The sequence below is a fragment of the Arthrobacter sp. AD-310 genome, assembly GCF_054656615.1.
The window spans coordinates 1-56,555 of the sequence record NZ_BAAHNO010000016.1; the positions used below are offsets into that span (position 1 = coordinate 1).

Here is a 56,555-nt window from a genome sequence, read left to right on the forward strand (position 1 = left end):
CTGCAGGAGTTCTTCCTGCAGGCGCGGGTCGGTGGCCTGGTCGTGCCGGGCAACCATCAGGCTTCCTTGACCACGCGGTTCGTCAGCTGGCCCAGGCCCTCGATGGTGGTGACCAGGACCTGGCCCTCCTGCAGGTAGCGCTTGGGGTCCTGGGCGTGGCCCACTCCGCCGGGGGTGCCGGTGGCGATCACGTCGCCGGGGTTCAGCGTGATGATCGTGGAGATGTAGGAGACCAGGAATTCGGGGGTGAACACGAGGTCGGACGTGGGGGTGGACTGCTGGACTTCGCCGTCCACCGCCGAGGTCATCAGGGGGCCGGCGGTGAATTCGTCCTTGGTGACCAGGGCGGGTCCGAACGGGGTGGATTTCTCCCAGGTCTTGCCCTGCAGCCACTGGATGGTGCGGAACTGGTAATCGCGCATGCTGATGTCGTTGAGCACGGAGTAGCCGGCGATGTGGTTGGCTGCTTCGGCTTCGGGGATGCGGCGGCCGGTCTTGCCGATCACGACGGCGAGTTCGGCTTCCCAGTCCACGGTGTCGGACTCCTGCGGCAGCGCGAGGTCGTCGTTGGGGCCGATCAGGGATTCGGCGTACTTGGCGAACAGGGTGGGGTGTTCGGGGACCTCGCGGCCCATCTCCCTGATGTGGTTGCGGTAGTTGTGTCCCACGCAGATGATCTTCCCCGGGGAAGGCACGACGGCGGCGAGGTCGGCGCCGTCCAGCGCGTGCGTTGCGCCGCTGGCTGCCTTGGCCGTGGTTTCCCAGGTGGGGTCCTGCAGCAGGGCGCCGACGTCGGAGAAGCCGGGGATCTCGGTGAGCGTGTCGCCGTCCTGGCGGACCGCCGTCGTGCGCGCTTCAGTGCCGGTGGCAGTGTCCCCGGAGGTCAGGCGGAGGGTGAGGAGTCTCATTACTTGGTGCGTCCTTCGGTGTAGGTGCGGTTGAAGTTCAGGCGTTCGAAGATGGGGGCGTCGGAAAAGCGGAAGAGGTCGAACTCCGCTTTTGAGCCGGCGTCGCCGGAGGCTTCCAGGGACCACTGGGCCCAGGACGGGACCACGAACAGGTCACCCTTGGCCAGTTCCCGGCGTTCGCCGTCGAGCACCACGGTGCCAGTGCCCTCGAAGACCTGCCAGACGCTGGAGCCCACCTCGCGGAGGGGCTGGGTGGAGGCGCCGGCGCGGAAGCGGTGGAATTCGGCGCGGATGGTGGGCATCACGTCGCCGCCGGTGGTGGGGTTGGTGTATCGGACGGCGGCGTGCCCCTGGGACACCGTGGCCGGGTGGCCCTCATCCTCGAGCAGGAGCTGTTCGCGCAGGGCGGCGTCCGTGTGCTCCCAGCGGTACGCGGCGATGGGGGAGTTAGTGGTGTCCTCCAGCCCCGAGAGTGGGCGCAGGCCCGGGTGGGCCCAGAGCCGTTCGGAGCGGGAGATGTCCGGGGTGGCCTCGTCCGTGACGCGCTCGGTGCCGAACTCGAAGAACCCGGCGTCCGTGTAGTGGACAAACGGGATGTCCAGGCCGTCGATCCAGGCCATGGGCTGGTCGGTGTCGTTGTGGTGGCCGTGGAAGTTCCAGCCCGGGGTGAGCAGGAAGTCGCCCCGTCGCATGGCAACGGGATCACCGTTCACCACGGTCCACACCCCCTCGCCTTCGACGACGAACCGGAACGCGTTTTGTGAGTGCCGGTGCTCCGGCGCGGTCTCGCGGCCACCGAGGTACTGGATTGCAGCCCACAGGGTTGGGGTGGCGTACGGGGTATTGCCGAGGCCCGGGTTGGCGAGGGCGATGGCGCGGCGCTCCCCGCCGCGGCCCACCGGAACCAGGTCGCCGGCGCGAGCAGCCAGCGGGTACAAATCGTTCCAGCGCCACACATGCGGCACCGCCTTGGGGGACGGGACCATAGGCATGAGGTCGGCGATCTCGGTCCACAGCGGGATGAGGTTTTCGCTGTCGAAGTCGCGGTAGAGCTGCTCCAGCTGGGCGGCTTCTTCCGGCGTGGGTTCCGGGACGGTCATGCCCTGGGCAACGGATTCGTGCGTGGGGTTATCGGCGCTGATGGACACGGTGGCCTTCTCCTTGCGTGCGGACTTGGTGTGCGGCGTGGCTTCGACACTAAGGAGCGCTCCGCTGTGATGGCCAAGATATTCTGTTCTCCAGAATCTTTGTGCCAGTGCCGGCCTGGACCGGTCAGTGCCGGGCCGCAGGGTCCACCGGGTTGGCGGCAATGTCGATTTCCAGCTGCCGCCGCGTCTCCAACATCACCGCCACGAGGCCGGCGTCGAACAGGCGCCGGAACCGGGCCACCGGGGTGGCCACGCTGATGGCTCCCACAACGTCCCCGCGGCCGTTATGCAGCGCCATCCCAAAAGCGCTGATGCCCTCCTCGGTTCCCTCGAAGTTCGCTGCGAAGCCGTTCGCCCGGATGGCCTCCAGCTCGCGGAGGAAGGCAGGGTACTCGTCGTCCGGGATGTTGTCGCCACCGATTTCCGCGTTGGGGCTGCGGAAGAGCTGCTCCAGCATGGACGGTTCCAGTTCCGCGAGCATGGCCTTGCCGCCTGAGGCTTTGTTGGCAGGCATGACTGTGCCTTGCCGGTCGCCGACCCGTAGGGCGTTGGTGCCTTCCACCGTGTCGAGGAAGCGGACCTTGGTGCCTACCCGGATCATCAGGTTCACCGTTTCGTTGGTCCGTGAACTCAGGAGTTCCATGTGGGGCCGGGAGATCTCCCGCAGTGGCCGCGTCCAGCTCACGCCTGCGGGGCCGGCGCCCATGGCAGGTCCGGGAACGTAGCGGCGTGATTCGTCCTGAACGGCGAAGCCCCGGTAGACCAGCATGGCCAACAGGCGGTGCGCCGTGGACGGCGCCACGTTCAGCTCCTCGGCCGCGTCTTTGAGCCGCAGGCTGCCCACGTCCCGCAACAGCTGCAAAAGTTGCAGGGCGTTGTCCACCGCTTCGATGGGATAAGTGGGTAACTTCCGGGCCGGAAGATTCTGCATGACAGAATGTTATAGGCGGGGCAGGGTGGTGCCCAGCACAGTGGTGGGATGAATCACAGCCCTTCCGCTGCAACGCCGCAGCGCAACTCCGCGGGTCCCGCCCTGACGGGAGCCGGCGCAGGCTCATCCTCCGCCTTCCCCAAGCGTTCGGCCATGGCCGTCCTGGTGTGCTGGCTGCTGGTGGTCTTCGACGGCTACGACCTGATTGTCTACGGCACCGTACAGTCCTCGCTGATCAACGGCACAGACTGGGGCCTGACCAAAGCCACCGCAGGCACCGTCGGGTCCATGGCCTTCATCGGGATGATGATCGGAGCCATTTTTGCTGGCCGAATGTCCGACTCCTGGGGCCGCAGGCGGACGATCATCGGCTGCGCCGTGGTGTTCTCGGTGTTCACCATCCTGTGCGCGTTCGCCCCAAACGCTTTCATCTTTGGCGCCCTCCGCCTGCTGGCCGGGATCGGACTGGGCGGCCTGGTTCCGTCCGCCAATGCCCTCGTGGCCGAACTGGTGCCGGCACGCTGGCGGTCCACCATCGCCACCCTGATGATGTCCGGCGTTCCCATCGGCGGCTCCATCGCCGCCCTGGTAGGCATCCCGCTCATCCCTGCATTCGGGTGGCCCGTCATGTTCCTGGTGGCCGTCCTTGCACTTGTTGTCGTCATCCCCCTCGGGCTGCGCTACCTGCCCGAAACGCTGCCCTCCGAGGAGCCTGCCGCAAGCGGCAAAGCAGCAGTCAAGGAACCCGTGGGCTTTGGCTCACTGCTCCGCCCGCCCTTTATCGGCCTCAGCGTGCTGTACGCCGTTGCCACCCTGGTTACCCTCTTCGCCTGGTACGGCCTGGGCACGTGGCTGCCCAACCTCATGCAGCTTGCCGGCTACAACCTGGGCTCGGCACTGACGTTCGCCCTGGCCCTGAACCTCGGCGCCGTCGCCGGTTCGGTCATCACCGCCTGGGCAGGCACCCGTTTCGGACCTGTCCCCACCGCCATCGCGGCAGCGGGCGTAGCTGCCGCCGGACTCCTGGTCCTGGTTACCGGGCCGCCGGTCGCCGTCGTCTACCTCATGCTGGTCCTCGCCGGCGTGGGAACCCACGGCACGCAGTGCCTCATCATTGCCGCCGTCGCCAGCCATTACCCGGCACACCTGCGCGGCACGGCGCTCGGCTGGGCCCTCGGCGTCGGGCGCATCGGCGCAGTCGCCGCACCCCAGGTGGGCGGGCTGCTGCTCGCCGCAGGCCTGGGCGTGAACTCGAACTTCCTGGCCTTCGCCGGAGCCGCCGCCGCAGCAGCGATCCTGCTCGGCTTCATCATCACCAAGAACTCAACAGCAAAAGCAGTAGGAGAATCACATGTCTAACGACGCAGCCACCACAGATGTCCTGGTAGTGGGCGGCGGCATGGCCGGCCTGGCCGGTGCCCTGGCCCTGAAGGAGAACGGCGCCGACGTCACCCTGGTGGAAGTTGCCCCGGCCTTCGGCGAAGTGGGCGCGGGCCTGCAGATGGCCCCCAACGCCTCCCGCGTCCTCAAGCGCTGGGGCCTGCTGGAGAAGGCGCTGGAGATCGGCGTCCAGCCCAAGCACCTGGTGTTTCGTGACGCCGTCACCGGCGAGGAACTGACCCGCCAGACCCTCGGCGGGGAATTCGAGGAGCGATACGGCGCCCCCTACGTGGTGATCCACCGCAGCGACCTGCACAGCATCCTGCTCGAGGCCTGCCAGGCGGCCGGCGTGAAGCTGGTCAACGACGTTCTGGTGCAGAAGGTGGAAACGGACGGCGACCGCGCCCGGGCCTACAGCGCCAAGGGTGAGGTGTTCGAAGCCGACGCCATCCTGGCCGCGGACGGCCTGAAGTCCACCCTCCGCGGTACCGTTGCCAACGACGGCCCGGTGAACTCCGCCTACGTTGCCTACCGCGGCACCGTGCCGATCACCCCTGAAACCCCGGCCGCCGACCTCGAGGACGTCATCGTCTACCTCGGGCCCAACTGCCACCTGGTGCAGTACCCGCTGCGCAAGGGCGAGCTGCTGAACACCGTGGCCGTCTTCAAGTCCGCTTCCTTCGAGCGCGGCGAGGAGCAGTACGGCGGCGTGGACGAGCTGGAGGCCGCCTACGCGGATTGTGTTCCCGCCGTGCAGGAAGCCCTGAAGAACTTGGCGACCGGCATCCGCTGGCCCATGTACGACCGGAACCCGATCGAGAACTGGGTGGCGGGCCGTATGGCCCTGATCGGCGATGCCGCGCACCCCATGCTGCAATACCTGGCGCAGGGTGCCTGCCAGGCGCTCGAGGATGCGGCCGTGCTGCAGGACGCCACCCAGGGCCTGGTTTTCACCGATGAGGGCATCAACCCCGGCGCGTGGGAAGCAGCGTTCAGCGAGTTCAATGGCACCCGTGCCGCCCGCACCGCCCGGGTCCAGCGCACCGCCCGCATCTGGGGCGAGTCCTGGCACGTTGACGGCGTGGCGCGCGTGCTGCGGAACATGCTGTTCAAGAGCCGCGGCGACAACAACTTCCAGTACAACGACTGGCTGTACGGCCGCAACGAGCCCGGCGTTCCCGCCGAGGATACGGCTACTGCTTTATCGCGGGGAAGCCTCGTGGAGGCGTAGGTACCGCAGTACCAGGCGGGCGCACGGCGGCGGGTGGCTCCCGCCGTCGTGCGCCTGAAACTCGTCGTACGCCTGAAACCCAAGGAGCGGGTGGGGGCAGGGCAGGAAGGCTCAAGGTTTGGTCAGCCGGTCGGGGCCGGGCCTGTGGACTCCCGGATGGTCAGGTGGGTGGGCATTACGGCGAGTTGGCGTGTCGCGTTTCCGGCGAGCGGGTTGAGCTGGGACAGCAGCATGGAGACGGCCACCCTGCCCGCCTGCTCTACGGGACTTGAAATGGTCGTGAGGGGCGGGTGGCAGAAATCCGCGCCAAAGATATCGTCTGACCCGATGATGCTCATGTCCTCGGGAACCCGAATGCCGCGAGTCCGGAGGCGCTGAAGCATGCCAATGGCAAGCAGATCGTTGAATGCAATACAGGCAGTGGCTCCCGTCCGGACGGCAGCGTCTGCTGCCGCTGCCCCCGATGTTGTCTTCGGTGCAAAGGGGCCGATCCGGTGGATGTCCATTGCGCGTTTGGACGCTTCCTCCTCAAAAATTTTCAGCCGCGCCCGGTTGGACCAGGATGTAGGCGGGCCGCTGACGTAGCAGACCCGGTGGTGGCCCAGGGAAGCCAGGTGCTCCAGCGCCTGGATGATGGCGGAGGGCGTGTCGATGACCACTGTGGGGGCGCTGGTGGAGGCGCGGTTGATAGTTACCAGTGGCTGGGTCTCGGAAACCTCGGCCAGTTGCGCGTCAGTCAGGCGGGAAGCCGCGAGGATAAATCCGTCGGCAGAGCGCCTCATTTTGTAAAGCGACTCAAGTTCCATTTCGCTGGACTCTTCCGTATCCACCAGCAGCTGCGTATATCCCGCTGCCTTGAGCTGGTGTTGGGTGCCGCGGATGATGTCGAAGTAGAACGGGTTGGTAATGTCCGGTACGAGGACGGCGACGGCGTTAGTGCGCCCCGAGCTGAGTCCTTGTGCCTGTGAGCTGGGCACATAGTTCAGCTGGGCGGCTGCTGCTTCGATTCGTTCTCTGGTGTGCCGGTTGACCCGGTCGGGTTTCGAGAGGGCGCGCGAAACCGTTGATGTGGCCACGCCGGCGAGCTGGGCGACGTCCCGAATTGTTGGAAGTTTTTCCGCACCCGTGCGTCCTTCCAGCGGACCTTCAGGAGTGGGTCCGGTCTTTGCTGCATTCACTGGGCAGTCCTTTCGTGCCGGGAAGATACCCGGTCCCTTCTGCACGGTGGAGTGCCGTCCCCAATCCAAACATCTTTTGGCAACTTTTGGCAACCGCTTGCCGCCAGAATTGCCATCTCCCTAGACTGAGTCTCAAATCGCCTGCAGTGATGTGCGCCACTAGGAAATGTGGCCATGTGGGTGTCCAAAAGGAGATAACAATGAGGTTTAAATCGTTTGGGCTCGCGGCAATCGTTTCCGCTGCGGCACTGGCTTTAACGGGGTGCGGCGGCGGGTCCGGCACTACCGGTTCGTCTACAAGTGCTGACGGAAAAGTGGATGGTACAGGCAAGACCCTCAACGTGCTCGTCGGCGTACTGAGCCAGTACCCGGAGGAGCAGAAGCAGTGGCAAAGCGAGATCGCTGCAAAATTCAAGGCTGAAACGGGTGCTGACGTAAAGTTCGAGACCTTCGCCTCGGCCAACGATGAGCTCACCCGAATCCAAACGTCAGTCGTCTCCGGCCAAGGGCCGGACATCTACGGACTGGGCACGACCTTCACGCCGACTGCCTATGCCACCAAGGCGTTTGTGACGTTGTCCGACGACGACTGGGAGAAGGTGGGGGGCAAGGACCGGTTCAATGAGGCTGCCTTGGGGATCTCCGGCCCGGACGAGGAAAACCAGGCCGGTATTCCGTTCGTCAGCCGCCCGTTCGTGATGGCCTACAACAAGGAACTCCTGGCTGCGGCCGGAATTGAGAAGCCCGCCACCAGTTGGGATGAACTCGCGGAGCAGGCGAAGAAGATGACCAAGGACGGCACCTACGGCCTGGCCACCGGTTACAAGGACAATTTTGACCCGTGGAAGTTCATCTGGGCGATGTCCGTCCAGGCAGGCAACCCGATCGTGGACGGCGACAAACTCAAGCTCGATGACCCCGCCGTCAAGAAGGCTTACGAAACCTACTTCGGCTGGCTGACCAAGGACAAGATCGTTGATCCGGCTTCCGTGGGCTGGAGCAACAGCAACGCCGTCGCGGCGTTTGCCAGCGGCAAGGCCGGCTACCTGATGATGACCACCTCAAGCTCCATTCCGACCCTCGAAAAGTCGGCCGTCGCCGGCAAGTACGACTACGCACTGATGCCCACCACCCCTCCGGGCGCGTCCAGCTCCAAGAATGCAGACGCAGCGAGCATCCTGTCCGGCGACAACCTGGTGGTAGCGGACTACTCGAAGGAGAAGGACCTGGCCTTCGCGTACATCAAGCTCGTCACCTCCAAGGAGGAACAGTTGAACTACCAGAAGATCTTCGGCGACCTGCCGGCCAATGCCGAAGCCCTGAAGGAACTGGGCGGAAATGCGAAGCTCAAGCCCATTACGGATGCTGCCGCCAAGTCCAAGGCAACTCCCTTCACCGGAGCGTGGGGAGATATCCAGCTTGGCCTGACGAACGTCACGGTCCAGTCCGTCCCGGACCTTGCCGCCGGCAAGGTGGACACTTCTGCCCTCGAAGCACGCATCAAGGAATCGCAGAGCAAGGGCCAGGCATCCCTGGACCGGGCCTCTAAGGGATAGTTCTGATGTCAACTGACGCTTCCAATGAAGTCCGGGTTGCGGCGGAGTCCGCCGCAACCCGGGCGGCACACTCTGCCGCTGACGTAGCCGGCCAAGAGCCAAGTGGGCAGAACAGCCCGCGCCGCAAGGGCCTCAGCGAACGCAACCGCCCCCTCTGGATGCTGATCCCGGGCGGAGCGCTGATGATCATCATCATCGTCCTGCCGCTGTTGCTGGGCATCTACATGTCCACCCTCAACCTCGACCAGTACACCCTCCGCAAGTGGATCAGCTCGCCCTTCATCGGCGTCGAAAACTTCGTCGAAGCCCTGACGTCCTCACCCCTCCTCCACGCCACCTGGCTGAGCGTCAGCTACTCACTGCTGGCAATGGTCGTGACCCTGCCGCTCGGCATAGCTGCCGCCGTCGCGACGCAGAATGCCTTCAAGGGACGGGCCGTGATCCGGTCCATCTTCCTGATCCCCTACGTGCTTCCGTCGTTCGTGGTGGCGACCGTCTGGCGCACCATGTTCCAGCCGGACGGCATCGTGGACAAGGCCCTGGGGACGATGGGCATCGAAGCCGGCCTCTGGCTGAACGGACCGCAGACCTTCTGGACGCTGGTGCTGGTACAGATCTGGGCTTCCTGGCCTTTCATCTACCTGCTCGCACTGTCCGGGCTGCAGTCCGTTGACCACGAGGTCCACGAGGCATCCGCTTTGGACGGCGCACTGTGGTGGAACAAGTTGCGCTACGTGATCTTCCCTTACCTGAAGGGGCCGCTCGCGCTCGCGTTCCTGATTGGCATGCTGCACCACATAAACAACTTCACGCTTCCCTACGTCCTGTTTGGAGTCCCTGCCCCTGCAGACGTAGAAGTCCTGCCGATCCTTACCTACGTCACCAGCTTCCAAAGCTTCCGTTTCGGGCTAAGCGCGGCCATGGCCTTCGTTTCCCTGGTCCTGATCGCCATTCCGTTGTTTGTCTACCTGCGCGCCGTCAAGCTTGACGACGCCGAGTCACCTGGAGCCAAGAAATGAGCACCTCCACTGCCACCCGGCGGAGCGCGGCTACCGCGGACATTCCGCGCCCGGGATCCAAGCGCCAGCACGAAGTCCTGCGGCTGCTCCCCGGACCTTTGCTCGCAATCATCCTGGTGTTCCTCGCTGCCCTCGTGCTGATTCCTGTGTTCTACATCTTCCTGGCGTCCGTAAACTCGGACATCGGAGTGGCCAACGGAGAATTCTGGCCGTCAAGCTTCAGCCTTGAGAACTACTCGAAGATCTGGACCAGCGTAGGCCTGGCCACAGGACTTGCCAACAGCGTCCTGGTGGCCGGTGCAACGGCGGTTGTGTCGGCGGCATTGTCCGTATCTACAGCCTTCGTCCTGGTCCGCTACAGCTTCCGGGGCCGCCTCACCATTCTGCGCGGCCTCCTTGCCCTGCAGTCAGTGCCGGGAACCCTGATGGTGCTGCCGGTGTTCGTGCTGTTCTCCTCGGCCGCCACCTACTTGGGCATACAGGTCATCGGAACCCAGTGGGGACTCTTTGTCACCTACCTGACGTTCGCCATGCCGTTCTCCACCTGGGTGATGGTCACCTACCTCCGCGGGCTTCCCCGGGAACTCGAGGAGGCAGCCAGGATCGACGGCGCCAGCAACCTGGGCGTCCTGTTTCGGATCATCCTGCCCCTGAGCTGGCCCGGCATCGTGGTCTCCGGCATCTTCGCGTTCCTTCTCGGATGGAACGATGTGCTCTTCGCCTCCGTCATGACCCGACCGGAGAGCCAGACCGCTGCAGTGGCCCTTCAGATCTTCGGAGCCTCGCAGGAAGGCGGCGCTATCCCGTTTTACGGCCAAATGATGGCGGCGGCGCTGGTGTGCGCCGCGCCGGTGGTCATCCTCTACCTGATATTCCAGCGCTACCTAGTAGGCGGGCTCACCGCCGGAGGAGTTAAATAACCATGCTTTCGACCACCCAGGTCACCTGGCAGCTGTCAGGCTTCGGCGACGAGATCGACGACGACCCCGCAATCCAGATCGCGGTGTTGCAGGCCCTCGGAGCCAACCACATCGAAGTCCGCAGCGCATGGGGAACCAACATCGTGGACCTCAGCGACGAGCAGCTTCGAGCCCTTGCCGCGCTGCTGGCGGAGAAGGGCATGAAGGTGTCCGCCATCGCTTCGCCGATCGGGAAAGTGGACGTGAGCCTTCCCGTTGAACACGAAGTGGAGCGGCTGCGCCGGGCAGTCCATGCCGCCAAGGTGCTGGACGCCAAATACATTCGCATCTTCTCCTTCTACTACGGCGACTCGGTGCAGGTGGAAAGCATCCGGGACGACGTCATCGAACGGATGCGGGCCCTGGCCGATGTTGCAGAGGAAGCCGGCGTGATCCTGCTGCACGAGAACGAGAAGGACATCTTCGGGGACACCCCGGACCGCGTCCTGGACATCATCGAGACCGTCAACTCGCCCGCGCTGAAGGTGGCCTGGGATGCCGCGAACTTCGTCCAGGTGGGGGTGAAGCCCTTCGACGAAGGCTACGCGAAACTCCGGCCGCACCTGGAGTACCTCCAGGTCAAGGACGCCCTCTTTTCCAATGGCCACGTGATGCCCGCCGGTGAAGGCGACGGAGACGTGCTCAAGACCGTGGAGGCCCTCAAGAACGACGGCTACCAGGGATTCGCTTCCCTGGAGCCGCACCTGGCCGGCGCCCACGGCCTGGGCGGGTTCTCCGGCCCCACGGCCTTTGGCATCGCAGCACGCGCCTTCGCGAAAGTCACCGCAGAAGCAGGAGTCCAGACAGCATGAGCACCCTGAACGTAGCCATCACCGGATGCGGCACCATCGGCCGCACGCACGCAGTTGCCCTGCAGGAGTTCCCGGACGTCCGCATCGTGGCCCTGGTGGATGCCATTCCGGAGGCGGCCGAAGGGCTCGCCGACTTCATCGAGAAGCAGGGCGGCGAGCGGCCGGCTCTCTACACCACCCAGGCGGAGGCCTTCGCCGCCGAGGACATCCACCTCGTGGCCCTGGCCACCCCCAGCGGCCTGCACATCCAGCAGAGCCTGGAGGTCCTCGCCGCCGGCAAGCACGTAGTGATCGAAAAGCCCCTCGACGTCGACCTCAGCCGCGCGCAGGAAATCGAAGCCGCCGCCAAGGAAGCGGCCGCCAAGGGCATCGTCGCCTCGGTCATCAGCCAGCACAGGTTCGACCAAGCCAGCGTTGCTGTCTCTACGGCCATCGCCAACGGCCGCTTCGGCAAGCTGACGTCGGCCATCGCCTCCGTTGCCTGGTGGCGCAGCCAGGGGTACTACGACTCCGGCGATTGGCGCGGCACCTGGGCCATGGACGGTGGCGGAGCGCTGATGAACCAGGGCGTCCACACCGTGGACCTGCTCCTGTGGTTCATGGGCCGGCCGGTGGAGATCTTCGCGCACACCGCGCGGCTCGCCCACGAACGGATTGAGGTGGAGGACACGGCCGTAGCCACCGTCACCTTCCAGAACGGCGGTGTGGCGGTCCTGCACGCCACCACTGCTGCCTACCCTGGCCTGACCGTCCGGGTGCAGTTGATGGGATCCGAAGGTTCGGCGGTGGTGGACAACGACCGCCTGCAGTACTTCCACAGCAGCGACGCCGGCGGCGAGTCCGCGGACATGGGCCTCCAGGGCGGGGGCAACCAGGCGGAAGAGGAACTGGCCAAATACCCGGAGGAGGACTACAAGGCGGCCGATCCCACGGTGTACCCTGCCGGCCATGTCCGGCAGTACCGGGACATCCTGGCTGCCGTCGCCGGCGGAACACAGCCCGGCGTCACCGTCAGCGACGCAGTCAATGCCCTCGCCGCCGTGCGTTCCGTCTACGTCTCAGCAACCCTCGGCCAGCCCGTCCTCTTTGAGGATGTCCTGGCCGGAAAATACAACGACCTTGAAGTCCGCACGGGCAGCACCGCGGCAGAAAGCGCCTGACGCTATGAAGTTTTCAGTATTCACCGCATCAACCCCCGAGTGGACCCCCGAAGAAGCCGTCAAGCACCTGGCAGACCAGGGGTGGGACGGCGTCGAATGGCGCATCACCGACCAGGCCGCCGCCGCCGAGCCGGGCTTCTGGGCCGGCAACAGGGCCACCGTCCCGCTCACCGGCATGGAAGACAACCTGCAGCGCATTGCCGCCATCACCCGCGACGCCGGCCTGGAGTTCTCCGGCGTCGGCGGGTATGCGCGGTGTGACAACCACGCGGACGTGGACCGGATGCTGGCCGCGACCGCCGCACTGGGCGCAGGCCAGGTCCGCGTGACCACACCGCCGCTGGGCACGGCTGCCTGGGGCAACGAACCGGCCAGCGGCACGCCCTACCCGGAACTCTTCGAGGGAGCCCGCCGCGACTTCGAGTGGATCGCCGAGCGGGCGGCCCACCACGGCGTGAAGGCCCTCGTGGAACTGCACCACCGCACCATCACCGCGTCGGCCTCCTCTGCGCTTCGCCTGCTGGATGGGCTGGATCCCCGGCACGTGGGGGTCATCCACGACCTGGGCAACCTGCTGATCGAAGGCCAGGAGGACTACCTCCCGGCGTTCGAGCTCCTCGGCGACTACCTGGCACATGTGCACGTCAAGAACGCCGTATGGGTCAACAGCGGCGAGACCGATGAATCGGGTGCGGCCATCTTCCGGAACGAGTGGGCGCCGCTGCGCTCAGGCCAGGGCAGCGTGCTGGAGTACTTTATGGCGCTCGCAGCCTTCGGCTACGACGGCTGGGTGACCGTTGAGGACTTCTCCACCGAGCTCCCGTTGGCCGAACGGACCGCGGACAACCTGGACTACCTTCGCTCCACGGCCGCCCTCGCAGGGCTTTCCGTCCCGGCAGGGAGGCGCTGAGCGATGAGCCAGCCAATAGCGGACCACCCGGACCGGCTCCTGCCGGCCGACCCCGGCGTCCGGGAGATCGCGCGGTCGCTCTTCAAGAAGGTGGAGGGCCTGCCCATCATCTCCCCGCACGGACACGTGGACGCTGCGGTCATCGAACAGAACACCCCCTTCCCTGACCCGGCCGCGCTCCTGGTCACCCCGGACCACTACGTCACCCGGCTGATCCACGCGGGCGGGGTGCCCATGGACCAGCTGGGACTCGGCAGCCAGCCGGCGGATTCACGGCAGGTTTGGCGCCACTTCTGCCAGGCATGGCCCAATTTCGAAGGAACGGCCTCCGGCTACTGGATCCGGCAGGAGTTCGCCCACGTTTTTGGCCTGGCGGAGGAGCCGTCCGCTGACAACGCGGACAAACTCTACGATGCCTTGCAGGCCAAGTTGTCGGAGCCCGGTTTCCGGCCGCGCGAACTGTTCAAGGAGTTCAACATCGAGGTGCTCGCCACCACCGACGACCCCTTGGACTCCCTGGACAGCCACGCAGCCCTGCAGGCGGACCCTTCGTTTGCCGCCCGCGTGCTGCCCACGTTCCGGCCGGACCAGTACCTGAACATGGCACACCCGGCCTGGCAGGACAACGTCGAGCGGCTCATCGGTTCCGCCGGCGACGGCGCGCCCGGCTACGCGGGCTACATCCGGGCCCTTGAGGCGCGCCGGCGCCACTTCGTGGAGCACGGCGCGGTTTCCGCTGACCATGGCGTGTTCACGCCCACCACGCTGAAGCTGGACGACGCCGAGGCGGAGCGGCTTTTCGAGCGGGGCAGGACGGGCCAGGCGAGTCCCGCGGACCGGGACGCCTTCGAAGCGCACATGATCTACCAGATGGCCCGGATGTCGGTGGAGGATGGGCTGGTCATGACCGTCCACCCGGGCTCGTTCCGGAACCACCATGTGCCAACCTTCGAGGCCTTCGGGGCGGACACCGGCCACGACATTCCGGTGGCGGTGAACTACACTGAGGCCGTCCGCCCGCTGCTGCAGGACTTCGGAACGGCCAAGGACTTCCACCTGGTCCTGTTCACCCTTGACGAGACGGTGTTCTCCCGGGAGTTGGCCCCGCTGGCCGGCTTCTACCCCTCGGTGTACCTCGGTGCGCCGTGGTGGTTCCTGGACGCGCCGGACGCCATGCTCCGCTTCCGCTCGGCGGTCACGGAAACGGCAGGCTTCTCCCGGTCCTCGGGCTTCATCGATGACACCCGCGCGTTCTGCTCCATCCCGGCCCGGCACGATACCGCCCGGCGGATCGAGGCTTCGTTCCTGGCGCGGCTGGTTGCCGAGCACCGGGTCACCGAGGAGCGTGCCCACGAATTGATCGTGGACATCATCGATGCCTCCCCGCGGCGGGTGTTCAAGCTGTGAACGCCGTGCCGCCCCTACTGAACCGCAGCGTGAAGCCGCTGCCGAAACCCCCGGTGCGCATCGTGCACCTTGGGCTGGGGGCTTTCCACCGCTCCCACCAGGCCTGGTATACGCAGCAGGCCCCGGACGCGGCGGAGTGGGGGATCGCAGCATTTACCGGCCGCCGCCCGGATGCCGCCGAGGCCTTGTCTCGCCAGGACTGCCTCTACACACTCATTGAGCGGTCGGCCGGCGGGGACAGCTTCGAGATCATCGGCAGCATCGTGGAAGCAGTGGACGGCGCCGACGTTGGCCGGTTGTGCGAGCTTCTCGCGGCCAAGGAGACCGCGGTGGTTACGCTGACCATCACCGAGGCGGCCTACGGACTGGCGGCAGATGGAACGTTCGACGCCGGAGCGCCGGGTGTGGCGGAGGATGTCCGGACGCTTGCGGCGGCTGCAGCCGGAGAGACGGGGGTGCCCGGCACTCCTTTGGGGCGGCTCGTGCTGGCCCTTGCCAGGCGCCGGGACAGCGGCGCCGGACCGGTCGCCGTCGTCAGTTGCGACAACCTCTCATCCAACGGCGACGTGGCGCGCCGCGCGATCCTGGGTTTGGCGTTGGCCTGGGGCCCGGACCTGGCGGAGTGGATCGGGACGAACGTCAGCTTTGTCAGCACCTCCGTGGACCGGATCACACCGCGTACAACCGAGGCGGATGTCGCTGAAGTCGCCGAACAATGCGGCTACACGGACAACTCGCCCGTCGTTGCCGAACCCTTCCGGAACTGGGTCCTCAGCGGCGACTTTCCGGCGGGGAGGCCGCGCTGGGAGCAGGCGGGCGCCGTCGTCGTTGACGATATTGAACCGTATGAGAACCGCAAGCTGTGGCTGCTCAACGGTGCCCACTCCATGCTCGCCTACGCCGGCCAGCTCCGGGGGCACGCCACCGTCGCCGACGCCCTGGCGGACCCGGCCTGCCGCAAAGCAGTTGAGGATTTCTGGGATGAGGCCGCCCGGCACCTGCCGGGGGAGGAACTCGACATCCCGGCCTACCGGCAGGCCCTGCTGGAGCGCTTCGGCAACGCGAGGATCGCGCACCGGCTGGCCCAGATCGCGGCGGACGCAACCACCAAGCTGCGGATGCGCGCAGTACCGGTTCTGACCGCGGACCGGTCCGGAGGCCGCGGCGGCGCGGGCAGCGCACTGATGATCGCCGCCTGGATCGACTACGTTGGTGCCGCCAGCGACCTCCAGGATCCGCTCGCCGCCGGGATCCACGCCGCAAACGCGCTCCGGGGCGCCGACAGGGTGGAAGCGCTGCTCCGCCTGGTCAGCGCCGGCCTCGCAGACGACCCGGAAGTCGTTGCACTCGTCCATGGACTGTCTGGATCCTTCACAACCCCTGCGGCGGTTTCCGCCACCACACCTCTTTGAACCCTGCTTTTACGTCCGGAAGGAATAGTTTTTCCCATGAAAATCATTGCCGCCGAAGTCTTTGTGACCAGTCCCTCCCGGAACTTCGTTACGCTGCGGATCACCACCGAGGACGGGGTGACGGGCATTGGTGACGCTACGTTGAATGGCCGGGAGCTCGCCGTCGCAGCGTACCTCAAGGAGCACGTGGCGCAGCTGTTGATCGGCAAGGACCCGCACCGGATCGAGGACACGTGGCAGTTCCTGTACCGGTCTGCATACTGGCGGCGTGGGCCGGTGACCATGGCCGCGATCGCGGCGGTGGACATGGCGCTGTGGGACATCAAAGGCAAGGTCGCCGGCATGCCCGTCTACCAACTGCTGGGCGGTGCGTCCCGCAACGGGCTGCGCGCCTACGGCCACGCCTCCGGTGCCGACATCCCCTCGCTGTTCGATTCGGTCCGCGAGCATCTGGAGCTGGGCTACAAGTCCATCCGCATCCAAACCGCCGTGCCGGGCATCAAGGCTCTCTACGGCGTCGCCGCGCAGGCCCAGGCGTCGGGGGAGCGGTACGACTACGAACCCGCCGGCCGCGGCGCGTTCCCCGTGGAGGAGGACTGGGACACCCGCGCTTACCTGCGCCACCTGCCCACCGTGTTCGAGGCGGTCCGCAACGAGTTCGGCCCGGAAATTCCGCTGCTGCACGACGGGCACCACCGGATGACGCCCATCCAGGCCGCCAAGCTCGGCAAGGCACTGGAACCCTACGACCTTTTCTGGCTCGAGGACTGCACCCCCGCCGAAAACCAGGAGGCGCTGCGCCTGGTCCGCCAGCACACCACTACCCCGCTGGCCATCGGTGAAATCTTCAACACCGTGTACGACTACCAGACCATCATCAAGGAACAGCTGATCGACTACGTCCGCGCAGCCTCCACGCACTTCGGCGGGATTTCCCCGCTGAAGAAGGTCATGGACTTCGCCGCACAGTACCAGATCAAGTCCGGCTTCCACGGCCCCACCGACATCTCGCCGGTGGGTTTTGCCGCCCAGCTGCACGTGGGCCTGGCCATCCACAACTACGGCATCCAGGAGTACATGCAGCACTCCGATAAGACCAACGAGGTCTTCCACCAGAGCATGACCTTCAAGGACGGCTACCTGCACCCGGGCGACGAACCCGGCATCGGCGTCGAATTCAACGAGGAAGCCGCCGCGGCTTTCCCGTACCAGCAGGCGTACCTCCCGTACAACCGCCTGGTTGACGGCACTGTGCACGACTGGTGATGCCAGGCATGACTGTAAGACTAGGCACGACTGGCAAGGCCCAGAGCAATGACTAAGCACCGCATCATCGTCATGGGCGTCTCCGGCTGCGGGAAGACCACCATCGGCGACCTCGTGGCCCGCGAACTGGGCGTCCCGTTCCTCGACGGCGACTCGCTCCACCCGGTGGAGAACGTCGCCAAGATGGCTGCCGGGATCCCGCTGACCGACGAGGACCGCTGGCCCTGGCTCGCCACGGTGGGCGCCGAGCTGGCCAAAGCCGGCGACGGCGGACTGGTCCTCGCCTGCTCCGCGCTGCGGCGCAGCTACCGCGACGCGATCCGCAAACAGGCGCCGGACACCGTCTTCCTGCACCTGCACGGCACCAAGGAAGTCCTGAAAGCCCGCACCGAAGGGCGGACGGGGCACTTCATGCCGCCCGCCTTGCTGGACTCCCAGCTCGCCACACTGGAACCGCTCGAAGCCGACGAAGCCGGGTTCGTCGTCGACATCGCCGCGCCCGTTGACGAAGTGGTGGCGTCGGCACTCGCCGGCATTGCCGCCGTCGTGCCTTCTCCCGAGGCGACGCCCGCCACCAGACCGCGGCAGTTTGACGTCGACCTGGCTGCCGCTCCATTCAATCTCGACGACGGCGCGGTTGCCTGGGTGGAAGAAACCATAAGTTCCATGACGCTCGAGGAGAAGATCGGGCAGCTGTTCATCAACCACAACAACAGCTATGAGCCGGACTACCTTGATGGCGTGCTGGAGCACTATCACGTGGGCGGCATGCGGTACCGCCCCGGGCCGTCCGCCGCCGTGCAGGAGCACATCCGGTACGCGCAGTCCAAGTCCCGGGTGCCGCTGCTGATCGCATCCAACCCGGAAATGGGCGGCGCGGGAAGTTGCGACGACGGCACATTCGTCTCCACGCACCTGCAGGCGGGATCGCACCCGGACAAGAACATCGCCCGCCAGATGGGACAGGTGGCCGGCGTGGAGACCGCTGCGCTCGGCTGCAACTGGGCATTCGCGCCGATTGTGGACATCCACTACAACTGGCGGAACACCGTGGTGTCCACGCGCTCGTTCGGCAACACCCCGGAAATCGTGGTGGAGCGGGCGAAGGAGTACTTCGACGGCATCAGCGAATCTCCCACCGTCTGCGCCATGAAGCACTTCCCGGGCGACGGCGTGGACGAACGCGACCAGCACGTGGTCACGTCCTACAACACGTTCTCCTACGAGGAGTGGGACCGGACGTACGGCCACGTGTATCGGGAGATGATCGCGCATGGCGTGCAGTCCATCATGGTGGGCCACATCGGCGCACCGGAGGTGTCCCGGCACTTCCGCCCGGGGATGCCCGACGCCGACATCCTGCCGGCGACGCTGGCGCCCGAACTGCTGCAGGACCTGCTGCGCGGCGAGCTCGGCTTCAACGGGCTTGTCCTCACCGATGCTTCGCTGATGGTGGGCCTGACCCAGGCGCTGAAGCGCAAGGACCTGGTGCCGGCCACCATCGCGGCCGGCTGCGACATGTTCCTGTTCTTCCGGAACCCGGCCGAGGACTTCCAGTTCATGCTGGACGGCTACAAGTCCGGCGTGATCACGGAACAGCGGCTGCACGATGCTTTGCGGCGGATCCTTGGCTTGAAGGCATCGCTGGGGCTGCACCGGAAGTCCCTAGAGGACCTGGTGCCGCCGGCCTCAGAACTTTCGGTCATTGGTTCCGAGGCGCACCGGGCCATTGCCGCCGAGGTGGCTGACAAGACCGTCACCCTGGTCAAGGACACCGCCGGGAACCTGCCCATCACACCTGCAACGCATCCCCGGATCAGGTTGTACGGCATCTCCGGCGGGGCCGACTTCACCCGGGCCGATCCGCTGGCGTACCTGGAAACCGTCAAGGAGGAGCTTGCTGCGGCAGGCTTCGAGGTGGACCTGTTCCGCACCGCCGAGCAGCGCGAGGCCGCGGGTGAGACCGGGGTGAACTTCATGTCCGTCCTCGCCGAAGAGGCCACTGCCGACTACGCGGACCGATATGACGCTGCCTTCGTGTTCGCCAACGTCAAGGGCTTTGCCCAGGAGGCGGCCATCCGGATCAAGTGGTCCTCCCCGATGGCCGCCGAAATCCCGTGGTACGCCACGGAAGTGCCGACGGTGTTCGTCTCGCTGAACCAGCCGAACCACCTGATAGACGTGCCCATGGTCAAGACCGCCATCCACGCCCACGCCGGAACGCGTGAGGCCATTCGGGCTGCCGTGGAGAAGATCCAGGGGAAGTCTGGGTTCCAGGGCACGTTCAACGAGAACGTATTTTGCGGCTCGTTTGACACACGGCTTTGAACGCGGGCCCGGACCGAACGGCGCAGAAGTAGCCGCAACCCGCCTTTGCCGACCGCCAATGGCGCCCTGCCATCGAGTTCACCGTGGAGTACCAGGGTTGGAACGTCGATGGAAGGAAGTATCTGAAGAAGATTGGTATCGGCCATCGCTTGGAGCATTGTCAGGTTGGCGCGCACGCAGATCAGAGGGGTGCGGCGCCGCACCCTGGTCGACGGGGCTGGCGTCGCTCGGCCGACGCCGGTCCTCGGCCAGGGTGATCAGCAGAGTCAGGATGGTGACCATCCAGGCAAGCCAACTGAGGAACACCAAGCTGATCGCCGCCAAGGGGTGCATGCCGAAATTCCAGGACGATAGGACCGTTGGGCTCCGTCGCAACTCCGCAAGGCAGCGCACAAGAATGAGGGCGGGGTGCGCTACAAGGTTGACCCTGGCTCATGGCGGCCATATAGTTTAGGCAATAAACTAACTGGGTTGACGTGGGACTCAGTGAGGCCGGGGACGGCGCGATCTGAAACTGCCACGTGCCTGCTCATCCGTGTACCTGCACGGCATTACCGTCGAGGAGACGTCATGAAGGTCCTTATCACTGGTGCCCTTGGAAAGGTCGGCCGGGCCGCGACCCAGGCAATGATCGAGGCCGGGCACGAAGTGTTCACCACCGACCTCACCCGTCCCGGCTTCGAGCGCAAGCCTGAAGGTACCCCGAAATACACGATGGCCGACCTTACCGACGCTGGGGAAGCGTACTCCGTCGTCCGCGGAGTGGATGCGGTGGTACACGTGGCCGCAATCCCGGAACCCACTGGCCATCCGGCCCACGTTGTCTTCCAGACCAACCTCATGGCAACCTTCAACGTCCTTGAGGCCGCCATTCGATTCGGCGTAGAGCGCTTCGTTTACATCTCCAGTGAGACTGTCCCCGGATTCTTCTTTCCCGAGCGTGACTTCCTCCCTGACTACGCACCGGTGGATGAGGAGCACCCCGCCCGCCCGCAGGACCCCTACGCGCTCTCAAAGCACTTCGGCGAGCAGCTCATGGATGCCGCAATCGCCCGTTCTGACATCCGCTGCATTTCCATCCGTCCCAGCTGGGTCCAGTTCGAGGGCAACTACGAGACAAACCTCGGACCGCAGGTCCGTGACGCGTCGGTCCTCAGCCCCAATCTCTGGAGCTACGTCGATGTCTACGACCTCGCCGACGCCATCGTGTTGGCCACCGAGTCAGACCTCCCCGGACACGAGGTCTTCTACATCGCCTCCCCGGACAATGTGGGGGGCCACAACTTCGCCGAGATCCTCAACAAGTACTACGGCGACAGGATCGAATTACGCGGCCTCGACCGTGCCGATGCTTCGGGCATCTCCAGCGCAAAAGCCCAACGAATGCTCGGCTGGACGGCCAAGCGCTCCTGGCGCGATTACCTCGACGCCGACGGGCGCATGATCAACCGCTGACCCAACCAACGGAGGAAAATCGATGACGTCCGAAACACAAGACATACATGTGCCCACCGTAACGCTCAACAACGGCGTCCGGGTCCCGCAACTTGGATTCGGTGTATTCCAGGTCCCGCCGGAAGAGACCCAGCGCATTGTCGAGGATGCCCTGGAAGCTGGCTACCGCCACATTGACACAGCTGCTGCCTACCGAAACGAGGCGGGCGTCGGGGCTGCCATTGCCGCGTCGGGAATCCCTCGCGAGGACATCTTCATAACAACCAAGCTGCGCAACGGCGAGCAGGGCAACGCAAAAGAAGCCTTCCACAACAGTGCCCAGGCCCTGGGCGTCGACTACGTGGACCTCTACCTCATCCACTGGCCAGTACCGTCCCAGGGACTCTTCATTGAGGCGTGGAAACAGTTGGAAACGCTCTACGCCAACGGCGACGTCCGTGCCATCGGCGTCTCCAACTTTCTCGCCGACCACCTGGACACGCTCCTGGCAGCGTCGGACGTTGTTCCGGCCGTGAACCAGATCGAAATCCACCCCACCTTCCAGCAGGAGGAACTGGCCGCAAGGAGCCGCTCACTCGGCATCGCGGTAGAGGCCTACAGCCCCCTGGGCCAGGGCGCTGACCTCACCGCAGCTACGGTGCAGTCACTTGCGGACAGGTATGGCGCCACCCCGGCCCAGATTCTGCTGGGATGGCACCTGGCACAAGGCACAATCGTGATTCCGAAGTCAGGGGATTCCACACGGATGCGGGAGAATCTGGCAGCCGTGCGTCTCACGCTCACCCCGGACGATATAGCGGACATCGCAGCCCTGGAGTCAGGCGCCCGTGTTGGTGCGGATCCAGCCTTGGCCGCACACAGCCAAATGTAGGGCTGGCGGCCCCGGCTTACCTGCCGCCTTCGATCTTTCGGCTGCGCTGCTCTTGAGCCAGGGGCCCATAGGGGTACACGCCAGCGCGTGGCCGGCTGACCTTGGTCAGCCGGTCCGACTCTTCGGGCGTGAGTTCGAGGTCGGCAGCGGCAAGGTTATCAGCGAGTTGCTCAGTGTTGCGGGCGCCGAGAATAACGGACGTAACGGCGGGCTGGTCCGCCAGCCACGCCAGGGCGACTTGCGAGGCAGTCGCTCCATGGTCGGAAGCAATCTTCTCGACTGTTTCTATGACATCCCACGTGCGGGGGTCGTCATTGCGGGCCTGCCATGCCTCCATGCCCCGGTTGGGATCATCACCGAGCCTGGTGGCACCAACGGGCGGCTCATCGCGCCTGTACTTGCCGGACAGCCAGCCGCCGCCCAGGGGCGACCACGGCAACAGGCCGACCTTCGCATCGAGGGAGGCCGGGACGATCTCCCACTCGATCTCCCGGACAAGCAGGTTGTACTGCGGCTGGAGTGTTACGGGGGCGCTCCAGCCATGGGCCTTGGCCAAGTGAACCGCCTTGGTGAGCTGCCACGCTAAAAAGTTTGAGAAGCCGTAGTAGGCGATCTTGCCGTTGCTGACAGAGTCGTGCAGGAAGCGGAGAGTCTCTTCCAGGGGTGTTATCGGGTCCCAGGCATGCATCTGGTACAGGTCGATTTGCTCGACGCCGAGGCGTCGCAGGGAATCGTCCAAGGCCCGGACCAGGTGGCGGCGGGATGTGCCGACGCTGTTTGGGGCCTCACCCATAGGGAAGCGTCCCTTTGTGGCCAGTACTATCTGGTCCCTGGCCTCTGGGTGCCGCGCGAGCCAGCGTCCAATGATTTCTTCCGATACGCCGTTGCTATACACATCGGCAGTGTCGATGAAGTTGCCGCCGGCGGCAAGATAGTCATCCAGGATGGCGTGCGACGTTTCCTCGCTGGCCTCAGCCCCAAACGTCATGGTTCCCAACGCGTAGTTGGAAACCACGGCGCCGCTGTTACCCAGTGTGCGGTACTGCATGAAGCTCCTCAGTTCGGTGGACTGCTCCCGACGACGTTACGCACCTCCCGCCGCAAAGTCAGCAAGGTTCCCTGTCCCTGCCTTTCCTAGGACGCCGAATCCTACCATCTGCGTTGCGGGTCCTTCGAGGCGGTTTAACCAGGCCGGATTGGACCGAGGCCCGTTCATCTCCTGAACCCCGCGGCGGCATAAATTGCATCGATGACCTTCATGTTGGAAAGGCTGTCGCGGCCCTCAGTGAGCAGTTCCCGGCTCGACTGGAGACCCTGGACAATGGCGTCCAGCTGATGGTCGTACGTTTCAAGGCCCCGCACCGTCCACGTGCGGTCCAGCCCGTCATTGCTCAGGGTGACCGAATGCCCCCTGGATGGGAACACCAGGTTGTTGACGACCAATTTTCCTTCAGTGCCGAGCACTTCGAGGGACGAGTTCAGGTGGCCGGGCTGTTCAACCATTGCTGATGTAATGAGCGCTGTCGCTCCTGAAGGGAACACGAGGTCGGCCGCCATTTCCAGGTCGGCGCCAAGGGGGTTCGAGGTCCCGCTGGCCCGGACTACCGCAGGTTCTTCGCCCATAAATGCCCTAACCCAGTGAACCGGGTAGCAGCCGAGGTCCATCAGCGATCCGCCTCCCAACCGTGGGTCGTGCCGCAAGGACGCGGGATCGAACGGATTCGAGGTAGAAAAGTCTGCCCGCAGTGCAAGGATCTCGCCGAGCTCGCCAGAGGCCTTGACGGCATCGAGTTCAGCACTCAGCGGGTGGTACCGGTCATGAAAGGCTTCGATGAGGCGGAAACCTGTCGATCGCGCAGCTTCCAGCATTTGTTCAGCCTCCTCCGCATTCATCGCGAAGGGTTTTTCGCAGAGCACGTGCTTGCCTGCTTGCAGGGCGGCAATCGACCACTTCGCGTGCTCGGAGGGAGGCAGCGCGTTATAGACCAAATCAACTCCGGGGTCAGAGAGCAAAGCCGGGTAATCGCTGTAGAACCGGTTAATCCGGTGGCTCTCTGCGAAGTGGCGTGCAGACTCTGAACGACGGGAGGCTATCGCGACGATCTCGACGTCGGTCCGCCGCCTGGCGGGACGGATGACTGCCGCCGGCGCGATACCCGCCGCACCCAGGATTCCAATTCGCAACACAGCCTGTCTCCTTACACGGCAACGACGCCTTCCACTATTTGCAGTCTATTGGCGGCAGTTCCTGCGGGTGTGAAGAAGTGCCGGTGCCACCCGCTGATTGCGGGTGGCACCGGCGTTTTCAGTTTGCAGGGACGCTTAGTGCGCGCGGGCCTTCTCAGCTGAGTCGGCAGCGGGAACAGCCGCCGCATCGAGGCGGCCGCGGACACGCTTCACGGTTTCGGGTGCAAGGATCGCCGAGGCTACGGTGATGACTCCGATGACACTGAAGTACAGGATCACCCAGCCGGGCTCGCCGTTGCCGGCGTTCAGGAGGGCCACAGCGACCAGCGGTGCGATGCCGCCGGCCAGTACGGAGCCGAACTGGTAGCCCATGGAGGCGCCGCTGTAGCGGAGCTTCGTCGAAAACAGCTCACTGAAGAACGCTGCCTGCGGGCCGTACATGGAGTTGTGGAAGACCGCGAGGCCGATGATGATGGCCAGGGTGGCCAGCAGTGCGCTTCCGGTGTCCGTCATGACGAAGTAGAGCGGGAAGAACAGCAGTCCGCCGATGGAGCCGAACAGGTAGAGCGGCTTGCGGCCAATGCGGTCCGACAATGCGGCCCACAGCGGCACCGCGATGACGCCGATGGCGGACGCGATCAGCACGGACATGGAGCCCTGGTTGGCGCGTTCGGCACCGAAGGTCCGCATGATGTAGACAACCGAGAAGGTGGTGTACAGGTAGAACGCTGAGTTCTCGGCCAGGCGCATGCCGACAACCAGCCAGACGCCCTTGGTTTCCTTCTTCAGTGCATCGCCCAGCGGGTTATGGGCGGTCTGCTTCTTCGCGACGAGGTCCTTGAAGTCCTCGGAGTCCTCGAGCTTCGCCCGGACCACCAGGCCCACGACGATGAGGAGCACGCTCAGCAGGAAGGGAACGCGCCAGGCCCAGGCGTCAAACACCTCGGCCGGAACGCTGCCCTTGACGGCCAGTACGGAGGAGTTGGCCAGCAGCATGCCTGCAGGAACGCCCATCTGGGTGAAGCTGCCGAAGAATCCGCGGCGGCCCTCAGGGGCGTGCTCGGTGGAGATGATGGCCGCTCCAGCCCATTCGGCGCCGGCACCAAAGCCCTGCATAAGCCGGAGCACGGTCAGCAGGATGGGAGCCCACACACCGATCTGGGAATAGGTGGGGAGCAGGCCCATGGCCAGGGTGGCGAAGCCCATCAGGAGCAGGGACAGCACCAGCATCGGCTTGCGGCCGATCTTGTCCCCGTAGTGGCCGGCGAACATGCCGCCGAAGGGGCGTGCCACGAAGCCGACGGCGTAGGTGAGGAAGGCGAGCAGGAGCCCGGTGGCCGGGTCCTGTTCGGGGAAGTAGAGCCGGCTGAAGACGCCGGTGGCGGCCAGGAGGCCGAAGATGTAGTAGTCGTACCACTCAATGGTGGTGCCGGCGAAGCTGGCGAGGGAAACGCGCCAGGGCACTCGGTTCGCCTTGGCGGCAGTGGTGGAAGGGAGCGTCATTGGTCTTTTCTTTTCGATGATGAAACAGAGTTGTTGAAGGACGGGGGGGTACGGGCGGGGAGCCGGTTCACCAGTCCACGGCGATGTATTTGGTTTCGGTGAAGTCCAGGAGGCCCTGGTGGGCACCTTCACGTCCCAGCCCGCTTTGCTTGACGCCGCCGAACGGGGCTGCCGGGTCGGATACCAGGCCGCGGTTCAGGGCGACCATTCCGCTTTCGATGCGTTCGGAGACCCGCAGCCCGCGGCGGAGGTCCTCGGTGAAGACGTAGGCGGCGAGGCCGTATTCGGAGTCATTGGCGGCCTCGATGGCTTCCTCCTCGGTGTCGAACCCGATGACGGATGCGACGGGTCCGAAGATTTCCTCGCTGACCATCCGTGCATGCAGCGGCACGTTGGTCACCACGGTGGGCGGGTAGTAGTAGCCGTCACCTTCCGGCAACTGTCCGCCGGTGAGCAGGCGCGCGCCCTGGTCGAGGGCGTCGCGCACCAGGGCGTCGACCTTCAGGACACTGGCCTCGTCAACGAGGGGTCCGACGTCGGTAGCGGGATCGGTGCCAGGGCCAACGGTGAGGGCGGCCATGCGCGCGGCGAGGCGGCTGGCGAACTCGGCCTGGATTCCGCGCTGGACGTAGATCCGGTTGGCGGCTGTGCAGGCCTGGCCGCCGTTGCGCATCTTGGCGACCATAACGCCGTCGATGGCCTTGTCCAGGTCGGCGTCCTCGAACACCAGGAACGGTGCGTTGCCGCCGAGCTCCATCGAGCACTTGAGGACGTTGTCGGCGGCTTGGCGCAGCAGGTGCCGGCCGACGCCGGTGGACCCCGTGAAGGACAGCTTGCGCACCCTGGGATCGGCGAGGATCGGCGTCATGACGTCGCTGGTCTTGCTGGTGGTCACAACATTGACGACGCCGGCCGGGACCCCGGCGTCGACCATCAACTGGGCGATCGCCAGCGACGTGAGGGGAGTGAGGGTAGCCGGCTTGAGCACGGCGGTGCAGCCGGCGGCAAGCGCCGGTGCCAGCTTGCGCGTTGCCATGGCGGCAGGGAAGTTCCACGGCGTGATCAGGACGCAGACGCCGATGGGCTGGTGCTGGACCAGGATGCGGTTGGCCCCGGACGGCGAGATGGACACGTCGCCGATAATCCGGACGGCCTCCTCGGCGTACCAGCGGAAGAACTCGGCAGCGTAGGCTACCTCGCCGCGGGCGTCCGGAAGCGCCTTGCCGTTTTCGAGGGAGATAAGGCGGGCGAGTTCTTCGCTGCGTTCGGTCATCAGGTCAAAGCAGCGGCTGAGGATTTCGGCGCGTCGGCGCGGGGCAGTGGCTGCCCAGTCGGCCAGTGCGGCCGCGGCGGCATCGACGGCGGCGAGACCGTCAGCGACGTCGGCGTCGGCGATCGCTGTGATGACGGTGGCGTCGGAGGGGTTGACGACGTCGACTGTGCCGCCGCTCGCGGCGTCCCGCCAGTGCCCTGCGATGAGCAGCCGGCGGGGAACTGCCAGTCCTTCGAGGTCAAGCGGTTCCCGGGTGGAAAGGAGAGTCATGGGTATACCTTTGCTTTTGGTGTTGGGGAGGTGGCGTCAGCCGACGGTGCGGTCGCCCGAGAAGGCGGCCTGCACGATGGAGCTGACGGCATCGAGGTCGAGCGGTACGGGGTTGTTGTCGATGAGCCGCTTGGAGTTCAGTGACAGTGTGGCGATCCGGGAAAGGTCGCTTTCCTTGACGCCGAGTTCCTCCAGCGTGGGCGGCAGTTCGATCGCGGCGATGATTTCGTCGATGGCTTCCACGCCGGCGATCGCCGAGCTCCTGAGGTCCATGCCCCTGGTGTCGCGTCCAAGGGCTTCGGCGATCTGGGCCAGCTGGGGCATGATCGCGCTGAAGTTGTGGCGGACGACGTAGGGCAGCAGGAGTCCGACGCCGACGCCGTGCGGCGTGTGGGTCAGCGCGCCGACCGGGTACTGGATGGCATGGGCTGCGGCGGTTCCGGCGTTGCTGAGGACGATGCCGCCGTAAAGGGCAGCCAGCATCATGTCCCCGCGGGCCTCGGTGTTACCGGGATCTTTGTAGGCGGTTGCGAGGCTGCGGCCTACCAGCCGGATTCCGTCCAGCGCGAGGGAGTCCGTCAGCACATTCTTGCCAACAAAAACCCGTTCCTGCGCAAGCGTCGGCGTGGGCTCCCGGGTGATTGCGGTGAACGATTCGACCAGGTGCACGAACGTGTCTGCGCCTGTCGCCGCAGTCAGTGGCGGCGGGCAGGAGTAGGTGAGCTCGGGATCGCATACGGACGCGAACGGGATGATGTGCGGGCTTGAGATACCCATCTTCATGCCTAGCCCAGGGTCGGACACCACGGCGATGGCTGTGGCCTCCGAACCCGTGCCCGCCGTCGTCGGCAGTGCGATGACGGGCTTGACCGGGCCCGGGACGGCGAACTCGCCGTAGTAGTCGCTGGGCTCTCCGCCGTAGGTCAGCAGCACCGAGACAACTTTGGCCATGTCCATGCAGCTTCCGCCGCCGAAGCCGATGATGACGTCGATGTCGTGGCCTTTGAGTTCCTCAACACAGGCGACGATGCCGGGTGTGGGCAGTTCCGCCTCGGTGTCACCGAAGACGCGAACGGTGAGGTTTCGGGATTCGAGGGATCGGACCAGTGCCTGCAACTCCTCCGAGGCGGCAAGCCGGGGATCGGTGCAAACCAGGATACTGCTGCCCATTCCGGCTGCAATATCGGCGATTGCGAAGCGCTGCTGGGCGCCGACGACGATGTTCCTCGGCAGCCTCAGGGCGCCGTAGGTAGTGGGATGGATGCCCGCCGCATGCGCACACGACATTGTGACTAACTCCTAAGGGTGGGGGTTCGCGGCTACGTTTCGGGTGCCGCACATCCCATGGTTCCAGAGCTGTGTGACCCAGCCTATGGATGTTCCCGCCACATTGGGTCCCCGGATATGTGGGCGCGTCACACTGCCGGCAAACGGATGTGCGGCGGTCAGCTGCTGCGCCCGCCGACTCCTGCGGATTGCAGCCGCCACAGCCGCAGGGCGACGTGCACGTCCAGGCTCCGTCCACCGCGGCGCCAGCTGTCGCCAAGGATGTTGTCGATCCGGTCCAGCCGCTGCCGCAACGTATTGGCGTGGATGTGCAGGGCAGTGGCTGCGGCTGCCATGGAGCCATCGTTTTCCAGGAAGGTCCACGCCGTGGGAACCAGCTGGGTACCGCGCCTGCTGTCATAGTCCAGCAACGGGCCGAGCTGGGCGGCCAGCAGCTGGGCGGCAAACGGGCTCTCCATCGCTCCGAGGAGCATGCCGGCTGTGCCAAGTGCAGCTTTATCCGCGGCCTCCCCGTGCCGTGACAACGCCTGCAGCGCACCCAGCACGGAGTGGGCCTCGGCATGGGCTGCGGGGAGCCGCGGGAATCCGGTCACAGTCTCTGATGATCCGACACTGGCCTCGATGCGTTGCCGTTTGAGGGCGTCGACAATTGCCTGGCCACTGGCCGCACTCCCGGGCGTTGCCGCCGTACCGGGTCCGGCGCCGGAGTGAACGGGAGGCTCGATGATGCAGAGGTGCGATTCGTGGAGCGCCGCGATGCCGGGCCGGCCTTCGATATGCCGCCTGAGTACGGCCAAGGCCCGCTGGCGCTGGTCGTCCCTGACGCCTACGACCCGAACCACGAGCTGGAGGTTGTCGGCAAGCCCGAACCGGCTTGCCCTCCTTTTCATGGCTTCGACATTTTCCGGGCGGGGGTTCAGGAGCTCATCAATCAACTCCAGTTGAAGACGGTACTGCGCTTCCTGGTACGTGCGTTCAAAAAGCAGCGCTGCGCTGAGCACCAGGGCGCTGCGTTCAAGTACCGCGGCCCGGTCTTGCGCCAGATGCCCTGCAACCACGAGCGATGCAAGATGCTGGTCACCGGCAACCGCGGACATCACAGTGTAGTCGCGTCCTTTGACGTTGAACGGTACAGGCAGTGTCCGCGCAGCCGACGTCTCCGCAGCGCTCAGGGCCGCCGGGCTGCCGAAGTCGGAACCGGGCACCGGCCCCGCCATCGGTTCGCCCATCGGCGAGACGACGTAAACCTCGCTGTCCATGGATTCGGACAGCAGCCGCAGCAGGCCGGGAAGGCTGTCTGTGGAAGCCAGGGTTTCCATCAGCCGCTGGTCAAGTGATGAAAGCTCCTCCAGGGCCCTGACATGCGCCAGGTTCTGGCGCTGGGCCTGGTCCAGCCGGGCGAGGGCATCAGCCATTTCGGTGAAATGCCTGGCGTTCTCGAGGGCGACCGCGGCGTGGGTGCCGATGGATTCCATGAGGGCGACGTCGTCGCTGCTGAAGCTGTGTGCATGCCGGTCGGCGACGAGGAGCGCACCGATCACCTTGCCTTCGACCCGCAGCGGGACGCCCATGATGGCCTTGACCCCTTCGGCCGCGACGGCGGCGTCACTCGATTCAAGGTGTGACTTGGTTTTGTCCATCAGGTAGTCAGCGCTTTGGGCAGGTGCCTCTCCGGTGGCCACTGCGCCGAGGACGCCCTCCCCGAGGGGCATCCGGATGTTGCGGAACAGCGCCGTCGCGGCCCCGTCGGTCACCCGGATGTAGGATTCCCCGGTCGTGTAGTCGTTCAGGCTCAGGTAGGCGATGTCGCTGCCGATAAGGGAGCGGGTCCTCCGGACGATGGCTTTCAGGACAGCCTCGACGTCGCGGATACCCGTCAGATCCGTGGCAGTGTCGTACAGGACCCGGAGCAGGCCTTCCCGCCTGCCCGCTTCCCGCAGCCTCGCATTGAGGCTGCGGGCAGCTGCCGCCGTCGCCGGATCAATCAGGCTCTTCGCCTGCATTGCTGCCAGCTGTGTTTCCAGTTCTTCAGCAGGAACACCGTCGGCCAGGAGGGACAAGAGACGCGCCAAGGCCATCCCGTCGGCGGGGGCGGTACCGAGGCGGACGGGCGGACTTTCTTGTGCACCCATAGGGCCCATGGTAGCTGCCGTTGCCTGGTATGCACCCGGATGTGCGTTAGTCCTTGGTGCTGAAGGCGGCGTCGAAAGACGTGCTCGACGGCGGGAAGTCGTACTTTTTGAGGTTGGCGAGGGCTTCGGGGGCGCCGTGGAGGCGGTCCATGCCGGCGTCTTCCCACTCAATGCTGATGGGGCCGTTGTAGCCGATCGCGGCGAGGGCGCGGAAGGATGCTTCCCAGGGGACGTCGCCGCGGCCTGCGGAGACGAAGTCCCAGCCGCGGCGGGGGTCGCCCCAGGCCAGGTGGGAGCCGAGGACGGTGTTGCGGCCGGTCTGGCGGATCTTGGTGTCCTTGCAGTCCACGTGGTAGATCCGGTCTTTGAAGTCCCAGATGAAGGAGACGGGGTCGATGCCCTGCCACATCATGTGGGAGGGGTCCCAGTTCAGGCCGAACGCTTCGCGGTGGCCGATCGCTTCGAGGGTGCGGACGGTGGTCCAGTAGTCGTAGGCGATCTCGCTGGGGTGGACTTCGTGGGCGAAGCGGACGCCGTTGTCGTCGAAGACGTCCAGGATGGGGTTCCAGCGGTCGGCGAAGTCCTGGTAGCCGGCGTCGATGACTTTGTCGGGGACGGGCGGGAACATGGCGACGTACTGCCAGATTGCGGAGCCGGTGAAGCCGACGACGGTGTCCACGCCGAGGGCTTTGGCGAGCCGGGCGGTGTGTTTCATTTCCTCGGCGGCGCGTTGGCGGACGCCTTCGGGGTCGCCGTCGGCCCAGACCTTGGACCGGACGATGGCCTGGTGGCGGAAGTCGATGGGGTCATCGCAGACGGCCTGGCCGGTGAGGTGGTTGGAGATGGCCCAGACCTTGAGGTTGTACCTGTCGAGGATCTCGAGTTTGGAGTCGACGTAGCCGGGTTCGTCCCAGCGCCAGGCGTCCAGGTGGTCACCGGACACGGCGATTTCGAGTCCGTCGTACCCCCAGCCCGAGGCCAAACGCGCGACTTCCTCGAAGGGCAGGTCGGCCCACTGGCCGGTGAACAGGGTAAACGGGCGTGGCATCGTCATGTCCTTTGCTGGTCTGTTCCGAGGGTTAACGGAGGGGAGTGAGGGGAGTTACGGAGAATGGGACTGCCAACAGCGGCCCCACTGCCTTCACGAATTCCTTGACGTGGCTTTCATCGTTGTGCGCATTCAGGTCCTCCGGGCGTGACCATCCTTCAAACAGGACGAACGTGCCGGGCCTGTGGTCGTCGGAGAAGACGGTGTACTCCAAACATCCCGGGTCTTTGCGACTTATTGTTTGCAGGGCCAGGAGTGTTTCGTGGAGTTCGGTTTCGTGCCCGGCTTTGGCGATGAAGACCGGCATGAGCCAGACTTCGTCCGGGTCCTCGCGGGTCAGGAGGCGTTCGGTCAACTTTGGTCCTTGCGGTTAAGGGGGAGGGGCGGCGGAAGCGCCGCCCCTCCCGGGGTTGGTCGGTCAGGCGTTGATCTGTGGGACCTCGACCCAGGATTCTTTGGCAGCCGATTCGACGATGGCGTCGTCGATTAGGGCGACCTGGTAGCCGTCAGCGAAGTTGGGGCTTACGCTGCCGCCTTCTGCGATGGCCTTGAAGAAGTCATACGCTTCGATGATCTTCGTTTCGCCGTAACCGATGCCGAGCGCCGGAATGGGCCACAGGCCTTCTCCGTACGGGTGGGCCGGCCCGGTGTAGACGGTGCGGAATCCGCGGCGGTCGGCCTGGTCGGAAGCGAAGGACACCTGCAGTTCGTCGCGCCGTTCGTAATTGAAGACGATGCTGCCTTCGGTTCCGTGGATTTCGAAGGTGATGTAGTTGTTCCTGCCGTGGGCGTTGCGGGTCGCTTCGACGGAACCCACGGCGCCGTTGGCGAAGCGGATCATGGTCATGACCTCGTCATCGACGTCGACTTGGCCCTTTGGGCCCTCCCCGCCCCGGACGTTGCCGAGTGCATCGGCTCCGCCGGTCTGCAGCGGCCGCTCCGGGATCCAGGTGGAGAGAACGGCATTGACTGCGCTGAACTCGCCCACGAGGTAGCGGGCCATGTCGATGACGTGTGTGGCGATGTCGCCAAGGGCGCCGGAACCGGCGATGGATTTCTGGAATCGCCAGGACAGCGGGGAGTTGGGGTCTGCGCTCCAGTCCTGGAGGTAGGTCCCGCGGAAGTTCAGGACGCGGCCAATGGCGCCTTCCTCGATGTATTTCTTCGCCAGCGCGACGGCGGGGGTCCGGCGGTAGTTGAAGGCAACCATGTGGACGATGTTCTTGTCTTTGACTGCGTCGTACATGGCCTTGGATTCCTCGCCCGTGCGGGCCAGGGGCTTCTCGCAGATGATGTGCTTGCCTGCTTCGGCTGCGGCGATGGCGATTTCGGCGTGGAGGTGGTTGGGAGTGGCGATGTCCACCACGTGGATGTCCGGGTCGTCGATGATGCGGCGCCAGTCCGAGGTGGAGTTCTCGAAGCCGAAGCGGCGTGCAGCTTCGGCTGCGAGGTCCTCGTTGGCTTCTGCGATGACTTTGCGGACCGGCAGGGCCGGTGCCGGCCAGAAGAACATGGGCATGGCGGCATATGCCAGGGAGTGGGCCTTGCCCATGAAGCCGCCTCCGATGAGGCCGACGTTGAGGTTCTGCATGTTAATCCTGTTCCTTCCGGAAAGTACGGGCGGTGCCGACTGTGGCCGCCCGCGGGGTCAAAGTGGGGGTCAGAGGAGTTTTTCGAGGTACTTCTTGCTGATTTCTGCTGCCGCCCGCGGGTCGCCGTCGTAGTTGTCGAGTTCGACCATGAGCCAGCTGTCGTAGCCGCTTTCGCGGATCGCGGCGATGATGTCAGGGAAATCGAGTTCGCCTTCGCCAAGGGGGAGGAAGTTGAACGGTTCCTGCTGGAAGTCCTTGAGGTGGACGTGCTGGATCCTGTCCGGGTACTTGCGGATGACTGCGGCGGGGTCTGCTCCGCCGGCTGCAAGGTGGGCAGTGTCCGGGCAGAAGCCGATCCGGGTCAGCGGCATGAGCTTGTCCAGCTCGTCCGGGCTTTCGACGATGGTGCTCAGGTGCGGGTGGTAGCTGGCGGAAAGGCCAAAGCTTTCTGCGATGTCCGTGACGCGGTCCAGGGATTCACCGAGGCGCCGGTAGTCGTCCTCCGTCGTTCCTGCCGCCCGCCTTGCTCCGCCGCCCACGACCAGCCGTTCCGCTCCGAAGCCCGCAGCCAGTTCCGCGGCCCGGTGGATCCGGTGCATTTCATCAGGGAGGATATCCGCATAAATGAAGTTCGCCCCTGTGTACACGCTGGTCAGCGCGACGCCGTTGCTGCTGAGGATCTCTTTGAGCTCGTCGGGCTTGTCGGCGTACTCGGCGAGGTTGCCGTCAAACATCTCCACGCCCTGGTAGCCAACCGAGGCGATGTCCTGGACCGCATCCCGCATGGAACCGTGGGTCATATAGAAGAGGTCCTTGACGCTCGTCACGCCTTGGGGGTGGCCGACGACGCCGCCCCAGGTGATGGAACAGTAACCGAGTTTCATTGCTTCTGCCTTTCTACTGCCAGCGAAGACTTGAGGGATTTGAGTGGGTCGCCCGTGGGAACGTCGACCCATGACTGTTGTGCCGCTGAGGTAACGAGTGCCTCGGTCAGGACTGCGGCCCGGAGACCATCGCGGAACGTGGGCAGGCCATCCGGTTCCTGGCCCTGCACAGCCGCATAGGTGTCTGCGACGAAAGCGTTAAAGCTGTCCTGGTATCCCTGCGGATGACCCGGTGGGAGCATGGCGTAGCGCATGCCACCCGGGGTGGAGAGGGTCTGCGGGCCCACGGGGATGTGCGTGCTGGAATCCGTGCGCCCAATGTGCAGGGTGTCCGGCCCCTCCTGGTTGAAGCTGAACGAGGCTTCAGTTCCGTCAAAGGAGAACCACAGGCGGTTCTTCCTGCCCGGGCTGACCTGGCTGACCACCAGCGAACCGGTAGCTCCCTTGTCGGTCTCGAACAGGAGTGTTGCCCCGTCCTCTGTGGCAACCGAGGACAGTGTGCCGCCGGTTTCGCGCTGCTCATAGGCCCGGCTTGTCCTGGCCATGATCCGGGTGATGCTGTGCCCCGTGGTGAATTCCATCAGGTCACACCAGTGCACCCCGATGTCACCGAAGGCCCGGGACGCTCCTCCGAGCTTCGAGTCGACCCGCCAGTTCGTTGCCTCCGCACCCGCCAGCCAGTCCTGCAGGTAGGAGCCGTGCAGCAGCCAGAGGCGGCCCGCCTCGCCGGCCCGGATCCGGTCGCGTGCCTCGCGGACGGCGGGGTAGAAGCGGTAGACAAAGGGCACGGCTGCGACGAGGCCTGCCTGCTCAGCAAGGTCCGTCAGGTCGCGGGCGTCCTCGACGGTGGTCGCGAGCGGCTTTTCGCAAATGACTGCCTTGCCTGCTGCGATGGCCTTGCGTGCCAGGTCGGCGTGGGTGGCGTTCGGTGTGCAGATATGGACGACATCCACATCATTACGTGCGATCAGTGCCTCCGGGGACCCGGCTGCGGACTGCGCGCCCAGCCCGGCCGCGGCCGCCTCCGCCGAAGCTTGGCTGCTTCCCGCGACTGCACTCACTGTGCTTCCTGCTGCGCGCACTGCACGGGAGTGGACGGCGCCCATGAATCCTGTTCCGATAATCCCGGCCCGTGGTGTGGAGGTCATGGCCGTTACTTCTTTCGGGCGAGGGCGACGGCGAGGATGATGATCGCGCCGCGGACCACCTGCTGCTGGCTGCTGTCCAGCCCGGCCAGGATCAGCCCGTTGTTAATCAGGCCAATCAGCAGGGCCCCGAAGAGGGTCCCGACGATGGAGCCGAATCCGCCGAAGAGGCTGGTGCCGCCCAGGATAACCGCGGCGATGGCGGAGAGTTCATCGCCGGCACCCCACTGGAAGCGGCCGGACTGGAGGCGGCCGGCGTACAGCATTCCGGCGACGCTTGCGACCATGCCCGAGATGAGGAGCACCTGGAACTTGATGCGTTTGGTGTTGATGCCGGTGAACTCTGCGGCGTTGCGGTTGCCGCCGGTGGCGAGTACCTGGCGGCCGAACTTCGTGCGGTTCAGGACAACGGCGCCGATGGCGACGAAGATGGCACTCCAGACGACCAGGCCGGGGATGGGACCGAAGTCGCCGGATCCGAACAGCATGTTGAAGGTGTCGTTGAGGATGGGTTGCGGGGCGGAGGCCGTGATCCATTGGGCTACACCGACGGCTATGCCGAGCATGCCGAGTGTTACCAGGAAGGAGGGGATGCCGAGGAGGCTTACCAGGGCGCCGTTGACGGATCCAACCACGAGCCCGACGGCGAGTCCGGCAAGGATGCCAGGGATAAGGCCCCACTGGGAAAGAGCCATCGCGGTGCACACACTGGACAGGCCGGCAACGGAGCCGACGCTCAGGTCAATTTCGGCGCAGGAGATGACGTACGTCATGCCTACCGCGATGACGGTGATGGTGGCGGTCTGCCGGAAGATGTTCAGCAGGTTCTGCGGTGACAGGAAGCCCTGGTCGCGCAGCAGAACGGCGAAAAAGAGGAAGACGACGACAAAGCCGATGTAGATGACGTAGCGCCGCCAGTCGAGCTCTTTCAGCATGGTGGCGAAATTGCGGGGGGCCTCGGTTTCCCGGGGCGCGATGGTGTTTGCCTTGCTCACTGTTCAGACTCCCTGGACTGCAAGTTGAAGATATTCCTCGTCAGCGATGTCGCTGCGGGGGATGTCACGGATGACGGAGCCGTCCTTCAGGACGAGGACGCGGTCACTGACCGCGAGTAGTTCGGGGTACTCGGAAGAGATGACGATGACGGCTTTGCCGGCACTTGCCAGCTCACGGATCATGTCCAGGATTTCGCTTTTCGTGCCGATATCGACGCCGGCAGTCGGCTCGTCCAAAATCAGGATGTCCGGGTCGGTGCCCAGCCACTTGGCAATGACAACCTTTTGCTGGTTGCCGCCTGACAACAGACGCACTGGCCGGTGGGGGTGGGCGACCTTGACCGCGAACTTCTTGATCAGGGACGAGGACAGGTCCTTGCCTTTGGTGGAGTCAAGAAGCGGCCCGCGCTTGATCTGGCCCAGCAGGGGCAGCAGCAGGTTGTCCCGGACGGAGTGGTCCAGCACAAGTCCCTGGGCCCGCCGGTCCTCCGGGATGAGTGCTATCCCGGCGTCGATGGCCTGTTGCGGTGAGTTCAGGCTGACTTTTTCACCGCGGATCAGGATGTCGCCGCTGTCGCGGCGGTCGATACCGAAAAGAGCCCGCGCGAGTTCTGTCCTGCCGCTGCCCATGAGGCCCGCCAACCCCAGGATTTCCCCGGGCCGCAGCGAGAAGGACACGTCCTTCACGCGCCTCCCGGCGTTCAGGCCGCGGACTTCGAGCAAGGGGGCGCCTTCGTGGGCCACCCGACCACGCTCGCGGTAGGCAAGCTCGCCCTCGATCTTCTTGCCGACAATGCCTTCGACGATCTGCTCGGGGGTGACGCTGGTCAGCGGCTCGGTGAGGAGCCGGCTGCCGTCGCGCAGGATCGTAATCCGGTCGGCGAGGCGGTAGACCTCGTCCATGCGGTGCGAGATATAGATGATGGAGATACCGCGCTGCTTGAGACGGTCAATGAGCTCAAAGAGGGCTTCGGACTCGTGCCGGGCCAGGCTTGCGGTGGGTTCATCCATGATCAGCACCCGGGCGTTCTGCGAGAGCGCCTTGGCGATTTCGGTCAGCTGCCAGTAGGCCGTCCCGAGGCGTGACACTTCAGCCTGCGGGTCGACGGTAACTTCCATTTCGGCGAAGAGCTCCCTGGCCCGCCGCACGGCGGCCCGGTCGTCGATCAGGCCGCCGGTGCCCAGCGGTTCGGCTGAGAGGAAGATGTTTTGGGCGACCGTCAGGCTCGGTACGAGGCTGAACTCCTGGAAAACCATGCCGATGCCGGCGGCCTTCGCATCGTGGATGGAGTTGATGACAGTCGGTTTGCCGCCAATGATGATCTCGCCGGCGTCTGCCTGGTAGACGCCTTGGAGGATTTTCATGAGGGTGGACTTGCCGGCGCCGTTGCCTCCCGCGAGGGCGTGGACTTCGCCCTTCCGGACGTCGAAACTGACGTCCCTCAGAACCGATACGCCGTTGAAGCCCTTGGATATTGAGCGCATCTCGACGACATTGTCTGCGGTGTTCATTGCTGCCCTTTCGGTACGGTGCGGGGGATGGGGTCCCCCGCACCGTCGGCTCTGGCTACTTCTTGTAGGAGTCCTGGATGTCCTTCGGAGCATCCTCGTGGTAGACCTGCTTCCAGGCGTCCAGGACGTTGGAGTGATCGACCGGCAGGGCACTCAATGCCACGTAGGCCGGTGCCTGCTTGCCGATCAGTGCTCCTGCGGCGAGCCGTGCCTCGGTTACTCCCTGGTCGAACGGAACCTGGGCTCCGAGGCCTACGACGAGCTGGTCTTTGGCCAGGGCGATGGCGACGTTCTTGCCAAGGTCCTCGGTTGCGATCTTCAGGTCCTGCCGGCCGGCGGCGCGGGCAGCAGCCATGACGCCTTCAGCGGGGACGTCCCAGACAGCCCAAATGCCGTTCAGGTCCGCGTACTTGCTCAGCATTGCATTCGCGGCAGCCTGCGCGTCACCGGCGAAGTCAGGGCCCGCGATGCCCTTTTCCTCCACGATCTGGATCTCGGGGTACTCCTTGGTGATCGTCTCCTTGAAGCCCTCGTAGCGCTGCTTGGTCACGAAGAAGTCAGCCTGATGGAAGACGAGCCCGATCTTGCCCTTGCCGCCAATGGCCTTCGCCATCTGGTGGGCGGAAACGACGCCGTTGCCGTAGTTGTCGGCAGAGACGACGGAGACGTAGTCCTGCCCGGCAGTGAGCCCCTGGGGAATGTTGTCCATGAAGACGATCTTGGCTCCGGCGGCTGCGGCCTTCTTGTATGCCCCGGCGGTGGCGACAGGGTCGGTCGGGATGGAGACGATGATATTCGGGATCTGAGTCATCACTGTCTCCAGGTCGGACACCTGCTTGTCCGGCTTGAAGTTTGCGTCGGTTGTGGCGATAACTTTGATACCGAGCTTTTCGAACTCGCTCTTGAGTCCGTTGGTCTGGGCGGTTGCCCAGTCATTGCCGCCGTAGTGCATAACGATGGCGGCGGTGGCATTAAGCGCCTTGACCTTCTCGATCTCTTCGGGTGTCAGATCTGCAACGGACGCCGGCGAGGGGGTCTCCCCGTTGGGGCCCTTACTCAGGACCTGGCCAGTGATCTTGTCCAGGGCCTGTTGTGCTTTCTCGGAAACTCCTGCGTCAGGAGCGTTTGAGGTGGCCGATGTCGAACTGCTGCAGGAAGCAATAGAAAGTGACAGGGCTGCGGCCAGGGCCACAAAGGGAAGCCTGCGGATCATCATTGTTCTCCAGTGCTTTGGGGTGGATGGATAGTTGGGGATGGATCAGGCGAGGGCTATGGCCAGGTCCGGGGGGATTGGCGACAGGGCGAGCGCACCCGCTGCTGAGGCCATGCGGACAGAGCCAGCCTTGTCAGAAGCGCGCAGCAGTGCCTGCGCATGCTCCAGATCGACAAAGAAGCCCAGGGAACACGGCCCATAATGTGTCTGGACCCACTTCACCGCTTCGCCTGCTGCCGTGGTCAGTTCACCGCCCACTCGGGCAGACGCGTTGTCGAGCGTCGAGACCGATGCGGCTCCGCCCGATTCGTCAACGGTGATGATCATGCTGGTCCAAAGGACGTTGTTCTCAAAGACACATACAACGGCCGAGGAACCGACGGCCACGAATGTCCGGACGGCCAGGGCGAGATCATCGACTGCTTCTTCGCTGGGAAGGAGCAACGCCAGATTTGCCCACTGGTCGCAGTGAACATTGCGACGCCTGAAACGGGAATCGAGCGCAAGTGCATCTGCAACGGTGCCAGGCATCCGCACTCCTTTCCTCGTTGAAATCGTTCCTTCGTAAACGCTAACGGAGGACCGTGAACGTTTACGGACTTGATCGTAAGCGTTTACGATGTTGAGTGTCAAACTTCACATCCGACGGTCTGTAAGGCCTGGACACCGTTGGCCGCCGTAGGATGGGGACGCGTAGAAGTCCGATCCCAAACAGGTCACGGGGCGGTGCGGGACAGGAGAGAGCATGGCAGATGCTGCAATTCCGGGAGGGGCGAAGGTACGGCGCCCGGAGACCCCGCTGCGCCGGAAGCCGACCATCAACGATGTGGCACAAGCCGCCGGAGTTTCGTTTGGGACGGTCTCACGGGTGCTCAACAACGCGCCGGATGTCAGTGCCGCAACCCGTAAACGGGTCCTGCAGGTCATCCAGGACATCGGCTATCGCCGGAACAGGGCTGCGACCGCGCTGGTCACCAACCGGTCGACCTCCATCGGAATAGTCACTGATGGGTCGCCCCGCTTCGGCCCTGTCGGGACGCTGATGGCCCTGGAGAACATCGCCCGAAAAAAGGGCTACGCCACAACCGTGGTCAGTGCCGAGGAGCCCTACAGCGAATCAGTGCAAGCGGCTCTGGACACCCTCGATGACATCGGCGCAGGGGGAATCATCGTCATCGCACCTCTGGTGGACATGGCGGCGGCTGTGTGGAACGCGTCATGCCGGGTGCCGGTGGAAATGATTGCCGCCGGGGCTTCGTCAACCCCGAATGTTTTTACCTACTCCGAGAACCAGGAGCTCGGCGCACGGCTGGCCACCCAACATCTCATCGACCTGGGCCACACGGACATCGCCCACGTCGCCGGCTCCATGGACTGGTTCGACGGACGGGTCCGCAAGCGCGGCTGGGAAGCCGCGCTGCGCGATGCCGGGCTTCGACCCGGGTTATGCCTGGAGGGGGACTGGAGCCCCCGCTGGGCCTATGAAACCGGCCTCCGGCTGGTCCGCGAGGACAGGATCCCCCAGGCGATCTTCGCGGCCAGTGACCATACCGCCCTCGGGCTTATACGTGCATTCGCTGAAAATGGAGTCCGCGTCCCGGAGGACGTGAGTGTCGTCGGCTTCGACGATATCGAAGGCTCAGACTATTTCCTGCCGCCCCTGACCACTGTGCGGCAGGACTTCACCGCGTTGGCGCTTATGAGTATGGAAGTGCTGATTGGTGCAATGGAGGGGCGGGAGGTAGACCGTACACCCATCCCACCGACACTGGTTGTACGCAACAGCTCCATTCAAGCCACATCTGCCAGGGTCCGTCCCCGAAAAGACACATAACCTCTTTCTGGCGCGGTGCAAAGCCAGTCAACTGGACTGGCCGAGGCTGACGACTAGGTTGATCGCCACTGCGACGACAAAGGTGCCGAAGAAGTAGGAGAGCAGAGCGTGTCCCAGTGTGATCCTGCGGGAGGGCGTGGAGGACTCGTTCACGTTGCTTGCGTTGTATGACATACCGATTGGCGAGCACCACGCCGAGAGCTGCCAGGATCGCCGCGGCCACGCCAATGAAATCCTTCTGTTAGCTGCGGATCAAGGCAAAGACGACCGCCACGATACTGGCGAAGGTGGCGCCGATGATGAGGGTGTCAACGAGTCTTCGAGATCGCCCTTCATGGCGGGCGAGTTCACCCGTGGCCTCCGGACCAGCGGGCCATGCTTTAGACCATGACCAGGCCAGGAAGACGCAGCCGGCGACAGACCATCCGATCAAGGGCGCGAGCTCGGGAGCACCGAGAAGCACCGGAACAAGTGCGATCACTGTACCGATGATGGCCGAAATTAGAGCCTTGCGATCAATGTGTGACATTGCAGAAGCTGCCCTTCAAACGATTGCCCGGTGCAGGGACTCCAGCCGCGGTGCCCACATCGCATAGGTCACCGCGGCAGGAATTGCGGCGCACGTTGGTGTGCCGTTATCGCTGGGCTTCCGCCGCCGTTGCGGAACGGGCGTCAGGCTGTCTGCGCTCCTTCCGCAACGTCTTATAGGCCGCTGCGAGCCCTGCGGCGGCCAGCACCCACGGGCCGGCCACGATGATCGGGTCCATCCACTGGTGGTTGGTGTCGGCGCGTTTTTGTCCGTAACGGGATTGGATGGGGTGGTGCGAGAATTCGCTGAGCACCCCGGTTTCGGTGACGGGGTTATCGGGCCGCAAGGTTGCAAGGGACTTCAGATGGTGTTCCGTGGCGTCCACGCGGTCAGCGGCGACAAGCAGGAGCCAGTGCGCGGCCCGGCCTTCGCTGTATTTGTAGGCGTATTTCCGGATTGCGCCCGAGAGCCCGGCGGGAGGGGTGGAGGTTCCGAAGACCGGAGGGAGGAAGGCGTGCTCGACGGAGCGTTCCCGGGGCCATTTTTCGGGTTGGCGTTCAGGGAAGTCCCAGCGGGCGCCGGTCTGGATCCCGGGTTGCTCCCGGGGGTAGGAGGGCCGGTCGGCCGGGTCGAGGTCAGCGCCCCATCCCGGGATCCGGGCCCGCAGCGAGTCCGCCGATTCCATCGGCTTGCGCTTTTCGGCGATGTACGGGGTAGGTGTTTCAGTCATGATGGCCTTCCCTTCAGGACGCGTTGGCGACAACGAGCGGCTTGATGATGTTGTCCAGCTTGGCGGAGAAGATGTGGTAGCCCTCGGCGATGTGCTCCAGCGGAATACGGTGCGTGACAATGTCGCTGGGCTTCAGGTAGCCGTTGCGGACGTGCTCGAACAGGCGCGGCCACTGGCGCTTCACCGGGCACTGGTTCATCCGCAATGTCAGGCCCTTGTTCATCGCGTCGCCAAACTTCACGGCGCTGAAGATGGGTCCGTACGCGCCCACAACTGACACGGTGCCGCCTTTGCGGACGGAATCGATGGCCCAGTTGAGGGCGATGGGGGAGCCGCCCTGCAGCTTCAGCTTGCTGCTGGTCACGTGCTGGAGGAAGTTGCCGTCCGCTTCGGCCCCGACGGCGTCAATGACGACGTCGGCGCCCAGGTAGTCGGTTTCCTTCTTCAGGTGCACCACAATGTCGTCGTACTCGGCAAAGTTATACGTCTCGGCGTGCGCGAAGGTGCGGGCCTTCTCCAGCCGGTACTCCAGATGGTCGACGACAATGACCCGTCCTGCGCCCATCAGCCATGAGGACTTGGCCGCGAACAGTCCCACCGGGCCTGCACCGAACACCACCACGGTGTCGCCCTCCGCGATGTCCCCCAGCTGGGCGCCGAAGTAGCCGGTGGGGCAGGCGTCGGTCAGCAGGACCGCGTCCTCTTCGTCCATCCATTCCGGAATCTTCGAAGGCCCCACGTCCGCGAAGGGAACACGCACGAATTCTGCCTGGCCGCCGTCGTACCCTCCACAGGTGTGGGAGTAGCCGTAGATGCCGCCCACCGCCGTCGCGTTCGGATTGACGTTATGGCAGTTGGAGTACAGGCCGCGGGCGCAGAAGTAGCAGGAGCCGCAGTAGACGTTGAACGGCACCATGACCCGGTCACCCACCGCCACGTTCTGCACGGAGGAACCCACCTCATGCACCGTGCCCACGAACTCGTGCCCAAACGTCATCCCCACCCGTGTATCCGGCATCATGCCGTGATACAGGTGCAGGTCGGACCCGCAGATCGCGCCCCTGCTGACCCGCACAATCGCGTCGTTCGGGTGCTCGATCTTCGGAATGTCTTTTTCTTCGACCCTTACTTTATAGGGTCCGCGGTAAACCATTGCCCGCATCAGTACCACCTCCTGGAAATTGCTTGTTTCAACATGGAAATTTGCCCTTTCCGGCTTTCTCAGGCTCCGGCAGGGTGGAGGACGACTTTTGTCCAGCCGTCTTCCCGGTTGTCGAAGTTCCTGTAGCCCTCGGGAGCCTCGTCAAGTGTCAACTCGTGGCTCACGATGAAGGAGGGGCTGGCCTTGCCGCCGGCGACGAGGTCGCGCAGGGCACGGTTGTACTTCTTGACCGGGCACTGGCCCGAGCCCATCGTCTGGCCCTTGAACCAGTAGTTTCCGTAGTCGAAGGCCACTTGGCCCTGCTGCTCAAGTTTGTCGGGGCCTCCAGGATCCTGCGGCAGAAATACTCCGACCATGCCCAGGCCGCCGACGAAGCGCACGGAGTCCACAAGCCGGTTCAGGGTCATGTTGGGATGTTCGGTACCGCCGGGATCGTGTGCCTGGTAGCCCACGCATTCGCAGCCCCGGTCTGCGCCGAATCCCATGGTCTGGTCCTTGACGAACTCGACCGGGTCCACTTCCGAGTCATTAACAGGGATGGCGCCGATCTGTTCCGCCAGCTTCAGGCGGTCGTTCTGGCGGTCCACCACCATGACTTTTCCGGCGCCTTTGATGATCGCCGAGTAGGCGGCCATAAGTCCGACCGGCCCGGCACCATAGATGACCACGGAGTCCCCGGGGTAGACCCCGGCCAGTTCCGTGGCGTGCCAGCCTGTGGGGAAGATGTCCGCGAGCATGACGTAGTCGAGTTCTTTCTCCACTGAGTCCTCGCCAAGTCGGAGGCAGTTGAAGTCTCCGTACGGCACACGCAGGTATTCAGCCTGTCCGCCCTGGTAGGGTCCCATATCCGCGAAGCCGTAGGCCGCACCCGCGAGCTGGGGTTCCGGCTGCATGGTCAGGCAGTAGTTGGTGAAGCCACGGTCGCAGTTCTTGCAGAATCCGCAGGCGACGTTGAACGGCAGCACCACACGGTCGCCCACTTTTACTTTGCTCACCGCGGGGCCGGTCTCCACCACCTCCCCGAGGTTTTCGTGCCCGAAGGAACGTCCTGGTTGAAAGCTGCTGCGGCCTTCGTACATGTGCAGGTCCGAGCCGCAGATGTTCGCTGAGGTGATGCGCACCAGCACGTCGGCGGGGTGCTCGATTTTGGCGTCAGGTATTTCCTCGACGCTGACGTCATTCGGTCCTTTGTAAACTACTGCCTTCACTGTTCGCTCTCTTCCTGTGTCCACCCTGCAGGCTGCGCACATCTGTGATCCAGGCGCGCAGTACCCACGTACGTATGCGTGAGCTGCGAGGGAGTGGGATTTGTAAGGACCTCTGAGTCCACCCGGGATGGGCGGGCCTAAGGGAGATGAGGTGGCCGGCTGCCCGGGAAAACCCGGCTGGCTGGCCCCTCCGCTGAAACAGGTAGCTACCCTAGTTAATACTAAGTACCCTTACTATGTATGTCGAGGGAAAGCGGGCCGCAACAATTTCGGGCAGTTCCCTGCCGGCCGTCGAATAGTCAGGCGAGCCAGCGCCACCAGCGCGGCTGCTCCGGTTCCGGCGCCGGTTCGGGCTCCGGCTCCTCGCCCAGGGCCCGCGCTGCCTCGACGACGTCGTCCGCGGTCAGTGCCATGACGGCCTCACGGTCGAGCGCGTCGAGGCTTTGTTCCTCGTCGCGCGACAGCCGCAGGGCCTGCCGGTTGAGCGCCTGCTCGAACAACGTGCGGGCGAAGCGCGCGTTGCCGGAGTCCTCGCCCGCGTGGAGCCCGGTGAAAATGCGGCGCAGCATCTCGTCCGCATCCGGCTCGAGGGTGTACTCGTGCTGGGCCAGCATCTGGTGGAAGATTGTCTGGAGTGCGTCAACGGAATAATCGGGAAACGTGATCTCGCGGGCGAATCGGGAACGCAGTCCGGGGTTCGAGAGCAGGAAGGACTCCATTAGCCGCGGGTACCCGGCCACGATCACGACCAGGCGGTGGCGGTGATCCTCCATCCGCTTGAGCAGGACCTCGATCGCCTCGGGGCCGAAGTCCATCCGGCTGTCCTCCGGGGCCAGCGCGTACGCCTCGTCGATGAACAGGACGCCGTCCAGCGCGCGCCGGATCACCCGGTCCGTCTTGATGGCGGTTTGGCCGACGTACTGTCCCACCAGGCCTGAACGGTCGACCTCAACCAGGTGGCCTTTCTGCAGCAGGCCAACGGCGCGGTACATCTCTGCCAGGAGGCGCGCCACGGTGGTCTTGCCCGTGCCCGGATTTCCCAGGAACACCAGGTGCTGCGATGTGGCCACTTCCGGCAGGCCATGCGCTTTACGGCGTGCCTGGACCTGGAGCAGGGCAACGAGGGCCCGCACCTGTTCCTTCACGGTCTCCAGTCCAACCAGCGCGTCCAGCTCGGCCTGCACCTCGGACAACGGCCGTGCCGGCCCAGGCCTCGCGCCGATGAGGTCGCCGACCAGGTCGTCGACGCGCTCGGAACCGGGCAGCTTGAGCTGATCGGCCAGGTGGCCGATGGTTTCGCGTAGGTCCTCGAGCGGGTTGCGGCTGGCAGCCATGCATCAACTGTAGTACCCGACTCCCCGGCCGGGACGGGATTGCCGACACGTCTTCCCCGGTTAGGGCCAAAGCCTCTGACCCGGCACCGCATGCTGTGTTTGCCTTGATGCCATGGAAAGCCGGCGTGCAACCCTGCAGGCGGTAAAAGCCTTCCACACCTTGGCCTGGTTCAGCATCGAGGCCTGCATGGCCTACCTGCTCTATGCGGGGTTCCGTAAAAGGACAGACCGGCGGGTGGCCATGGCGGCGGCGGTTGTAGGCGGGGAGACCCTGGTGTTTGTGGGCAACGGCTTCCGGTGCCCGCTGACCCCGCTTGCAGAGCGCCTGGGTGATCCCCATGGTTCCGTCACGGACATTTATCTGCCCCGCTGGTTCGCCCATAACCTGCCCGCAATCCATGTACCGCTCCTTGTCCTGGCCATCGCCCTCCACACAAGGAATGCCAGGCGCGCGCGGCAGGATAGTGCAGGATTGGACGCGCGGGCTGCCACCGGTCAGCGCGACGCCGAGTACCAGATCAGCAGCATGGTCACGAAGAATCCGGTGACGTAGTTCAGCCACAGGAACCGTTCCCATCCGCGGTGCGCCTGATCTGAAGTCTGGTCGGTCACGGCCGCGAAGGGCAGGATGTTGAGCGCATAGGGGAGTGCCAGCAGGGATGCAAGCGGTCCCGGCCAGGGCGTGAACAGCAGGAGCGCGCCGCTCACCAGATAGGCGGCGACCGCGAAGCGGACGGTGGCACGGGCACCGACGACGGTTGCGACCGATCCGATGCCGCCGGCCCGGTCGGCGGCGACATCCTGCACCGCGCCGAAGGCGTGGCTCGCAACGCCCCACAGGAAGAACGCCCCGAGCAGGGCCAGCAGCGGGGCTGTGAATTCCGCCTGGGCCAGCACCAGGCCGTACAGGGCCGGGCTCACGAAGTGGCTGCTGGACGTGGCCGAATCAAGGAATGGCCGCTCCTTGAACCTCAGCCCAGGCGCACTGTAGGCGACCACCGCGAAGACGCTGACGGCGAGCACCAGCCAGGACCAGGGATTGCCCAGCAGGACCAGGGCCGCGAGGAACGGCAGGTTGGTGGCAATCGCCGCCCGAAGCGTGGTGGCATGCATGGTCCGGTCCAGCACCGCCCCTTCCACGCCTCCCTTGCGCGGATTCCGCAGGTCCGATTCATAGTCGAAGACGTCATTGATGCCGTACATCGCCAGGTTGTACGGCACCAAGAAGTACAAAGTCCCGACCATCCAGGCAAGATCGATCTTTCCCGCAGCCAGGAGGTAGGCCGCGGCAAAAGGGTAGGCCGTGTTCACCCACGACAACGGGCGGGAGGAGAGCAGGAGCATTCGGAACGTTTTCATGGCCGCCTCCTGGACGCCCGGGCCTTCGCGCTGCGGTCCAGCAGGATCCACAACCCCGGCAGCAGCAGGACAGCGGCAACGGGGTAGGAGAAGTCCTCCAGCGGGGCAAGCCCCAGCATCATCCCCGAGATCATCCCGGGCGCATACGTGAAGAGCCCCGCGGCGATCATCAGGTTGTCGAACACCACCGTCAGGACAAGGACGACGGCGGCCGCCGCACCCGCCGCTGCCAGCGCCACCCTGCGTTCCTTGTGCTTGAGCCTGATGCCCGCCGCGGTCCCCACGGTAAGCGCCGCAAGCAGGAACACCGCGTTAAGTGCCCAGTAAGTCATGAACGCTCCTCCACTTTTTCGCGGGGCACCGGCTGCTCCTGTACGAACCGCCGGAACAGCTGAAACAGGTTCATCACCAGGTAGCACAGGAAGACCAGGAAGACCGGTTCCTCCAGCGGAAGCTCCGGCGCCAGCTCAATCCCGATCGTTTCGTTGTGGCCCCGGAAGAAAATGCCCAGCCAGATCCCGGCCACATCCCACGCGAGGAAAAACACCAGTCCCGCGGCCAGCACCACAGCCGCACGCCGGGCGTCCTGCCAGAAAAACAGCCGCAGGCGCTGGTCCAGCAGCACCATGCAGCCCAGCGAGAGCAGCAGGAACACGAGGTAGGCCGCCGCGATCATGCCTGTGCCGCCCGCGCCGAACGAAGCGGCACCGGAAGCGGGCCCGTGCTGGTGTCGCCGCGCAGCCGCTTGAGGACCAGTTCGGCGCTGATCAGGCACATGGGGATGCCGATCCCCGGGATGGTGGACGCCCCCGTGTAGTACAGCCCCTGCACCTTGCGGCTGATGTTGCCCGCGCGGAAAAACGCGCTCTGCTTCAGCGTGTGTGCCGGCCCCAGCGATGTGCCCTTCCATGAGTGGTAGTCCCGCTCGAAATCCGCTGGACCGTACATCCGCCGCAGCACAATGCGCTCGGCGAGGTCCGGGATCCCCGCCCGCCCGCTGAGCTGTGCGATGACGGCGTCGGCAGCTTTCTCCAGCCGCTCATCACCGCTGCCGCCCAGCCCTGGATCCGGCGGAATGGGGACCAGGACGAACACATTCTCATGCCCGGCCGGCGCAACGCCGGCATCGGTGGCGCTGGGCTTGCATACGTACATCGACGCCGGCTCCGGGAGGAACGTGGCCTTGCCGAAGATCGCCCTGAAGTTCTCCTCCCAGTCCGCGGTGAAGAGCAGCGTGTGGTGCTGCAGCTGCGGCAGTTCCCCCCGAACACCGAGGTACAGGAGCAGGGCGCTGGGCCCGGCGGTCCGCCGCGACCAGTACCGCTCCGGGTAGGTCTGCAGGCTCCGGGGGAGCAGGCCGGTTTCGGTGTGGTGCAGGTCCGCGGCGGAAACCACGACGTCGGCCGGCAGGCTTTCTTCCGCGCCGGCACCAGTGCGGTACCTCACCCCGCGCACCACCGCCGGGCGGCGGCGGGACGTTGTGGGCGTCGTCTCGATCTCCAGGACTTCGGCGTCCGTCCTGATCACCACTCCGGCGTCCCGGGCCTGCTTTTCCAGAGCCTCCACCAGCCGGGCGAAGCCGCCCATCGGGTAGTAGACGCCCACGTCCAGGTCCAGGTGGCTCATCAGGTGGTACATGCTCGGCGCCGTGAAGGGCGAGGCGCCCAGGAATACGGCCGGGTACTCCAGGATCTGCTGCAGGCTGGGGTTTCTGACGTACCGGCGTGCGTAGTTGTGCAGCGGCTCCAGCAGCAGGCGGGCCAGCCGGGGGAGTCGGGTCAGCACGTCCGGCACCAGCAGCGGGGCGAAGGACTGGAAGGTCGGGTAGAGGAAGCGGCGCTTGGCCATGGCGTAGGCTTCCGCCGCGGAGTCCAGGTACTTCTCCAGCCGGGCGCCGGCACCAGGTTCCAGCCGCTCAAACAGCTCCACCACGCGGGAGCGCCCGGCCGGGACGTCCACCGGCCCACTGGATCCTTCGGAGATGAGCCGGTAGCCGGGGTCCAGCTTCACCAGGTCCAGCTGTTCATCCGCCCTGGTCCCCAACAGCCGGAAGTAGTGGTCGATGACTTCCGGCATCAGGTACCAGGAGGGCCCGGCGTCGAACCAAAACCCCGCCTCGCCGAACGTATGCGCCCGCCCGCCCACGGCACTCTGCTTCTCCAGCACCGTGACGCGGTGCCCCTCCGTGGCGAGCAGGGCCGCCGTCGCCAATCCGCTGATACCGGCGCCAATCACAACGACTGCCTGCCCCGGCCGTCCGGATTCGTCCACTGCAGGATTCCTCACTGTGCGGCCACGTTGGCAGGCACGGGGCCGGCAGGTGTGCGCCCGCGCCTGCCGGTGAGGACCGCGGCGGCGATCTTCAGCTTCACGGGGGTGGGGACGCTGATCCGGGTCCTGATCAGGTCGGGCGCGGGGGTGAGGCGGATCCGCACGGCAAGTTCGGCGAAGAGTTCCTGGGCCAGGGCCACTGCCAGCCGGCTGGACGGCGGCAGGCCGCGCAGGACGGCCCGCGACTCGTGCAGGTCGTGCTCGACGTCCGCCAGGAGCCGCGCCTTGTGTGCTTCGTCAAAGTTGGCGGGCGAGACTCCGGGAAAGTAGCTGCGGCCCAGGGAGGTGAAGTCCTCGGCCAGGTCCCGGAGGAAGTTGATCTTCTGGAAGGCTGCACCCAGATGCCGGGCGCCCCGCTCCAGCCGCACCCGTTCCTCTGCGCTGACCGGATGCCCATACAGGAAGCATTTCAGGCACATCAGGCCCACAACTTCCGCAGATCCGTAGACGTAGCGGGCGAAGGACTCCGGGGTGTGTTCGGCCTGGTCCAGGTCCGCCCGCATGGAGGCGAAGAAGGGCTGGGTGAGGTCGGTGCCGATTCCGGTCCGCCTGGCAGTGTCCGCGAAGGCGTGGACCACCAGGTTGGTGCTGTAGCCGGTTGCCAGGGCGTGCTCGGTTTCCCGCTCGAACCCGTCCAGCTGGCGCCGGCTTTCCTCCGGTGACAGGCCCGCGGCGGAGGCTACGCCGTCGACGATTTCATCGGCAACCCGCACCAGGGCGTACACCGAATCCACCTGGCGGCGCACGCTATCGTCGAACAGCCGGGATGCCAGCCCGAAGGAACTGGAGTAGGCCCGGAGCACCACACCGGAGGACTTAAGGGCGGCCGCGGTGTAATCGGCCAGCGCATCGCGGTTCCGCTTCATGCGCCGAGGCGATCTGTGACCAGGCGGGACAGGGGAGTGAGGCCATTCCGCAGGGTCTCCGGGATGAGGGGCCGGGCCAGGACATCCAGCGCACGCTCCGTGAGTTCCGCGACGAGCTTCAGGGTCTTGTCCCGGGCGCCGGAGGCCACCAGCAGGTCACGGATCTCTGCCGCATCCCTGGCCGTGAGGTCCTGGGACAGCAGTTCCTTGATCCGGGCCCACTGGGGCTGCTCCGCGGCGTACGAGATCAGCGCGGTGCGCTTGCCCTCCCGAAGGTCGCCCCAGCCTGTCTTGCCGGTGCTGGTCTCATCGCCGAAGGCACCCACCAGGTCGTCTGCTACCTGGTAGGCGGTGCCGATGCTCCGCCCAAACTGGCCCAGGGCCTCCACGATGCTGTGGCCGGCGCCGGCCAGGACGGCTCCCGCGCGCAGCGGCACGTCGAAGGAGTAGACGGCCGTTTTGAGCTTGGACATCTCCAGGACTTCATCCACGGCCTGGGGCAAGGGGTCCAGCGGGGCCAGCACATCCAGGAGTTCGCCGGCCGCCGATGCCATGATGGCATCGTCCAGCAGGTCGCCCAGCTTCTGCCGGGTGGCCAGGTCAACGTCCGCTTCGGCGAGGAGCCGGTGGGCGTTGGACAGGGCCAGGTCGCCCGCGATCACGGCCGCCGAGAGCCCCGTGTGCACGGCCCGGTCCTCACTGCCTTGGGTTGAGGCCAGGCTGCGGTAGGCGCCCGCGATGTTGGGGACGCCGCGGCGGATGAAGTCCCGGTCAACTACGTCGTCGTGCACAATCAGGGCGGTATGCAGCAGTTCGAAGGACGCGGCCACGGTGGCCGCCGCCGTCCTGTCGGTGCCGCCCAGCAGTGCATGGACGGTCATCACCAGCCGCGGCCGGAAACGCTTCCCGCCGTCAAGGGACGATTCAAGGTGTTGCCACAGGGCGAGGTATTGCGGGTGCATCGCCCCGGCCCGGGACTTTGCCCTGGCAAAGAAGGAAGCCAAAACGTCATTGACCACGCGGCCATCATCAGTGTGCGCCGTTGTGGTCCCCGTATCCATAGCTAAAGTAAACACGGGCACCCATGGGAGGGCAATTGAACGGTAAAGCTGAGCAGGTGGTCCTGGCCGCCGATGACGGAACACCCATCGGCGTCGAGGACAAGGTCCGGGTGCACTCCTCCACCACCCCGCTGCACCTCGCCTTTTCGGCCCACGTGTACGACGACGACGGCCGCATCCTGATTACCCGCCGTGCCCTGTCCAAGCTGACCTGGCCGGGCGTCTGGACCAACTCCTTCTGCGGGCACCCCGCCCCCGGCGAGGGCCTTGAGGACGCGGTGCGGCGCCGGGGCGAGTACGAACTGGGTGTCCGCCTGGACGGCGTGGAGTTGAAGGTGCCGGACTTTCGGTACCGGGCCACTGACGCTTCCGGGATGGTTGAAAACGAAATTTGCCCCGTCTTCACCGCGCGTGCCGCGTCCCCGCTTGAACCGCGCGCCGACGAGGTCATGGAGTGGCAGTGGACCGATCCCGCCCTGATCAGCGCCGCAGTGGCCGCCACGCCGTGGGCCTTCAGCCCGTGGCTTACCCTCCAACTGCCCCTGCTTTATCCGGAGCGGTTTGGCCGGACTTAGGGCTTGCTTCCGGCCGCGCGTCCCTTTCGCTGAAATGCACGACGGCGCCGCTCCCGTCCCGCCTTCAACGTTTCTTTCCAGCGCTCCCAGGGCGGCGCCTGGCGCCAATGGATGCCCAGGGTGACGAAGGCGCGTTTGAACCGCCGCCGCGCCGCGGCGCCGCCGGCAAGTGCGCGCGGGGAGATGCCAACCCGCAGCGAGGGATCGTACGCCGTGCGCCGGGCGGGGTCGAGCGCAAAGCCGAGGTCGACGTCGTCGTGCACGTTCGGGTTCAGGCGGTTGACCTTGGTGCTGGCCTGCGCCCAGTCCTCGCCCCGGAAGGCGCAGTTCGATCCGAAAGGCGGCCAGTGGCCCATCGCAGCCGCCATGAGGATGAAGTAGGCCTGCATGTAGGCGATTCCGGCGAGGCGGCTGCGGATCCTGCCGGTGCCGTAAAAGACGCCGGGGCCCGTGAGGAGCGCCAGGTCGGGTTCGCGGCGGAAGCGTGCTTCTATCTGCTCAAGCCAGTCGGCAGGCGGAATGCTGTCGGCGTCGCACCGCACAATGACGTCCCCGCGGGCGGCGTCGTAGCCGGCGGAGGCAGCGGCCGCGATCCCGGACGCTGCCTCATAAAGAACCCGGGCGCCGTGCCTGGCAGCGATCCGCGCAGTGTCATCAACGGAGTTGTTGTCCACCACAATGACTTCCAGGGGAGCCAACGTCTGCGACTCCAGGGCCTGGAGGCAACGGGACAGAAGCTGGCCGTCATCCTTGCAGGGGATGACGACGGAAAGGGACGGCATGCCCTGATGCTAGCCGGTCTTCTTTAAAGACAGCGCGGCCGCTGCGCCCGCACAGTGCGGGTGGTGCAGCGGCCGCTACAGCCGGCCGGGAGGGAACTCCCTGCCTAGGACAGGCTGTTGAGGTAGCCGTTCGGGTCCAGGACGTACTTCGTGGCGGCCCCGGCGTCGAATTCGGCGTATCCGCGCGGAGCGTCAGCGAGCGAGATAGCCGTGGCGTTGACGGCCTTGGCGATCTGGATCCTGTCGTGCAGGATCGCCATCATCAGCTGCCGGTTGTACTTCATTACCGGGCACTGGCCGGTCGCGAAGGACAGGGACTTGGCCCAGCCGGTGCCGAGGGACAGGGACAGGCTGCCCTTCTTGGCGGCCTCGTCGGCTGCTCCCGGATCACCCGTGACGTACAGGCCGGGAATGCCCACGGATCCGCCGGCCGTGGTGATGTCCATCAGCGAGTTGAGCACGGTGGCCGGCGCCTCCTGGGCGCCGTGGCCATGGCCGCGGGCTTCAAACCCGACGGCGTCGATGCCGGCGTCGACTTCCCGGACGCCAAGGATCTGCTCGATCTGGTCCGCCGGGTCGCCGTTGGCCACGTTGACAGTTTCGCAGCCGAAGGACCGGGCCTGGGCCAGGCGGTCCTCGTTGAGGTCGCCGACGATGACCACGGCGGCACCGAGCAGCTGGGCGCTGGCGGCGGCAGCAAGCCCCACGGGGCCGGCCCCGGCAACGTAGACGGTGGACCCGACGCCCACACCGGCCGTGACGGCACCATGGAAACCAGTGGGGAGGATGTCCGAGAGCATGGTCAGGTCCATGATCTTTTCCAGGGCCTGGTCCCGGTCAGGGAAGCGCAGCAGGTTCCAGTCCGCGTAGGGGACCAGGACGTACTCGGCCTGGCCGCCCACCCATCCACCCATGTCGACGTAACCGTAGGCGGAGCCGGGGCGGTCCGGGTTCACGTTGAGGCAGATCCCGGTCTTGCGCTCCTTGCAGTTGCGGCAGCGGCCGCAGGAGATGTTGAAGGGGACTGAGACGATGTCCCCGACCTTGATGAACTCGACATCGGGTCCGGTCTCGATGACTTCACCGGTGATTTCGTGGCCCAGGACGAGGCCGGCCGGGGCGGTGGTGCGGCCACGGACCATGTGCTGGTCCGACCCGCAGATGTTGGTGCTCACGGTGCGCAGGATGACCCCGTGCGGGACCTTCCGGCCGACGTTGATGGGGTTAACGCCCGGGCCCTCCCGAAGTTCGAAGGTGGGGTACGGGGTGTCGATGATTTCAACAATTCCAGGTGCCTTGTACGCAACGGCTTTGTTACCTGACATGGAATGGCTCCTATGGTTGGCGATTGGACCTCCCGGAGGGCCTGGTGCTGGTCGCACCAGGCCTTCCGGAGGGCAGTAGGTGTCAGTTTGGTGGTGCAAGTGGGGTCATCGGCAACGGGTGCGGCTAGGCATCAATCACCATGTCGGTCTGCGCCGTGGAGCAGCAGGGCAGGAACTTGCCTGCGTCGATTTCCCGTTTGCGGATACCGCCCTGGTGGTTCATCTCGATTTCCCCGGAAAGCTTGACGACCTTGCAGGAGCCGCACATGCCTTCCTTGCAGTTGGCGCCGATGCGGACACCTGCGCGCTGCGCCACCTCGAGGATGTGCTGGTCGGGATCAATCCGCACGTTGACGCCTGTGCGCAGGAAGGAGAGGGTGAGGCTTCCCGTTCCCACGGTGTCAAAGCTCGAGGCATCGGGGGTCACGGCCTCGGGCTCCGCGTCCGCACGGCCCCCGGCCGCGGGCGCCTCCGTGTCGACCGTCTCCAGCGGCAGCCCTGTGGCCTCGAGGGGTCCGTCGGCGTCGTAGCCGGGCTCGTAGAGTCCGAACGCGCTGGGCTGGCCTTCGTAGTAATCTTCGGCGGACTCGGCGATCTCCTCAGCAATTTCCTCGGCGATATCCGATGCAAGCGCGATCTCTGCCTGGTACTCAAGGAGTGTCTGGCGGTCGCCCGAGAAGAACTCCATGTAGATGGAGGTGTCGTCGACGCCTACCTTCTGGAGGAGCTCGGTGGCGCTGTTCAGATATCCCTCGGGGCCGCAGGCGTAGACCTGGCGGCCGTTGGCGTCGGGAGCCACCTGATCAAGCATGGCCGCCGTCAGTCTTCCGGTGAGCCCTTCCCATCCGTCGGGCTTGCTGCGGTCGCCCAGCGAGTAGAAGACCCTGATCCGCGAGTCCACGGAGGCGATGTAGGCCAGCTCCTGGTGGAAGGCGAAGCCCCCGGCTTCCGCCCCGTGGTAAAGGACCACCACATCGGCGTGTCCGGGCAGGGAGTGGATGGTCCGCACCATGGACATGATGGGGGTGATTCCGGCGCCGGCGGCCAGCAGGAGGTAACGTGCCCGGCGGTCGGCGTCGGGCAGGTGGAACGCCCCGACGGGTCCGAGCATGTCCAGGACGGTGCCGGGCTTGACGTTCTCGTGCACCCATGGGGAAACCAGGCCGGTTGGGTCGCGCTTGACGCTTATGCTGAACGTCCACGGTTGCGTGGGCGAACTGGACAGGGAGTAGCTGCGGTCCACCGGATCCTGGTCCTCACCGTTGACCGGAAAGGCGACGTTTACATACTGGCCGGCACGGAAGGCCAGGGGTGCGCCGTCGGTGCGGCGGAACACGAAGGTCATAAGGCCGCCGGCCTCCACAACGGTCTCCACGCATTCGGCCATGAACTCCTGCGGGTGCCAGGGGCCCAGTGCGTGGGCAGCCCGGGCTGGCGCCTCGGTGCTGCCCATGACCCTGTTCCACGGCATCTCAAGACCGCGAATGCGCTGTGGTTCCTGGATCACCGTTTCAGTGAGGAGTTCTGTCATGCCAAGTGCTCCTGAACGCGCTGCGTGTACCAGTTGATGAATGCCTCGACCTGGTATTCGCTCTTCATGTACGGACCAGGCTCGTAGGCCGGGCTGGCAGCGCCCTGCTGGCACAGTTCGACGAACGCCTTGTCCTGGATGTTGGTCTGCTTCCAGGTGTAGGTAAGCTTCTCCAGGTCGTAATCGACGCCTTCTTCGGCGTCGTCGGCCACCAGCCAGGTGGTGCGGACCAGCGACTGGTGCTCGTTGATGGGGAAGACGCCGAACGTGATGACGTGGTCGCCCAGGAAGTGGAACCAGCTGTTGGGCTGCAGGTGCATCGAGCAGCGTCCCAGGCGGAAGTCCGGCAGGTCGCCCAGCAGCTTCTTGGAGAGCCGGCGCCCGTCGGCCGAGAACGACTCGCCTTCGCCATCCAGGGATTCGCGTGAGATGCGGATGCCGGCGATGCGGGTGTCAAGCTCCTCGACCACTTCGTAGGGCAGGCCGTAGCGGCGGCAGCGCTCCTCCAGGGAGGACTGGGCATTCTTGTTGCGGTCCCATACTTCCTCAAGGTGGGGAGGAATCAGCCCTTCCGTGAGGCCCCATGTCGGGAAGAGGGAGCAGGCGAGTTCCGGGTGTCCATCGCAGTGGTAGCACTCACGGTTGTTCTCCATGACGAGCTTCCAGTTACCCTCTTCGATGATGTTCTGCTGGTAGGCAATCTTCGTCTTGGAGAGGTCGTGCGGGGCCAGGTAGGGCTCGAAGATCTTCGAGGTCTCGTCGAAGTCGGCAGGCGGTTCGTCAGCGATGCAGACAAAGATGAGTCCGGCAACCTCGCGGCTGTGGGCACGCTTGAGGGCGAAGCAGTTCTTGTCGAACTTGGCCTCGCCGGGAGCGGAAGCGTGGATCAGGTTGCCCTCGGGGGAGTAGGTCCAGGAGTGGTAGCCGCAGACGAGGTTGCCGGTGGAGCCGGCAGC

52 protein-coding genes (1 of these 52 running past the window's edge) are annotated in these 56,555 nt (G+C 65.2%); 17 read left to right on the forward strand and 35 right to left on the reverse strand.

The window, feature by feature from the left end:
• Positions 1–56 precede the first annotated feature (56 nt).
• The 3 genes from ACYQ1Z_RS10935 to ACYQ1Z_RS10945 all read right to left on the reverse strand — a co-directional run bounded on the left by ACYQ1Z_RS10935 (position 57) and on the right by ACYQ1Z_RS10945 (position 2,987).
• Positions 57–908, reverse strand: coding sequence for a fumarylacetoacetate hydrolase family protein (locus ACYQ1Z_RS10935; RefSeq protein ID WP_459792546.1), 852 nt, complete (start codon positions 906–908; stop codon positions 57–59).
• Positions 908–2,056 carry a cupin domain-containing protein gene (locus tag ACYQ1Z_RS10940; protein WP_459792547.1) on the reverse strand — a complete coding sequence of 383 codons (1,149 nt, stop codon included), beginning with the start codon at positions 2,054–2,056 and terminating at the stop codon, positions 908–910. Before ACYQ1Z_RS10940 ends, ACYQ1Z_RS10935 begins: the two co-directional genes overlap by 1 nt.
• Before the next feature lie 124 nt (positions 2,057–2,180).
• Positions 2,181–2,987 (reverse strand): IclR family transcriptional regulator, encoded by an 807-nt coding sequence (locus ACYQ1Z_RS10945; protein WP_459792548.1) that lies wholly within the window; start codon positions 2,985–2,987, stop codon positions 2,181–2,183.
• A 48-nt stretch (positions 2,988–3,035) separates the two neighbouring features.
• Here ACYQ1Z_RS10945 and ACYQ1Z_RS10950 point away from each other — a divergent pair, with 48 nt between their 5' ends.
• Together ACYQ1Z_RS10950 and ACYQ1Z_RS10955 are read left to right on the forward strand one after the other, a co-directional pair.
• Positions 3,036–4,346, forward strand: coding sequence for an MFS transporter (locus ACYQ1Z_RS10950; RefSeq protein WP_459792549.1), 1,311 nt, complete (start codon positions 3,036–3,038; stop codon positions 4,344–4,346).
• The gene (locus ACYQ1Z_RS10955; protein WP_459792550.1) at positions 4,339–5,598 is read left to right on the forward strand and encodes an FAD-dependent oxidoreductase; all 1,260 of its coding nucleotides are present in this window, start codon (positions 4,339–4,341) and stop codon (positions 5,596–5,598) included. The genes ACYQ1Z_RS10950 and ACYQ1Z_RS10955 overlap by 8 nt, the downstream gene beginning before the upstream one ends.
• A 122-nt stretch (positions 5,599–5,720) precedes the next feature.
• Here ACYQ1Z_RS10955 and ACYQ1Z_RS10960 read toward each other — a convergent pair whose 3' ends face one another.
• Positions 5,721–6,737 carry a LacI family DNA-binding transcriptional regulator gene (locus ACYQ1Z_RS10960; RefSeq protein ID WP_459792753.1) on the reverse strand — a complete coding sequence of 339 codons (1,017 nt, stop codon included), beginning with the start codon at positions 6,735–6,737 and terminating at the stop codon, positions 5,721–5,723.
• A 239-nt stretch (positions 6,738–6,976) separates the two neighbouring features.
• Between ACYQ1Z_RS10960 and ACYQ1Z_RS10965 the strand changes: the two genes are divergently transcribed.
• The 12 genes from ACYQ1Z_RS10965 (at position 6,977) to ACYQ1Z_RS11020 (ending at position 21,931) form a co-directional block, all read left to right on the forward strand.
• Positions 6,977–8,332 carry an ABC transporter substrate-binding protein gene (locus tag ACYQ1Z_RS10965; RefSeq protein WP_459792551.1) on the forward strand — a complete coding sequence of 452 codons (1,356 nt, stop codon included), beginning with the start codon at positions 6,977–6,979 and terminating at the stop codon, positions 8,330–8,332.
• A 5-nt stretch (positions 8,333–8,337) separates the two neighbouring features.
• Complete coding sequence (locus ACYQ1Z_RS10970) at positions 8,338–9,351, forward strand: carbohydrate ABC transporter permease (RefSeq protein ID WP_459792552.1); 1,014 nt, start codon at positions 8,338–8,340, stop codon at positions 9,349–9,351.
• A complete protein-coding gene (locus ACYQ1Z_RS10975) occupies positions 9,348–10,271 on the forward strand; it encodes a carbohydrate ABC transporter permease (RefSeq protein WP_459792553.1) in 924 nt (307 codons plus the stop codon). The genes ACYQ1Z_RS10970 and ACYQ1Z_RS10975 overlap by 4 nt, the downstream gene beginning before the upstream one ends.
• Positions 10,272–10,273: 2 nt before the next feature.
• Positions 10,274–11,122 carry a sugar phosphate isomerase/epimerase family protein gene (locus ACYQ1Z_RS10980; RefSeq protein ID WP_459792554.1) on the forward strand — a complete coding sequence of 283 codons (849 nt, stop codon included), beginning with the start codon at positions 10,274–10,276 and terminating at the stop codon, positions 11,120–11,122.
• Entirely contained in the window at positions 11,119–12,282 is a 1,164-nt protein-coding gene (locus tag ACYQ1Z_RS10985) for a Gfo/Idh/MocA family protein (protein ID WP_459792555.1), read from the forward strand. The genes ACYQ1Z_RS10980 and ACYQ1Z_RS10985 overlap by 4 nt, the downstream gene beginning before the upstream one ends.
• Positions 12,283–12,286: 4 nt before the next feature.
• Positions 12,287–13,192, forward strand: a complete 906-nt coding sequence (locus tag ACYQ1Z_RS10990; RefSeq protein ID WP_459792556.1) for a sugar phosphate isomerase/epimerase family protein — start codon at positions 12,287–12,289, stop codon at positions 13,190–13,192.
• Between the two features lie 3 nt (positions 13,193–13,195).
• Positions 13,196–14,599: a glucuronate isomerase gene (gene uxaC / locus ACYQ1Z_RS10995; RefSeq protein ID WP_459792557.1), complete on the forward strand. Its 1,404-nt coding sequence runs from the start codon at positions 13,196–13,198 to the stop codon at positions 14,597–14,599.
• Complete coding sequence (locus tag ACYQ1Z_RS11000; protein ID WP_459792558.1) at positions 14,596–16,011, forward strand: mannitol dehydrogenase family protein; 1,416 nt, start codon at positions 14,596–14,598, stop codon at positions 16,009–16,011. Before uxaC ends, ACYQ1Z_RS11000 begins: the two co-directional genes overlap by 4 nt.
• A 36-nt stretch (positions 16,012–16,047) precedes the next feature.
• A complete protein-coding gene (gene manD / locus ACYQ1Z_RS11005) occupies positions 16,048–17,277 on the forward strand; it encodes a D-mannonate dehydratase ManD (protein ID WP_459792559.1) in 1,230 nt (409 codons plus the stop codon).
• 48 nt (positions 17,278–17,325) lie between these two features.
• Entirely contained in the window at positions 17,326–19,605 is a 2,280-nt protein-coding gene (locus ACYQ1Z_RS11010; protein ID WP_459792560.1) for a gluconokinase, GntK/IdnK-type, read from the forward strand.
• Positions 19,606–20,175: 570 nt separating this feature from the next.
• The gene (locus ACYQ1Z_RS11015) at positions 20,176–21,060 is read left to right on the forward strand and encodes an NAD-dependent epimerase/dehydratase family protein (RefSeq protein WP_459792561.1); all 885 of its coding nucleotides are present in this window, start codon (positions 20,176–20,178) and stop codon (positions 21,058–21,060) included.
• A gap of 22 nt (positions 21,061–21,082) precedes the next feature.
• On the forward strand, positions 21,083–21,931 hold the full coding sequence (locus ACYQ1Z_RS11020; RefSeq protein WP_459792562.1) for an aldo/keto reductase: 849 nt from the start codon (positions 21,083–21,085) through the stop codon (positions 21,929–21,931).
• Positions 21,932–21,947: 16 nt separating this feature from the next.
• Here ACYQ1Z_RS11020 and ACYQ1Z_RS11025 read toward each other — a convergent pair whose 3' ends face one another.
• From ACYQ1Z_RS11025 to ACYQ1Z_RS11095, 15 genes are all read right to left on the reverse strand, one after another.
• Positions 21,948–22,979, reverse strand: coding sequence for an aldo/keto reductase (locus tag ACYQ1Z_RS11025; protein WP_459792563.1), 1,032 nt, complete (start codon positions 22,977–22,979; stop codon positions 21,948–21,950).
• A gap of 164 nt (positions 22,980–23,143) precedes the next feature.
• Positions 23,144–24,118, reverse strand: a complete 975-nt coding sequence (locus ACYQ1Z_RS11030; protein WP_459792564.1) for a Gfo/Idh/MocA family protein — start codon at positions 24,116–24,118, stop codon at positions 23,144–23,146.
• 135 nt (positions 24,119–24,253) lie between these two features.
• Positions 24,254–25,621 (reverse strand): MFS transporter, encoded by a 1,368-nt coding sequence (locus tag ACYQ1Z_RS11035; RefSeq protein WP_459792565.1) that lies wholly within the window; start codon positions 25,619–25,621, stop codon positions 24,254–24,256.
• Positions 25,622–25,688: 67 nt separating this feature from the next.
• Positions 25,689–27,164, reverse strand: coding sequence for an NAD-dependent succinate-semialdehyde dehydrogenase (locus ACYQ1Z_RS11040; RefSeq protein WP_459792566.1), 1,476 nt, complete (start codon positions 27,162–27,164; stop codon positions 25,689–25,691).
• Positions 27,165–27,200: 36 nt separating this feature from the next.
• On the reverse strand, positions 27,201–28,451 hold the full coding sequence (locus ACYQ1Z_RS11045; RefSeq protein WP_459792567.1) for an iron-containing alcohol dehydrogenase: 1,251 nt from the start codon (positions 28,449–28,451) through the stop codon (positions 27,201–27,203).
• 158 nt (positions 28,452–28,609) lie between these two features.
• Complete coding sequence (locus ACYQ1Z_RS11050) at positions 28,610–30,583, reverse strand: helix-turn-helix domain-containing protein (RefSeq protein WP_459792568.1); 1,974 nt, start codon at positions 30,581–30,583, stop codon at positions 28,610–28,612.
• 46 nt (positions 30,584–30,629) lie between these two features.
• Positions 30,630–31,631, reverse strand: a complete 1,002-nt coding sequence (locus ACYQ1Z_RS11055; protein ID WP_459792569.1) for a sugar phosphate isomerase/epimerase family protein — start codon at positions 31,629–31,631, stop codon at positions 30,630–30,632.
• Between the two features lie 31 nt (positions 31,632–31,662).
• The gene (locus tag ACYQ1Z_RS11060) at positions 31,663–31,986 is read right to left on the reverse strand and encodes a putative quinol monooxygenase (protein ID WP_459792570.1); all 324 of its coding nucleotides are present in this window, start codon (positions 31,984–31,986) and stop codon (positions 31,663–31,665) included.
• A gap of 63 nt (positions 31,987–32,049) precedes the next feature.
• The gene (locus tag ACYQ1Z_RS11065; protein ID WP_459792571.1) at positions 32,050–33,222 is read right to left on the reverse strand and encodes a levoglucosan dehydrogenase; all 1,173 of its coding nucleotides are present in this window, start codon (positions 33,220–33,222) and stop codon (positions 32,050–32,052) included.
• Positions 33,223–33,291: 69 nt separating this feature from the next.
• Positions 33,292–34,107 carry a sugar phosphate isomerase/epimerase family protein gene (locus ACYQ1Z_RS11070; RefSeq protein WP_459792572.1) on the reverse strand — a complete coding sequence of 272 codons (816 nt, stop codon included), beginning with the start codon at positions 34,105–34,107 and terminating at the stop codon, positions 33,292–33,294.
• A complete protein-coding gene (locus ACYQ1Z_RS11075; protein ID WP_459792573.1) occupies positions 34,104–35,255 on the reverse strand; it encodes a Gfo/Idh/MocA family protein in 1,152 nt (383 codons plus the stop codon). The genes ACYQ1Z_RS11070 and ACYQ1Z_RS11075 overlap by 4 nt, the downstream gene beginning before the upstream one ends.
• A 5-nt stretch (positions 35,256–35,260) precedes the next feature.
• The gene (locus ACYQ1Z_RS11080; RefSeq protein ID WP_459792574.1) at positions 35,261–36,247 is read right to left on the reverse strand and encodes an ABC transporter permease; all 987 of its coding nucleotides are present in this window, start codon (positions 36,245–36,247) and stop codon (positions 35,261–35,263) included.
• A 3-nt stretch (positions 36,248–36,250) separates the two neighbouring features.
• Positions 36,251–37,759, reverse strand: a complete 1,509-nt coding sequence (locus ACYQ1Z_RS11085) for a sugar ABC transporter ATP-binding protein (protein ID WP_459792575.1) — start codon at positions 37,757–37,759, stop codon at positions 36,251–36,253.
• 55 nt (positions 37,760–37,814) lie between these two features.
• Complete coding sequence (locus ACYQ1Z_RS11090; RefSeq protein ID WP_459792576.1) at positions 37,815–38,975, reverse strand: substrate-binding domain-containing protein; 1,161 nt, start codon at positions 38,973–38,975, stop codon at positions 37,815–37,817.
• 42 nt (positions 38,976–39,017) lie between these two features.
• Positions 39,018–39,503, reverse strand: a complete 486-nt coding sequence (locus ACYQ1Z_RS11095) for a hypothetical protein (protein ID WP_459792577.1) — start codon at positions 39,501–39,503, stop codon at positions 39,018–39,020.
• Between the two features lie 214 nt (positions 39,504–39,717).
• Between ACYQ1Z_RS11095 and ACYQ1Z_RS11100 the strand changes: the two genes are divergently transcribed.
• Positions 39,718–40,806: a LacI family DNA-binding transcriptional regulator gene (locus ACYQ1Z_RS11100; protein ID WP_459792578.1), complete on the forward strand. Its 1,089-nt coding sequence runs from the start codon at positions 39,718–39,720 to the stop codon at positions 40,804–40,806.
• Positions 40,807–40,833: 27 nt separating this feature from the next.
• On the opposite strand, the gene ACYQ1Z_RS11105 is transcribed toward ACYQ1Z_RS11100, so the two are convergent.
• The 6 genes from ACYQ1Z_RS11105 to ACYQ1Z_RS11130 form a co-directional block, all read right to left on the reverse strand.
• Positions 40,834–40,980 carry a DUF1345 domain-containing protein gene (locus ACYQ1Z_RS11105; RefSeq protein ID WP_459792579.1) on the reverse strand — a complete coding sequence of 49 codons (147 nt, stop codon included), beginning with the start codon at positions 40,978–40,980 and terminating at the stop codon, positions 40,834–40,836.
• Positions 40,981–41,047: 67 nt separating this feature from the next.
• Positions 41,048–41,335: a DUF1345 domain-containing protein gene (locus ACYQ1Z_RS11110; RefSeq protein WP_459792580.1), complete on the reverse strand. Its 288-nt coding sequence runs from the start codon at positions 41,333–41,335 to the stop codon at positions 41,048–41,050.
• A gap of 106 nt (positions 41,336–41,441) precedes the next feature.
• Positions 41,442–42,065, reverse strand: a complete 624-nt coding sequence (locus ACYQ1Z_RS11115; RefSeq protein WP_459792581.1) for a hypothetical protein — start codon at positions 42,063–42,065, stop codon at positions 41,442–41,444.
• Positions 42,066–42,078: 13 nt separating this feature from the next.
• Positions 42,079–43,227 carry a zinc-dependent alcohol dehydrogenase gene (locus tag ACYQ1Z_RS11120; protein WP_459792582.1) on the reverse strand — a complete coding sequence of 383 codons (1,149 nt, stop codon included), beginning with the start codon at positions 43,225–43,227 and terminating at the stop codon, positions 42,079–42,081.
• 59 nt (positions 43,228–43,286) lie between these two features.
• Complete coding sequence (locus ACYQ1Z_RS11125; protein ID WP_459792583.1) at positions 43,287–44,435, reverse strand: glutathione-independent formaldehyde dehydrogenase; 1,149 nt, start codon at positions 44,433–44,435, stop codon at positions 43,287–43,289.
• A 299-nt stretch (positions 44,436–44,734) separates the two neighbouring features.
• Entirely contained in the window at positions 44,735–45,769 is a 1,035-nt protein-coding gene (locus ACYQ1Z_RS11130) for an AAA family ATPase (RefSeq protein ID WP_459792584.1), read from the reverse strand.
• A gap of 112 nt (positions 45,770–45,881) precedes the next feature.
• Here ACYQ1Z_RS11130 and ACYQ1Z_RS11135 point away from each other — a divergent pair, with 112 nt between their 5' ends.
• Entirely contained in the window at positions 45,882–46,322 is a 441-nt protein-coding gene (locus tag ACYQ1Z_RS11135) for a hypothetical protein (RefSeq protein WP_459792585.1), read from the forward strand.
• On the opposite strand, the gene ACYQ1Z_RS11140 is transcribed toward ACYQ1Z_RS11135, so the two are convergent.
• From ACYQ1Z_RS11140 to ACYQ1Z_RS11165, 6 genes are read right to left on the reverse strand one after another with little or no spacing between them, the layout of a single operon-like run.
• A complete protein-coding gene (locus ACYQ1Z_RS11140; protein WP_459792586.1) occupies positions 46,265–47,128 on the reverse strand; it encodes a prenyltransferase in 864 nt (287 codons plus the stop codon). The two genes, ACYQ1Z_RS11135 and ACYQ1Z_RS11140, sit on opposite strands and share 58 nt — an antisense overlap.
• Positions 47,125–47,460, reverse strand: a complete 336-nt coding sequence (locus ACYQ1Z_RS11145; protein ID WP_459792587.1) for a lycopene cyclase domain-containing protein — start codon at positions 47,458–47,460, stop codon at positions 47,125–47,127. Before ACYQ1Z_RS11145 ends, ACYQ1Z_RS11140 begins: the two co-directional genes overlap by 4 nt.
• Complete coding sequence (locus tag ACYQ1Z_RS11150) at positions 47,457–47,804, reverse strand: lycopene cyclase domain-containing protein (protein ID WP_459792588.1); 348 nt, start codon at positions 47,802–47,804, stop codon at positions 47,457–47,459. The genes ACYQ1Z_RS11145 and ACYQ1Z_RS11150 overlap by 4 nt, the downstream gene beginning before the upstream one ends.
• Positions 47,801–49,399 carry a phytoene desaturase family protein gene (gene crtI / locus ACYQ1Z_RS11155; protein WP_459792589.1) on the reverse strand — a complete coding sequence of 533 codons (1,599 nt, stop codon included), beginning with the start codon at positions 49,397–49,399 and terminating at the stop codon, positions 47,801–47,803. The genes ACYQ1Z_RS11150 and crtI overlap by 4 nt, the downstream gene beginning before the upstream one ends.
• 11 nt (positions 49,400–49,410) lie before the next feature.
• Positions 49,411–50,325: a phytoene/squalene synthase family protein gene (locus tag ACYQ1Z_RS11160; RefSeq protein WP_459792590.1), complete on the reverse strand. Its 915-nt coding sequence runs from the start codon at positions 50,323–50,325 to the stop codon at positions 49,411–49,413.
• A complete protein-coding gene (locus ACYQ1Z_RS11165) occupies positions 50,322–51,386 on the reverse strand; it encodes a polyprenyl synthetase family protein (RefSeq protein WP_459792591.1) in 1,065 nt (354 codons plus the stop codon). Before ACYQ1Z_RS11165 ends, ACYQ1Z_RS11160 begins: the two co-directional genes overlap by 4 nt.
• Positions 51,387–51,409: 23 nt before the next feature.
• On the opposite strand from ACYQ1Z_RS11165, the gene idi reads away from it, so the two are divergent.
• Complete coding sequence (gene idi / locus ACYQ1Z_RS11170) at positions 51,410–51,961, forward strand: isopentenyl-diphosphate Delta-isomerase (protein ID WP_459792592.1); 552 nt, start codon at positions 51,410–51,412, stop codon at positions 51,959–51,961.
• Here idi and ACYQ1Z_RS11175 read toward each other — a convergent pair.
• The 4 genes from ACYQ1Z_RS11175 to ACYQ1Z_RS11190 all read right to left on the reverse strand — a co-directional run.
• Entirely contained in the window at positions 51,958–52,743 is a 786-nt protein-coding gene (locus ACYQ1Z_RS11175; protein ID WP_459792593.1) for a glycosyltransferase family 2 protein, read from the reverse strand. The two genes, idi and ACYQ1Z_RS11175, sit on opposite strands and share 4 nt — an antisense overlap.
• A gap of 104 nt (positions 52,744–52,847) precedes the next feature.
• Entirely contained in the window at positions 52,848–54,068 is a 1,221-nt protein-coding gene (fdhA, locus tag ACYQ1Z_RS11180; protein WP_459792594.1) for a formaldehyde dehydrogenase, glutathione-independent, read from the reverse strand.
• A gap of 124 nt (positions 54,069–54,192) precedes the next feature.
• Entirely contained in the window at positions 54,193–55,599 is a 1,407-nt protein-coding gene (locus ACYQ1Z_RS11185) for a ferredoxin reductase (RefSeq protein ID WP_459792595.1), read from the reverse strand.
• On the reverse strand, positions 55,596–56,555 hold the 3' portion of the coding sequence (locus ACYQ1Z_RS11190) for an aromatic ring-hydroxylating oxygenase subunit alpha (protein WP_459792596.1). It continues 345 nt past the right edge of the window; only the last 960 of its 1,305 coding nucleotides appear in the window; its start codon lies beyond the right edge, outside the window; the stop codon is at positions 55,596–55,598. The genes ACYQ1Z_RS11185 and ACYQ1Z_RS11190 overlap by 4 nt, the downstream gene beginning before the upstream one ends.

Coding starts and splice junctions, on each gene's coding strand:
- ACYQ1Z_RS10935 (WP_459792546.1), bottom strand. CDS start 908: ATGAGACTCCTCACCCTCCGCCTGACCTCCGGGGACACTGCCACCGGC.
- ACYQ1Z_RS10945 (WP_459792548.1), bottom strand. CDS start 2,987: ATGCAGAATCTTCCGGCCCGGAAGTTACCCACTTATCCCATCGAAGCG.
- ACYQ1Z_RS10950 (WP_459792549.1), top strand. CDS start 3,036: ATGAATCACAGCCCTTCCGCTGCAACGCCGCAGCGCAACTCCGCGGGT.
- ACYQ1Z_RS10955 (WP_459792550.1), top strand. CDS start 4,339: ATGTCTAACGACGCAGCCACCACAGATGTCCTGGTAGTGGGCGGCGGC.
- ACYQ1Z_RS10965 (WP_459792551.1), top strand. CDS start 6,977: ATGAGGTTTAAATCGTTTGGGCTCGCGGCAATCGTTTCCGCTGCGGCA.
- ACYQ1Z_RS10970 (WP_459792552.1), top strand. CDS start 8,338: ATGTCAACTGACGCTTCCAATGAAGTCCGGGTTGCGGCGGAGTCCGCC.
- ACYQ1Z_RS10975 (WP_459792553.1), top strand. CDS start 9,348: ATGAGCACCTCCACTGCCACCCGGCGGAGCGCGGCTACCGCGGACATT.
- ACYQ1Z_RS10980 (WP_459792554.1), top strand. CDS start 10,274: ATGCTTTCGACCACCCAGGTCACCTGGCAGCTGTCAGGCTTCGGCGAC.
- ACYQ1Z_RS10985 (WP_459792555.1), top strand. CDS start 11,119: ATGAGCACCCTGAACGTAGCCATCACCGGATGCGGCACCATCGGCCGC.
- ACYQ1Z_RS10990 (WP_459792556.1), top strand. CDS start 12,287: ATGAAGTTTTCAGTATTCACCGCATCAACCCCCGAGTGGACCCCCGAA.
- uxaC (WP_459792557.1), top strand. CDS start 13,196: ATGAGCCAGCCAATAGCGGACCACCCGGACCGGCTCCTGCCGGCCGAC.
- manD (WP_459792559.1), top strand. CDS start 16,048: ATGAAAATCATTGCCGCCGAAGTCTTTGTGACCAGTCCCTCCCGGAAC.
- ACYQ1Z_RS11010 (WP_459792560.1), top strand. CDS start 17,326: ATGACTAAGCACCGCATCATCGTCATGGGCGTCTCCGGCTGCGGGAAG.
- ACYQ1Z_RS11015 (WP_459792561.1), top strand. CDS start 20,176: ATGAAGGTCCTTATCACTGGTGCCCTTGGAAAGGTCGGCCGGGCCGCG.
- ACYQ1Z_RS11020 (WP_459792562.1), top strand. CDS start 21,083: ATGACGTCCGAAACACAAGACATACATGTGCCCACCGTAACGCTCAAC.
- ACYQ1Z_RS11025 (WP_459792563.1), bottom strand. CDS start 22,979: ATGCAGTACCGCACACTGGGTAACAGCGGCGCCGTGGTTTCCAACTAC.
- ACYQ1Z_RS11035 (WP_459792565.1), bottom strand. CDS start 25,621: ATGACGCTCCCTTCCACCACTGCCGCCAAGGCGAACCGAGTGCCCTGG.
- ACYQ1Z_RS11040 (WP_459792566.1), bottom strand. CDS start 27,164: ATGACTCTCCTTTCCACCCGGGAACCGCTTGACCTCGAAGGACTGGCA.
- ACYQ1Z_RS11045 (WP_459792567.1), bottom strand. CDS start 28,451: ATGTCGTGTGCGCATGCGGCGGGCATCCATCCCACTACCTACGGCGCC.
- ACYQ1Z_RS11050 (WP_459792568.1), bottom strand. CDS start 30,583: ATGGGTGCACAAGAAAGTCCGCCCGTCCGCCTCGGTACCGCCCCCGCC.
- ACYQ1Z_RS11055 (WP_459792569.1), bottom strand. CDS start 31,631: ATGCCACGCCCGTTTACCCTGTTCACCGGCCAGTGGGCCGACCTGCCC.
- ACYQ1Z_RS11065 (WP_459792571.1), bottom strand. CDS start 33,222: ATGCAGAACCTCAACGTCGGCCTCATCGGAGGCGGCTTCATGGGCAAG.
- ACYQ1Z_RS11070 (WP_459792572.1), bottom strand. CDS start 34,107: ATGAAACTCGGTTACTGTTCCATCACCTGGGGCGGCGTCGTCGGCCAC.
- ACYQ1Z_RS11075 (WP_459792573.1), bottom strand. CDS start 35,255: ATGACCTCCACACCACGGGCCGGGATTATCGGAACAGGATTCATGGGC.
- ACYQ1Z_RS11085 (WP_459792575.1), bottom strand. CDS start 37,759: ATGAACACCGCAGACAATGTCGTCGAGATGCGCTCAATATCCAAGGGC.
- ACYQ1Z_RS11090 (WP_459792576.1), bottom strand. CDS start 38,975: ATGATGATCCGCAGGCTTCCCTTTGTGGCCCTGGCCGCAGCCCTGTCA.
- ACYQ1Z_RS11095 (WP_459792577.1), bottom strand. CDS start 39,503: ATGCCTGGCACCGTTGCAGATGCACTTGCGCTCGATTCCCGTTTCAGG.
- ACYQ1Z_RS11100 (WP_459792578.1), top strand. CDS start 39,718: ATGGCAGATGCTGCAATTCCGGGAGGGGCGAAGGTACGGCGCCCGGAG.
- ACYQ1Z_RS11105 (WP_459792579.1), bottom strand. CDS start 40,980: ATGTCATACAACGCAAGCAACGTGAACGAGTCCTCCACGCCCTCCCGC.
- ACYQ1Z_RS11110 (WP_459792580.1), bottom strand. CDS start 41,335: ATGTCACACATTGATCGCAAGGCTCTAATTTCGGCCATCATCGGTACA.
- ACYQ1Z_RS11115 (WP_459792581.1), bottom strand. CDS start 42,065: ATGACTGAAACACCTACCCCGTACATCGCCGAAAAGCGCAAGCCGATG.
- ACYQ1Z_RS11120 (WP_459792582.1), bottom strand. CDS start 43,227: ATGCGGGCAATGGTTTACCGCGGACCCTATAAAGTAAGGGTCGAAGAA.
- ACYQ1Z_RS11130 (WP_459792584.1), bottom strand. CDS start 45,769: ATGGCTGCCAGCCGCAACCCGCTCGAGGACCTACGCGAAACCATCGGC.
- ACYQ1Z_RS11135 (WP_459792585.1), top strand. CDS start 45,882: ATGGAAAGCCGGCGTGCAACCCTGCAGGCGGTAAAAGCCTTCCACACC.
- ACYQ1Z_RS11140 (WP_459792586.1), bottom strand. CDS start 47,128: ATGAAAACGTTCCGAATGCTCCTGCTCTCCTCCCGCCCGTTGTCGTGG.
- ACYQ1Z_RS11145 (WP_459792587.1), bottom strand. CDS start 47,460: ATGACTTACTGGGCACTTAACGCGGTGTTCCTGCTTGCGGCGCTTACC.
- ACYQ1Z_RS11150 (WP_459792588.1), bottom strand. CDS start 47,804: ATGATCGCGGCGGCCTACCTCGTGTTCCTGCTGCTCTCGCTGGGCTGC.
- ACYQ1Z_RS11160 (WP_459792590.1), bottom strand. CDS start 50,325: ATGAAGCGGAACCGCGATGCGCTGGCCGATTACACCGCGGCCGCCCTT.
- ACYQ1Z_RS11165 (WP_459792591.1), bottom strand. CDS start 51,386: ATGGATACGGGGACCACAACGGCGCACACTGATGATGGCCGCGTGGTC.
- idi (WP_459792592.1), top strand. CDS start 51,410: ATGGGAGGGCAATTGAACGGTAAAGCTGAGCAGGTGGTCCTGGCCGCC.
- ACYQ1Z_RS11175 (WP_459792593.1), bottom strand. CDS start 52,743: ATGCCGTCCCTTTCCGTCGTCATCCCCTGCAAGGATGACGGCCAGCTT.
- fdhA (WP_459792594.1), bottom strand. CDS start 54,068: ATGTCAGGTAACAAAGCCGTTGCGTACAAGGCACCTGGAATTGTTGAA.
- ACYQ1Z_RS11185 (WP_459792595.1), bottom strand. CDS start 55,599: ATGACAGAACTCCTCACTGAAACGGTGATCCAGGAACCACAGCGCATT.